This is a genomic window from Actinoplanes sp. NPDC049802, assembly GCF_040656595.1.
Taxonomy (GTDB): Bacteria; Actinomycetota; Actinomycetes; order Mycobacteriales; family Micromonosporaceae; genus Actinoplanes.
Map to the genome: position 1 here is coordinate 57,051 of NZ_JBFAMR010000004.1, position 56,660 is coordinate 113,710.

The window sequence follows — 56,660 nt, forward strand, 5'->3', positions numbered from 1 at the left end:
ACACCCGGCGTGCAACGCGCCCCGCCGACGCCGATCTCACACCCGCCCGCAACGCGCCCCGCCGACGCCGATCTCACACCCGCCCGCAACAAGCCCCGCCGACGGCGACCTCACACCCGCCCGCAACAAGCCCCGCCGACGGCGACCTCACACCCGCACGCGACACACCCCGTCGGCGGCGATCTCACACGGCGCGCAGCGCGCCCGGTCGTCGCCCGGAAAGACGGTCCAGCGCGGACGCGGTCACGGCGTCCACCGGAAGGTGCACGATCAGCCGCTGCTCGTCGGCGTCCGGCAGATCCAGCACCTCGTAGGCCAGCCGCAACTCGCCCACCTCGGGATGCGCGAGCCGCTCCACACCGGACCGCTCCGGGAACCCGCCGGGTGCCGCCATCCGCTCGGTGAACTCCGGCCCCACCAGCACCGTCAGATCACCGGCCAGCTCCAGCGCGTGCGGATCTCCGCGGCGGACCTCACCCTTGAGCTGGGCGATGTGGCCTTCGGCCACCTGATTCCAGTCGGGGTACGCCTTACGCGCCCGCGGATCGACCATGACGAACCGGAGGATGTTGTGCCGATGCCCGTCGAACAGCCCGATCGGCCGGAACAGCGCCTCGAACCCACTGGTGGCGGCCAGCACGTCACCGAGCCGGTTGAGCACCACGGCCGGGCCGGGCTCGAGCCTGGAGAGCAGCGCGCGAACCGTCGGCCGCACCTCCACAGCGGGCACGTGCCCGGCCGGGCAGATCACCCCGGCCGCCACTTTGCCGAGCCATCGCAGGCTCTCCCGCTCGGCCCGGCTGAACCGCAGCGCGGTGGCTAGCGCGTTGAGCACCTCCGGTGACGGATGCCGGTCGCGGCCCTGCTCGAGGCGTGTCAGATACTCCACGCTGACCCCGGCCAAGGTGGCGACCTCGGCACGTCGCAGACCCGGCGTGCGCCTGCGTGCCCCCGCCGGAAGACCGACCTCCGCCGGAGTGGTGCCCTCCCGCCGCTCCCGCAGGAATCGCCCCAACTCGTTCTCGCTCACCCCCCGACCCTAACCGTCCACAGAGCCCCCAGCCTGGCCCTATCAGGGCTAGGATCCGCGCGGCCTCCCTGTCCGCCGGCCACCCGGCCAGGGTGGGACTCATGGACATGGGATTGAACGGCCGTACCGTCATCGTCACCGGCGCCACCGGTGGCCTGGGCGAACCGATCGCCCGCCGCTTCGCCGCCGAAGGCGCCGACGTGGCGGTCACCTACCACGAGGCCGCGGAGGCCGCCGGGAAACTCGCGGCCGATCTGGGCGGGCGCCCTTTCCGGTACGAGCTGGGCGACCCCGAGTCCGCGCGCCGGCTGGTCGACGGCGTGCTGGCCTGGACCGGCCGGGTCGACGTGCTGGTCAACAACGCGGTCCGCTGGGGTTCCGCCGCACCGGACAGCGCCGGCGGTTTCGAGAACGCGCCGGACGACCTGTGGCTGCGGGTGCTGCGCGACAACATCGAGGGCGCCGTGGCGTTGAGCCGTCTCGTCACCCCGCACATGCGGGAACGCCGGTGGGGCCGCCTCGTGCACGTGTCGTCGTCGATCGCCACCCACGGCATGGCCGGCGGCGAATACTACGGGGCGGCCAAGGCGGCCCTGCACGGGTTCAACCGTTCGGCGGCGTTCTCGCTGGGCCGCTCCGGTGACATCCTGACGAACGTGGTGTCACCGGGCCTGACCCGGACCCGCGCCAACACCCACATCACCGACACCCTGCCGGAGGGCTACACCGACACGATTCCGCTGACCCGGCTGCTGACGGCCGACGAGATCGCGGCGCCGGTGGTGTTCCTCGCCTCGGCCGCCAACACCGGCGTCACCGGGCAGGTGATCGCGGTGGACGGTGGCGTCTGATCACATCGCCGACGACTCGAGTTCGGCGAGAATCGCCTGGTAGGTGGCTTCCTGGAGTTTTCCGGTGCGGCGTAGTTCGTTGAGCTTCCGCCGTACCTCCGCGTTGTTCCGCCCTTTGCCGTTGTTCTCTTTCTCCAGCTTCTTGATCAGGTCGCGGGCCGACTTCTCGTCGATGTCGCCGGTTCCCGCCCGCGGGCCGATCACCCGGGTGGGCTCGTTCCGCGCCGCCGTGCCGTCCGGTTCGGCGGCGCCGGGCCGCGGGGGCGCGGAGGCCGGGGGCGGGCCGTTCGGGGCGGGTGCGGCCCGCGCGCCGGGATCGCCGGCCCCGGCCGTGGTCATCGCCAGGGCCCCGGCCCCGACGACGGCGGCGACACCGGCGAGCACGAGCCGCCCACGCCTGCCACCGGCACGCGACGGACGGGCCGTCACGTGTTCCGGTGCGGTCGGGGCAGCGGCTTCCGGGTCCCCGCCGGTCACCGCGGGAGACCGCACAGCCTCCAGGTCCCCGCCGGACACGGCGGGAGGTCGCACGGCCTCCGGGCCCCCGCCGGACACGGCGGGAGACCGCACGGCCTCCAGGGACTCGGCATCCGTCTGTTCCCCGGTGGCTTCGGTGTTCAAATTCTCGAGGACGGCCCGCACAGCGGCCGGACCCGACGGGCGGTCGGCGGGGAACTTCGCGAGCATCGCGAGAAGCAGCCGGTCCAGGTCCTGCGGCACGCGACGATGGCGGGACACCGGCTGCGGGGAGCGTTCGACGTGGTCCCAGGCGATCCGCATCGGGCTGTCGCCGGTGAACGGCGGTCCCCCGGTCAGCATGGCGTAGAGGACGCAGCCCAGGCCGTACAGATCGGTGCGAACGTCGACGGGACCACCCGCGACCTGTTCGGGCGCCATGTAGGTGCTGGTGCCGAGCATCTGCGCCGACCCGGTCAGCTCGCCCTGCACGGTTCCGGCCACCCGGGCGATGCCGAAGTCGCAGACCTTCACCCGGCCGTCGCCGGTGACCAGGATGTTGGCCGGTTTGATGTCCCGGTGCACCACTCCGGCCGCCGATGCGGCCTCCAGCGCGGCGCACACCTGGGCCGCGATCCGGGCCGCCCCGGCGACGTCCAGGGGACCGGCGGACAGCAGATCCGCGAGACTGCGCCCCTCGACCAGTTCCATCACCAGGTAGGGAACGCCGCGATCGGCGCCGACGTCGTGCAGCGTCACGATGTTCGGGTGGGTCAGCCCGGCCACCGTCCGGGCCTCCCGCTCGAACCGGGCCGGAACCGACGGATCGGCCAGTACCCGTTCGTGCAGCACCTTGACCGCCACCATGCGGCCGAGCCACCGGTCGAATCCCTGCCAGACCTGGGCCATCCCGCCGCGCCCCAGCAACGACCGCAACTCATACCGGTCGTTCAAGACGTATCGCACCATCGCGAAACCTTGGCACAACTCCCCGGCACGCCGCACGTGCGGACCGGCGGCAATGCCCCGACCCGGTGAAAGCCGGACGGCGGCCCGGGGCGGCCCTCATCCCCCGCCCGGGGCCCGTCCTTCGGTCGTGCGGCCGACCGCCGGCGAACCGGAACGCCCGATAGCCGGCCCGGCGAACCGCCGCTGATCAGGTCTTCTTCTCGCCGGGGGTGACGATCGCGGGTTCCGGCGCGGCGGCCGGCTCCACACCGGTGAGCCGGCTGAGGACGGCCCCGGCCAGGTCGGCGCAGGCCGCCGCGGCGCCGCCGGCCAGCAGCAGCGCCGAGGCGGAGACGCGGGTGGAGAGGGCGCCGACGCCGGCGGTCGAGACCGGTTCGAGCCCGAACGACATGGCGCGGGCGATGCTGTTGACCCGGCCCAGGTAGTTCTCCGGCGGCAGCGTCTGCAGCAGCGCCCGGTAGAAGGTGGCCGCCGGTCCGGCGGCCAGGCCGCTGGCTAGATGGAAGGTGCAGGCCAGAGCCAGGTTGGGCGCGAGTCCGACAGCCGCGAGCAGCAGGTCGCTGACGCCGAAGAGGACGAGCGCCATGCTCTGCGACCGCTGCCAGGATCCGGGCAGCCGGGTGCAGACCAGGGTGCCGAGCACCAGGCCCACCCCGAACGACGCGCTGAGGAAACCGAGCCCCTGCGGCCCGGCGTTCAGCACGTCCTTGGCGAACACCGGGATGGCCACCCCGAGAAGGCCGAGTATGAAGAGGTTCGCCACCGCGAACGTGACGAGCAGGATCCGCAGGCCGCGATGCCGCACTACGAACATCAGCCCGTCCCGCAGGTCGGCCAGGACGTGCGCGCGGGGTTCGCCCGCCGGGCGCGGCAGCGGCGGGGCGAGCAGCATGAGCCCGACGCTCGCCAGGTAGAGGACCGCGGTGATGACCATCGTGCCGCCGGCGCCGGCGATCGCGACCAGCACGCCACCGACCGCGGGCGCACCGGCCAGGGCGGCCCACTCCCGCAGGCTCGCCCACCGGTTCGCGTCGACCAGCTGATCCCGGGCGACGATCTGGGGCAGGATGCTGGCGGCCACCGGCAACCGCAGCGCGTCGAGGACGCCCAGACCGACCGCCACCAGGATCCACAGTCCGTAGATCTCGGCACGGGTGACCAGCGCGGCGGCGACGCTGAGCACGGCCAGCGACGCGCCGACGGTGATCGCGAGCCGCCGCCGGTCGAGACGGTCCACGAGGACCCCGCCGAAGAGCATCAGCAAACCTCGGGGTACGGCCCACGCGGCCATCACGATGCCCATGCGGGCGCCGCCGTACTGATGCAGAGTCGCCCACACGATCGCGACGATGAGGAACTGCTCGCAGAAGTCGGTGAACGCCTGCGACCAGAAAACCCCCTGGTACGCGCGGTTCCGGCGGAGCGGGACTGACGACGACATGTATCCGTATCCCCTGATCGGCAGTGTTTCCCTCGCGTGGACCGGGCAGTCCGGCCGTCTATTGGAGGCTGCCACTGCTGATCGAAGGGCACGAGTCGATCTCCAGCAGACGATCGGCGGCCGGCTCCGGCCCAATTCGCCCAGACGATCACGCAGCATCTCATATCAGGGGAAGTACGCCAAGAGCTGCAAGCCGGGCCGGGCGCCCGTTGCCGTCGTGCCGTCAGCGCAGCTCGGCCGCGCCGAACGACACCGAGAACCGCTCGCACCAGATACTGACACTGCGCAATCTCTCCAGGTCGACATCGGCGCCGACGGCATAGGACTGGTCGCCGCGGTTGCCTTTGAGACGGCCGAGTTCGACGTGGTCGCCGTCGTCGAAGACGTGCCATCCGGCTCGGCCTTCCCGGACCGGCTGATCGGAGAGCCACACCCTCAGGTCGGGGCCGTTGCTGGTGTCCAGCCCGACCAGTTCCAGCCGGTGGGTGCCGTCGGTTTCCCGGACCAGCCGCGCTGCGCCGGTGGTGTCGTGTTCGTGCGTCACGAATTCACCCCGCGCGACGACCTTCCGGGACGGCGTTCTGGACGGTTCGCCACCGCCCGGCCCGGCGGGCAGGCTGGGCTCGATGGACACCACCGGCGGCAGTGTCTCGGAGACGGTCCGGTCGGTGAACAGTTTCCACGGCTGGAACCAGTACAGCGCGGCGACGGCGACGAGGGCGGCGAGGGCGGCGATCACTCTGCGAATCACCGTCCCAGTAGACCGTGCGCGACGGCCGCTGATTCTTACGAACCGGTGACCATCGCCGCCGGGCCGGCCCGGATCGGGACAGGCTCGGCCTGGCGGGAACCTGATAGGTTCGCCCGCTGACGAGTGAGGGGGCACTTATGGGCGAGGTGGCGCTGCGTCCGATCGAGGATTCCGATCTGGACGCGTTGTTCGAGCAGGGGCGGGATCCGGTGGCGGTGCGGATGGCCGCCTTCACGTCCGCGGATCCCGGTGACCGCGCCGCGTTCGACGCGCACATGGCGAAGATCAGGTCGTCGCCGGACGTCATGACGCGGGCGGTCACTCTCGACGGGCGGCTGGTGGGCAGCATCGCCGGCTTCGTCGTCGACGGGGACACCGAGGTGACCTACTGGATCGACCGGGCTTTCTGGGGGCAGGGCATCGCCGGCCGGGCGCTTGCCCTGCTGTTGGAAGCGATTCCGGTTCGCCCGGTCTTCGCCCGGGTCGCCAGTGACAACACCGCGTCTCTCAAGGTGCTGCTGAGGGCCGGTTTCGTGATCACCGGCACCGAGGTCTCCTTCGCCAACGCGCGGCAGGGCGAGATCGAGGAGACCCTCCTACGTCTCGGCTGAGACCGGTCGCCGGATCAGTGGCGGCCGGTGGGCCCAGGTCACCCAGCGCCACAGCCATTCCAGTGGGCCCTGGCGGAAACGGCGCAGCCACAGGGCAGACCAAACCCATTGCACGGACAGGATGACGGCCGCGGTGACGACCACCATCGCGGTCGGCCGGCGGTCCAGGTCGCCGACGAGACCCGCCACGGTCAGGACCAGTACGGTGGCCGAGAGATAGTTGGTCAGCGCCATCCGGCCGAGTGGAGTGAACACGGCGGCCAGCGGGCGCCGGAGCGGGGTTCGCAACAGCAGCAACAGGGCGCAGACGTAGGCGCCTGCGGTCAGCAGCCCGGCCAGGGGGTAGGTGATCCGGAACAGTCGACCGTCCGGGTCCGCCTGCGCGGCCTGCCATTGGAGCAGCGACGCGGGGACCGCGCCGGCCACGAAGACCGCACCGAGGATGGCGGGAACTCGACTGTGCCGATCGAGTCCGGCGGTCACGCCGTAGCGGGTCAGTGCCGAGCCGAGCAGGAGCAGGCCGGGGATCAGCGAGTACCAGCCGCCCAGCACCGTCACCGACAGAACGATCAGGATGCCGCTCAGCACCGCCACCACCCGCCGGGGCAGCCATGTCGACGGCAGCAGGACCACCAGGCCGACGGTGGCGTAGGCGGTCAGCACGTCGCCCCGCCACAACAGCAGCAGGTGCGCGAGCCCGATCATCAGTAGGGCGAGCATTCTGCGGAGCAGGACCGCACGGCTTCCCGCCTTGTCCAGGAGCAGGGTGAATCCCACCCCGAAGAGGACCGAGAAGATCGGGAAGAAGCGCTGGTCGACCAGCATGTGCAGGATGCCGGGCGCCGATTCGGAGGTGGGGCCGAGGACGTCGCCGCTGTTCGCGATCGGTTTCACGTTGGCGAGCAGGATTCCGCAGAGGGCGAATCCCCGGAGGACGTCCAGGGCCGCGATCCGTCCGTCACCGGCCGTTGCGGCGCCCGCGGGCGGTGCGGTCTGAGCCGTAGTCATGGCTCGTAGCCTTCGCCGTTCCGGGGTCACGGCCCTCTGTCCCGGGTCGGAAATCGGCCGGCACGCCTACGACTTTCGGTCAGGACGTGATCCTGACGCGGGGGCGCCTCCACGAGCTGGCCCGTGGCGGCCAGGCGGACCTGGCCGCCACGGGTTCCGCGGTGCGGGGTCAGCGTTTGAAGGCGACTCCCCCGTACATGTAGACGGCGGCGTCGTCCACGCCCTTGTCCTCGTCGGTGGGCCGCCAGTGGTGGACCGGCACGACACCCGGCGACACCAGGTCGAAACCGGCGAACAGACCCTCCACCCCGGTACGGGTACGCGCGACCACCGGCACCCCGTTCTGGTTGTAGGTCTTCACCGTCCCCGGGCCGCCGTCCGGGTCGTTCTCCACGGTGACCGCGGACAGGGCGAGCGCGCTGCCGGTGGCCAGTGGCGCCATGAGACGGCCGATGATGTCGCGAGCCTCGTCGTCGTCGACCACGTGCTGCAGCACCGCGATCAGGGTGAGCGCGACCGGCCGTGACAGGTCGAAGCTTCCGGCGGCGTCCAGGATGGCCTCCGGCTTGCGCAGGTCGGCGTCGAGGTAGGACACGGCGCCGGTGCCGACCTGGGTGAGCAGCGCCCGCGCGTGGGTGAGCACCAGCGGATCGTTGTCGACATACATCACGGCGGCGTCGGGCGCCTCGGTCTGGACGACCTCGTGCAGGTTGGGGCGGGTGGGCAGGCCGGTGCCGACGTCGAGGAACTGGCGGATCCCCGCGCCGGTCAGGTAGCGGGCGGCCTTGGCCATGAACCGGCGGTTGGCGCGCATCGAGATCGGCAGGCCGGGGGTGTGCTGGAGCATCTGCGTGGCCGCCGCCCGGTCGGCCTCGAAGTTGTCCTTGCCGCCCAGCAGGAAGTCGTAGATGCGAGCCGAATGCGGCCGGTCGGTGCGCAGATCGCCAGAAGACATTGTGACCCTTTTTCGGAACCGGATGACTGACGAACAAACTGACACACCGGACATGCGTTCCGCTACCCCATGTGGCGGCCACAGTCAGTACCCTCTATCCGGTGAGCGCCGCGCCTGACCCGCTGCACTATCCCGACATCGTTGCGGCCGGGGATCTCCGGACCGCTGTCCAGGACCTTTTCGACCGGACCGGGGCGTCGTTGCGTGCCGAGGTCCCGTCGTCGCCCGGCTGGATCCGGGTGGGCGCCCGGATCGCGCACGGCGACCGGCATGTGAACGTGCTGTTGGCCATCGACGACCGCGTCTTCCTGCTGGATTTCTGGATGCGTGGCGTCCGGATCGCCCGGGGCCGCACCGCCGATCTGGAGGAGGTCGCCGCGGCCGCCGCCACGTTCCTGTCCGGGGTGACGGTGGCCGAGTTGGGGGCGGCCCACGCGTTCGTGACGTACGGCGGATTCGCCGAGGCGTTCGAGCGGGGTGAGGCCGAGGCGATCGAGTTCCGGTGGGGGCGGTTCCTGGACGAGGGCACGCCGCCGCATCGGCAGAAGCTGGACCGGTTCGTGCGGGCCGCCGCCGAGGAGCCGCGGCTGCGGGCGCTGTACCCGTTCACCAGCCACTGGGACTTCGGGCTTCGGCCGGGTGTCGCCGACCTGCAGAGCCGGGCGCTGGTCTGGGTGCGACCGGTCGGCGACCGCTATGTGGTGGCCGGCCGGAACCGCCGCGACCTGGACCATCCCGGCGAGCCGGTGGCGGCCCGCGAGGCGGTCGCCCTGGTTCTGGCGACCCTGGACCGCGACGCGTAGCGAGGAGAGCGCCGGACCGGTCTCAGCCCGGCGCGGGCCTCACGGGCGCGAGGCCGCACCGGGCCGGGCGAGAACCCAGCACGGGTACGCGAGACGCGTACCGGAGATGGTTAGAGAAAGCCGTTCTCCCGGGCTTGGGTGACGGCCTCGCTGCGCCGGGAGACGCCCAGTTTGCGATAGATGGCACGCATGTGCGCCTTGACGGTGTTGACCGAGATGCCGAGATCCTGGGCGATCTCGGCGGCGCTGAGCATGGTCGGCAGGAAGAGCAGCACCTCGGCCTCGCGTTCGCTGAGCACGTCGGCGGCCGGGGTCTTACGGCCGGACCGGATCTCGGCGCGCAGTTCCTCGAGGAAGGCGGAGTGCTTCTCCTCGGGGTACAGCAGTTGGAAGCGGTGCAGCAGGTCGTCGAGGCGGCCGTCGGCGTGGATCAGGAACGGGCGGCGGATCCGTTCGCGTTCGGCGAGGCGAAGGGCGTCGCCGAGCAGTTCGGCGGCCTGGCCGGCCTGGCCGCGGGTGTCGGCGATCAGGGCGACGAGCAGCCCGGCCTCGACGGTCGCGGCGGTGTAGGGCAGGGTGGCGGGCCGGGGGTCGAGCAGTTGCCCGGCTCGCCGCAGGTCCTTGTGGGCGAGCGCCACCCGGGCCTGGACGACCTGCATGGCCAGGTCGCCGTCGACGGTCGGTGGCCCGGCCGGCGGCGGACCGCTGCGGCCGGCGGCCAGGTCGGCCTCCATCTGGATCATCGTCAGCCAGCGATCGAGCCACGGCACCCGCGTGCGGGGGCTGCGCTCGGTGCGGACGGCCTCCAGGAACACCTGGGCCTTGGCCGGTTCGCCACGGGTCACCGCGAGACGGGCCTGCGCGCCGAGCAGGACCACACGCTGCGCCACCTCGGGGTCGCTGTGGTGGGCGCGCATCCCGGCCTGGAGCGCCTCGTCGGCGTCGGCGAGCTCGCCGCGTTCCAGATGGACGAGGACCATCGCCAGGTGTGCCGCCACCGACTGCACGGTGTCCTGCCAGCCGCGTCGCCCGGCCAGTTCGCGGGCGGCGCCGGCGAGCCGTGCGGCATCGGCGACCGAGCCGCACATGACCTCGGCGAGGGCGAGGTGGCCGTTCGCGTTGATCTCGGCGAGTTCCAGGCCGGCGGCGCGGGAGGCGCCGGCCGACGCCCACAGGTCGCGGATCGCGGCGCCGAGGTCGCCGGTCCACAACCGGGCGAGCCCCCGGTTGTTGAGTGCGATCGACCGCTGCTGGGTGACGGTGGCGCCACCCGCGGCGCCGTCGTTGGTCAGCAGCTCGAGCAGTTCGGTGCATCCGGCGTGGAGGGCGGGCATGTCGCCGACCGCCCGGTCGGCGGCCAGTTGCAGGGTGAACCGCATGATCTCGACCGGCCGGTGTTCCTCGCCGGGGCGGCGGCGCAGCAACCGGCGGACGTGTTCGAGGCGGGCCGGGATGGCCTCGTAGTCGCCGTCGTGGAAGAGCAGGACGGCGGCGCAGATCATCAGCTCCGCGCTGGAGCCGAGCTTGTCCTCGGGCACCAGGCGCAGGAAGCGGACCAGCGCGGACCGGTGCGCGGAGAGGACCAGCGTGGCGGCCTGTCCGGTGACGAGCCGTCCGACATAGGTCCAGTCCTGTGCCGACACCGCGTGGGTGAGCGCCTCCATGACCGAGTCGTTGGCGGCGTGCCAGCGGGCGGCCCGGCGGTGCAACTCGGCGATCACGGTCGGGCTCTCCACCTGGAGCCGGTGGCCGAGCGCGTCGCGGAGCAGATTGTGGTAACGGAACCACAGGGGGCGGTCGCCGAGCCGGATCATGAAGTCGTGCTCGTTCTCGAACTGCTCCAGCATCCGCTGGCCGTCGCGCCCGACGGTGATCGCGTTGGCCAGCTCGGCGCACACCCGCTCGCAGATGCTGGTCTGGAGCAGGAAGCGGCGCTGCCGGCGGCTGCGCCCGGCGAGCACCTCGTCGGTCAGGTAGTCGTCGATGCCACGGCCGTCGCCGGCGAAGTCGGTGACCGTCCGGGTCTGGTGACCGGAGAGGAAACCGGCGCCGAGCTGGAGGCCGATCGCCCAGCCCTCGGTCCGGTCCAGCAGGGTGGTGAGATCCGCGGCGGTGAGGCTGAGCCCGTGCCCGCGCACCAGGTCCGCGGCCTCGATGTCGGTGAACGCCAGATGGTTGGCGCGGATCTCGCTGAGCTGCCCGGCGACGCGCAGGCGGTGCAGGTTCAGAGTCGGCCGGTGACGGCCGATCAGCAGCAGCCGCACCGGCTCGGGTGGGTAGCGGAGCAGGTCGCCCATCTCGGCCAGCACACGCGAATCGTCGATCTCGTGGAAGTCGTCGATGACCAGGACCGACGGGTCTGGCAGACGGCTGAGGCCGTCGGCCAGCAGGCGTATTCGGGTGCGCTCGTCGCCCGGGACGGTGGTCAGGCCGGCCAGTGGGTTGCCGTCGTCGAGCAGCCCGGCGGTGTGGAGGGCGGCCACCACGTAGGTCCAGAAGGTCTGCGGGTCGTTGTCGTGCCGGTCCAGGTTGAGCCACGCCACCGGCGTCTGACGGGTCCGTGCCCAGGCCGAGACCAGCATGGTCTTACCCCAGCCGGCGCCGGCGCTGACCAGCGTGACCGGCCGTTCCACGGCGGCGTCGAGCTGGTCGAACAGTCGCTGCCGGGCCACCCCGGAGCGGGTCACCCGTGGTTGGGCGGTTTTGACGGCTAGCAGCGGCAAGAGCCCAGCCCCCATCGGACTCGGGTCCATACGATCCCCCCGGAAATGGCGTATGCGTCAGCGAAACACGCCGCATCACCCGTGTCCATAGCCGTGCGCCTATCGCAACTGACCGATTTTGATCGTTGCATGGAGGGTCGCGGACGCGGCGCCGGCGGCCAGCAGCCCCAGCGCCGGCCCGTAATCGCCGAAGGTCTCGAACGCGTACGCCATCAGCAGCGGGCACAGGAACCCGGCCAGGCCGCCGGTCGCGCTGGCCACGCCGGTGATCCGGCCCACCGTGTGCGGCGGGGCGGTCCGGTTGATCTGCGCCAGCACCGAGGTGCTGGCCACCCCGAGACCGACCGCCAGCGCGGGCAGGACCCCGGCCAGCATGACCGGCAGCGGCGGCGTGGTGGCCTGCACCAGGGCCGCCAGGCTGATCAGCGTCAGGGCCGAGATCAGCGGGCGGGACGGGGACAGCCGGTCGGCCAGCCAGCCGCCGACCGGGCGCATCAGCACCGCGACGACCATGAAGGCGGCCATCACGTCGCCGGTCCGGGCCGGCTCCATGGCGTACGCGTGGGTCAGATACACCGGCAGGAAGGACGTGAAGGTGACGAACACCGCGAACGTCACCGTGTACCAGGCCGCGGACTGTCGGGTGATGGGCAGCCGCAGCACGTCGGCCAGCGAAACATGCGTCCGGTTTTGATCGCCCTCCGGCACGGGTGCGTCACCCAGCGTCATCAGCGCGACGGCCCCGAAGACACCGACCACCACGGCCGCGACCAGGAACGGCGCGGCCAAGCCGTACGCCGTCGCCAGCCGGACCCCACTCGCCCCGCCCAGCGCGCCCCCGGCCAGCCCCAGGCCGAGCACCCCCAGCGCCAGCCCGCGCCGGGTGGGCGGGAACCAGGAACCGGCGAAGGCCACGCTCGCCGCGAACATGGCGCCGGCCGACCCCAGCAGGACCGCGCCGACCACGAGACCGGCGAACGAACGAAGCCCCACCGCGGCCAGCTCCAGCAGCGCCAGCACGGTCATGCCCAGGACCAGCAACTGCACGGCGCGGCCGCCGAGCCGGTCGGTCAGCGCGCCGGACGGGATCCGGGCCAGCGCACCGACGACGACCGGCACCGCGACGACGAACGCCTGCTGCATCGCGGTCAGCCCCAGCGTCTCCCGCAGGGTCGGGGCGAGCGGGCCGAGCAGTGTCCACGCCCAGGAGGTGAGCAGATATCCGGTGAGGGCCAAGGCCAACATCGCACGGTTGTTGACCTGGACAGACGGGATCGCCTGCCGGGTTGAAGCCATGACGCCCCGCCCTCCGCCGTTTGCTCGACGGTCCGTATCTTTACTGAACCAAGCAACCCAGCTCAATCCCTTTGAGCTGCGACGAAGGCCTCCCTGCGCTCCCGGACACCGAAACCCGGTGGGTGTCGACTGCGGACGACGGCCCCACGGCCGTGGCCGTGCGCTGTGGAGAGTGCCCGCACGATGGGCGCCCTTCCGGCCGAAAGCCCGGTGCGCCGGGCGCGCGATGACCCGAACTGGACGGTGAATGCGGGCCGGGAAATGACGTTCGCCGAGCACCCGATTACCCACTCCTGGACACCTGCGGTCCATTTTGCAAATGGCGCGACAACCGCTACCCTGTGCGCACCGCAAGACGCCTGTTTCCGGAGGTCACAGTGGCCTGGTTCGTCGGCCAGTCGCTCGCCGTCATCACGCTGGCGTTCATTGCGGGGGTCGCCGTCGGCAGATTTTCCGCACGTTTCGGAAATGCGTCTCCCGGAATACTTCCCGATGCCGGAAATGCGGCAGAAAGCGACGACGGCGTGCGCGATCGGGTCGAGGATATCCGGCCCACGGCGCCGGCTGTCCACCCGGTCACCGATGGTGAGACCACGGCGGCGCCGGCCGCCCGTCGTGACACCAAGGCGGCGCCCCGGTGACCGGCGCCATCACCGGAGCGTTCACCGACGAGGTGACCCGCCGCTGGTTCGCGGCCCTGGCGCTGCTGTTCTCGCTGACCGCGATCGTCGGATACCAGCTCGGACCGAACCGCGACCGGATCGAGGACGACCTGGCCGCCCGGTCGGCGGCCGCCCTGACCGCGGCCGGGGCCACCGGCGCACAGGTCTCGTACTCCGGGCGCGACGCCACCGTGGTGACCGGCTCGCGGGCCGAGGCCGACCGGGCCCGCCAGGTGCTCGCCACAGTGAACGGGGTCCGGGCCGTACACACCGAGGTGGTGCCCGCGGCGCTCCAGGTCGCGCCGGACTTACGGCTGGTCGTCGAGGACGGCCGGGTCACCCTCAGCGGGCGGGTCGCGACCGCCGGCACCAGGCAGGCCCTGCACGACGCCGCGGCGAGCGGGTTCGCGACGGTCGACGACCGGATCACGGTCGCCGCCGGGGTGGCCGCCGACCCGATGATCGACCGGCTTCCCGCGCTGCTGCGGGCGCTGCCGGCGGACGGGTCGCTGCGGTTCGAGAACGCCACTCTCACGCTCACCGGCACGGCCCGCGACGAGATCGCCCGTGCCGAGCTCACCACGGCGGCGCGCGACACCGGGGCCACCGTCCTGGACCGGCTCACCGTCACCGACCCGCAGCGGCGGCTCGACGGGCTGCCGCCGCTGACGTTCCGGACCGGTGGATCCGGGCTGACCGGCGAGTCGGCGGCGGCGCTGCGCGAGGTCGCCACGGTGCTGCGGCGCAATCCGAGCGCCCGGCTGCACGTCGAAGGGCACACCGACGCGCGCGGCTCCGCGGCCACCAATCTGGCCCTCAGCGAGAAGCGGGCCGCGGCGGTCCGCGACGTGCTGCGCGACCTGGGGATCGCCGCGCAACGGCTGACCATCACCGGGTACGGCGAGGCCCGCCCCGCCGTACCCGACGACACCGCCGCCCACCGCGCCCAGAACCGGCGGGTCGAGCTCAGAGTTGAATCGCCTTGGTCTGGGTGAACTCCAGAATCCCGTACGGGCCCAGCTCCCGGCCGTGGCCGGACTGCTTGTAGCCGCCGAACGGGGCGAGCGGGTTGAACGCCGCCCCGTTGATCTCGACCTGCCCGGTCCGCAGCCGGCGGGCCACCCGGATCGCACGGTCCCGGTCCGCCGACCAGACACCGCCGGCCAGACCGTAGTCGCTGTCGTTGGCGATCCGTACGGCGTCCGTCTCGTCGTCGTACGGCACGATCGCCAGCACCGGCCCGAAAATCTCCTCACGGGCGATCGTCATGTCCGGGCGCACGTCGCTGAACACGGTCGGCCGCACGAAATAGCCGTGCGGCCGGTCGCCCGGCTGCTCGGCGCCGCCGCAGACGAGCCTCGCCCCCTCGGCGACGCCCCGGTTGATGTAGTCGCGCACCCGGTCCCGCTGCGTCGCGGAGACGAGTGGACCGAGCACGGTGTCGGGCGCGCCGGGATCACCGACGACGATCTGCCCGGCGACGGTGGCCGCGATCTCCTCGGCCACCGGCAGCATCGCCCGGGGCACCAGCATGCGGGTCAGCGCCGTACAGGTCTGCCCGGAGTTGATGTAGCACTTGGCGATCCCGTCGGCGATCGCCTGCTTCAGATCGGCGTCCTCCAGGATGATGTTCGCCGACTTACCGCCCAGCTCCAGCGCGACCCGTTTCACCGTGGCGGCCGCCACCTCACCGACCCGCCGCCCGGCCCGGGTCGAGCCGGTGAACGACACCATGTCCACCCCCGGATGCCCGGCCAGCGCCTCCCCGACGACCGGACCGTAGCCGGTGACCAGGTTGAACACCCCGGCCGGCAGGCCCACCCCGTCGAGGATCTCGGCGAGGGCGAAGGCGCTCAACGGCGCCACCTCGCTCGGTTTGACCACGATCGTGCAGCCGGCCACCAGCGCCGCCGCCACCTTCGCGGCGACCTGGTGCAGCGGATAGTTCCACGGCGTGATGGCCGCGACCACGCCGACCGGCTCACGCACCACCAGTGAGTTCCCGATCCGCTGCTGCCAGGGCAGATCGTCGGCGAGATGCTGCATCGAGGTGAACGTGGCGATCGGCAGCGCGGTCTGCACCATGACCGAGAACGGCAACGGCGAGCCCATCTCCTGCGAGATCAGCGCGGCCAGCTCGTTCTGCCGCTCCTGCAGCCGCAGCGACACCTCACCGCAGAGAGCGACCCGGTCGGCGAGCGGTGTCGCGGCCCAGCTCTCGAAGGCCGCGCCCGCCGCGCTCACCGCGGCGTCCACGTCTGCCGCGCCTCCGGCCGGGACCCGCGCGAAAACCTCTTCGGTGTACGGGTTGACGACCTCGATCGTGTCTCCCGTGCTCGGCGCGACCCACTGCCCGCCGATGTAGAAACGGTCCGTTCTCATAGGGTTGCCTCCGCTGCGCTCCGGCCGCGCCATGAGTCCAAACCTGAGCTGACCGATTCGCTCGCAAGCTCGCTCATACCGCCACCTCCGCTGCGCTCCGGCCCCGCCATGAGTCCAAACCTGAGCTGACCGATTCGCTCGCAAGCTCGCTCATTGCGCGGCCTCCTCGATGTTCGCGGCGGTCCGCGAGGCCAGGGCCATGATGGTGATCATCGGATTGGTGCCGGACGGGGTCGGGAACGCCGACGCGTCACCGATCCACACGCCCGACGTGTCGTGCAGCTCGCCGCGCGGGTCGGCGACGCTGGTGGCCGGGTCGGCGCCCATCCGGCAGCTGCCCATCTGGTGCGCGGAGAAGATGGCCGCCCCGCCGGCCCGCAGCGGCAGCCGCCGGGACCGGTCGATGTAGGCCTCCAGGTCGTCGCCGTACCGCCAGCCCGGCATGCCGCGGCCCATCACCCGGATACCGCGGGCCCCGGCCGCGTGGTGCAGCCGGATCTCGGCCTCCAGTGCCCGGCGCGTGTTGCGCACGTCGAGGTCGTCGGTGAGCGAATACCAGGCCACCGTGTTCCCGGCCGGGTCGAGCGTGACCCGGCCGTGCCCGTGGTCCCGGATCAGCCCGATGTAGGAGCCGTTGTTGCGCAGGTCGGCCATCGCCTGCTTGTGCTCGGCGGCGGTGGTGAACGGCAGCGCCGACGCGGTCAGCCCGGTGGTGTACTGCACGCTCTCCATGAGGAAGCCGTAGCCGTCCTCGACGTTCGCGAACTCGTTGACCAGTCCCGCCTGCGGGGCGCCCCACCAGGCCTGCATGTCGGTGCCGTAGTCGCCCATGGTGACCGTGCACGGGTGCAGCCGCAGGTAGTCGCCGGTCGCCGGGCCGCCGATGCCGGATCGCAGCAGCACCCCGGGCGCCTCCAGGGCGCCGGCCGCCACCACGACGACCGGTGCGCGGACCGTCACGGTCGCGGCGCCGGCCCCGTCCTCACTGGTCCACTGCCCGACCACACCGGCCGCCCGGCCGTTCTCGACGAGCACCCGCTCGACCCGGCAGCCGTCCACGACCCGGGCGCCGTGTTCGGCGACCGCCGGCTCCAGGTAGACCTTCAGCGTGGAGCGTTTGGCGCCGGACGGGTCGCCGAAGCCGAGGTGCCCGGCGATCGCGGCGTCGTGGCGCTTCTCGTCCCAGTTGCGGTAGATGGTGGCGAACGACCAGCCCAGTGCCTCGGCGCCCCGGTGCATGGCCTCGTGCACCCGGTTCAGCTCGGAGCACCGGCCGGTGACCGACAGCTCCCGCCACACCTGGTCGAGGTGACGGTCGAAGGCGGCGGTCGCCACGTCGGTGAGGCCGTGCTCGTCGGCCCACTCACGGCGTACCCAATCCTTGGTCTTGAGGCAGTTGGTCCAGTTGATCACCGTGCCGCCGCCGACCCCGGCGCCCGCCATCAGGGTGACGTTGAGGTCCCCGGTGGGATGGGGGCCGCCACGCCAGTACGAGTTCTGGTAGGCGGCGAGCTCCAGTTGGTGGAAGTCGGCCTCGGTACGGTGCCGGCCGGCCTCCAGGACGACGACGCGGCGGCCGGTGGCGGCGAGCCGGCCGGCGATCAGGCCGCCGCCCGCACCGGAGCCGACCACCACGACGTCGGCCGCAAGGTCGAGGTCGCCGCCGTCCGGCCGCAGCGGGCTGATGGCCGGGCCGTCCGGCGGCGCGGTGGCGACCGGGCCGGGATAGCCGAGACGGGTCCAGTTCGGGTTGCGGCCGTCCGGGCCGACCGTTCCGTAGGTGAGCAGAAGGATGAGGCTGGTCAGCTGGCCGATGCCGGCTGCCGCCGGGGTGGACGCCAGCGACAGGGTGGTGAGGATCTGCTCGCGGGACTCCGGTGAGGCGGCGCCGAAGCCCTGCAGGGCGAGGATGTCGAGCAGGCCGCCGATCGCCGCCTGCTGGTCGGCGGGCATGGCCGCGAGCATCGCGAGCACGCCCTGGTCGGCGCCGACGTCGGTGGCGCTGCGTGCCCAGAAGCCGTCGGCGTCGCCGGGGCGTGGAAGGGAGGGGACGATGGTGTCGCACAGCAGGCGCAACACCTGAGTCTGAGCGGATGAGAGCATTCCGGTCCTCCTTGACCTGAGCCCTCAATCTAGGTCAGTTGATGTCCCTCGTTGTGACCTTCGGCACCCGGAATGCCGCAGGTGGGAAACGCACGGGGGTTCCCGGGCGTGCCCACGGCCACCCTGTTGACGGCGGCTCCGGGCATCGTGATCTTGTTTCCCGTTCCGGTGATCGTGCTGGTACCCGGCTCGACGGCGGACACGGCCGGCGCGTGCGAGCGCACCGGGCGAGACCCTCGTGCCCGCCGGGATCCTGAACTTTTTCTTCTGCCGTGGCTCGTAGCGTTCCTGACGAAGCGGGCGATGCGCTCGGCGCCACCCGAGCCGGGCGACTCCGGCGGCCGACGGTCCGTGGTGGCCTGCCGAGATCGACGCCGTGCGACCATGAGGGCCCGTCGAGGTCCGCTACCGGGAGGCATGTGGTGAGCACCGATCTGTCCGTCACCGTCGAGGACGGGATCGCCCTGCTGGAGATGCGCCGCCCGCCCGCCAACCATTTCGACGAGGCGCTCATCGGGCGGATCGTCGACGCCGCCCGTGACCTCGACGGCGGCTCCGGCTGCCGGGTCATCGTGCTGGCCTCCGAGGGCCGGCACTTCTGCGCCGGCGCGGACTTCGGTGGCGGCGAGTTCGCGGCCGACCACGTGGACGCGGCCGAACGCCTCTACCGGCGCGCCGTGGAGCTGTTCGACGTGCGTACCCCCATCGTCGCGGCCGTGCAGGGCACCGCGGTGGGCGGAGGTCTCGGGCTGGCGTGCGCCGCCGATTTCCGCGTGGCGGAAGCCGGCACCCGGTTCGTGGCGAACTTCGCCCGTCTCGGCTTCCACCAGGGCTTCGGCGTCAGCGTGACACTGCCCGAGCTGATCGGCCGGCAGGCCGCCACGGACATGCTGCTCACCGGCCGCCGCGTCGGCGGCGAGGAGGCGTTCCGGCTCGGCCTCGCCGACCGGCTCGCCGAACCCGGCCGGGTTCGTGAGACCGCCCGCCGGCTCGCCGCCGAGATCGCCGCGTCGGCGCCGATCGCGGTCCGGTCGATCCGCGCCACCCTCCGCGGCGACCTGGCCGAACGGGTCCGCAAAGCCCTCGATCACGAACTCGCCGAACAGCGGATCCACTGGGCGACCCGGGACAGCGCCGAGGGCATCCGGGCCAGCCTCGAACGGCGCGCGCCCGTCTTCACCGGCGAGTAGCCGAAGGCTTCTAGTTTGAGAGTCATGCCGTCGCTTCAAGACCTCGACCGGGAGATCGCCCACCTCGCCACCTTGCTCGCCGAGCGGGAGCGGCTCCTGTCCCGGCGGATGGCGCTCCAGGCCGCCATCGCGAAGGCCGGCGCCGAGGTGGAGCAGCTCACCCGAGCGGCCGCCCGCACCCGGTTTCTCGCCTCGCTGCGCGGCAGAGGCCCCGACGCGGTCGCCGCCGCCGAGCGGCTTCCGGCCGCCGAGCGGGATCTCGCCACGCTGCGCGGCCAGCTCGACGACCTCGGCGCACGCCTCGACGCGGCACAGCTGGCCCCTTCGGCGTACGCGGAAGCACTCGCCGCCAAGGAGAGGCACCTGCGTGAGACCGGGGGCCCGTCCGGCCGGCGCCTCAGCGACCTGGCCGAAGAGCGAAGCGAGCTGGTCGCGAGCCTGGCCCGGCTGCAACGCGCCGAGATCGCCGCCGGCCAGGCGCTCGAGGGCTTCCGGCACGCCGCCGGGCTGCTCGGATCGGCCGGGAACTGGTCGGCCTACGACACGTTCCTCGGCGGCGGCGTGTTCAGCAGTCATGTCAAACACATGCGTGTCGAGGACGCCGACGGTTACGTGGCCGCCGCCCAGCATCAGCTCAAGGTGATGCGGCAGGAGCTCGGTGACGACGGGGAGGCGGCGCCGATCGCGGCCTCGTTGCGAGTCGACGGGACGACCAGGTTCCTCGACGTCATGTTCGACAACATCTTCACCGACCTGGCCGTCGGCGGGCGGATCAACCGCAGCCGGGAGGAGGTCGAGCAGGCGGTGCTGAGGGTCCGGGAGGTGCGGATGGCACTGACCGCGCGGACCGCCGAGGTCCGCAGCCGCCTGCGGGAGATCGAGAAGGAGCGGGAGAGTCTGCTGGTCGCCCCCACGACGCCGTGAACAGGCGCCCCGGATCTGGACGAGGCGAGGATCGATACCTCGTCGCCTGTTGATGCGTGAGTCGTTCCGCAAACAAGTGTTAACCGATGAGGTCTTTTCCCGGCGGTCCGGTATGGATATCGTGATCACCGCTTTGGATTACGCGGGGTAACCGGAGTGCGACACTTCGAAGTCACGGTTGCCCGGTCGCCCCTTGACCGGCGGGCCGGTGCCGTTTGCCGGCGGCACCGGCCTCGTCGCGCCCAGCGCCGGCCAGCATCCGGAACGGGACGCTCCCCGCGGGCGAGAAGCCACATCTCCGAGATCCGGGCGCCCACGGCGAGCCGGTACCCGAACAGGATCTGTACGCCCGCAGCGGGTGCCGCCCGCGGACGGCAGTCCGGCGTGTGTGGTTCGGGCTCGATTCGCGCCCGAACTACACACGCCGGGTTCTCGGCACGCCGGCGGCGGTGTGCGCCGGCCAGGGGCCCGGCCACGGGGCCGGCGTCCGAGCCGACCGCCCGGTACGACGCGGACGGCCAGGGCATCCCCCGCCCGTGCAGCGACCGTGTGGCCTGCCGCGCCCTGGGCTATGGCCGCACCCCCGCCCCTACGAGTTCGGCTGTCGCCACGTGCAGAGGCTCCATGTCGGCCGGCCGCCGCCGGTGGAGGCCGGCGGCGAGATGCTCGCCGCACGACAGGGACGGGCGGACGCCTGACGGTGGAGGCGGTGTGATTGCGCGGGGGCATGGTCCTCGATGATCAGGCCCTGAACGGCTCGCCGGAGGCCGCCAACAACGCGATAGCTCGTCCTGCCCTTCACCTATCTCGGGACCGACGATCGGGCCGGACCGAACTACACCGGGCAGCCGGCCGTCAACTCCTACTACCGTTGACCGCTTCTGACCATGCGAATCTCTCGCACACCGCAGTCCACCTGAACCGTGCCGTCGGGCCGGAAACCCTGCTTGCGGTAGAAGGCCTGAGCGCGCGGGTTCGGGTCGGCGACCCACAGCGATGCCGGTTCGCCGGGTGGGATCACCGCGTCCAGAAGCGCCTTGCCGGCGCCGGTGCCGTGGTCCGAGGCGAGCACGTAGAGAACGAACAGGTGCCGCACCGGCAGCGACGGCCCGGACATCGCGAGGCCGATGATGTCGCCGTCCCGTTCGGCGACGGCGACCCGGTTGTCACGGTAGCGCTCGTCGGTCATCGCGGCCCGCCAGAACCGCTCCCGGAAGGCCGGAAGCCGCGGTTCGTCGAGGATCGCGTCCGTCATGACGCCGCGATAGGTCTCCTGCCAGCATCGGATGTTCACCACCGCCATCCGCCCGGCGTCATCGGGCCGGGCCGGGCGAATCGTCCACGCCGGGTCCATCGCCGCATCGTAGTGCCGTCTCCCCGCGACGCGGCGCCGAAATCGCAGGGCGGCCGGGCCCGGCGATGCCGGTCGGCCGCCCGAACCCCGGGGCTCAGCCCGGCGACCTCCCGGGGCCGAACGACCAGGGCAGATGCGTGCGGGAGCGGTTGTCGGCCGGGGTGATCACGCCCAGGCGCGGATCCCGGAGGACGGCGGTCAGCTGTCGTGGAGCAGGGCGCCCAGGCGTGTCACCAGGTCCAGGAAGTGCTGGTTCGCGGCGACACGCTCATGTGGGTCGTCACGAGCCAGGTAGAAGTCGTCGAAGCCCCGGGGCGCGCCGTAGAGCCCGTCGAAGTCCGCTCGGGCAACCTCGAGGACCTCCTCGTCGGAAGCACCGGTGGCCTCGAGATTCACCCGCACCAGCCGTATCCGCTGCTGCCAGATCAGGGCCCGGCGACCCTCGGCGAGCAGGATGTCACCGATCTCCGTGGCAAGCGTATGCGCGGCCTCGACGCGTTCCCGCGGACTGAGGCCGGTCACGGCAGCACCTCCCGGCCGAGGGCCCCGGCGCCGTCCACATCCCACAGCCCCGCCCCGGATGTCTGGTGGCCGCCATCCACGTGGAGGTCACCCCGGTCGGCGCAGACCTTGGCGGCTGCCGGTATCGGTACGGTGCAGAGGGCGTCCATGGGTGCCATGGCTCCCGAACCTACCTGGCACCGGCTTGGTCCATATCGGCTGCACCGCGGTGCCGGTGCGCATCGGCATCCGGCGGCGGCAGCCAGGCGGGCACCCGGCAAGCCGTATCCGGCAACCACCGAAGCAGACCGCCGTGAGTGAGCCGACGACCTGGCGGACGCCCGGCAAGCCGCGTCCGCAACGAAGGCGAGCCGGGCCGGCGTCAGGCGAGCATGCGCGCGAACTCCTCCGGATCGATCACCGGGATGCCGAGCTGTGCCGCCTTCTTGGCCTTCGCCGTGGTCGTCTCGGCGGTGACCAGCGCCGTCGTCCTGGCCGACACGCTGCTGCCGGCCGACCCGCCCAGCGCCTCGATCCGCTCGCTCACCGTGGTCCGCGTGTAACCGGGCACCGAACCGGACACCACGAACGTCTTTCCGGCCAGCGGCTTCTCCCCGCCGTCGTCGACGACCTCCATGGTGAGCCCGTGCGCGGCCAGACGGTCGATGACGTCACTCATGGCGACCAGGCCGTCCACCACGTGCTGAGCCTTGATGAGCCCCATCTTGTCGATCTCGGCGATCTCCTCGACGGTGGCGGCCCGCAGCGCCGTCATCGACTTGAACCGCGCCGCCAGCCACCGGCCGACGCTGCGCCCGGTCATCCGGATGCCGAGCCCGGTGACGACCCGGTTGAACGGCTGCCGTTTGCTGGCCTCCAGCCCCGCCACGATGCGCTCGGCGTTGGCCCGGCCGAGCATGACCGTCCCGCCGGCCGCGGTCTTTCCGACCGGCAGCTCGGCGATGTCGTCGACGGCCAGCCCATACAGATCGGCGACGTCGCGGGCCAGCCCGGCCTCGATGACGGCGTCGCAGAACGAGTCGCCCGCCCCGTCCACGTCGAGGGCTTCCCGGCTGCACCAATACGCCAGCGCGTTGGCCGCCGCGCAGGAGGCGGTGTGGCAGCGCCACAGAAGGCTGGTCCTGTCCCACGCCTCGCCGCACTGGGGGCACACGTCGGGCGCCACCCACGGGGTGAGCCCGTGCGGTTGCTCGCCGATCGGTGAGGTGACGCGCGGGATGACGTCGCCGGCCCGCCACACGGCGACGGTCTGCCCGATGGCCAGGCCCTGCTCGGCGACCCACTGCGGGTTGTGCAGGGTGGCCTTGGTGACGGTGGTGCCGCCGACCTGCACCGGGTCGATGATCGCCCGCAGGCTGATCCGCCCGGTCCGGCCGACCCGCACCTCGATGTCGCGCAGCACGGTGGAGGCGGTGTCCGGTGGGTACTTGAAGGCGGTCGCCCAGTACGGCGTACGCGAAGCGAGGCCGAGCCGTCGCCGGGTGCTCTCCGCGTCGGCCTTGATGACCGCACCGTCGATCGGGAACTCCAGGGTGGAGCGCCGTGCCCCGATCGCCTCGATGGCCGCGATCACCTCCTCGGCGGTGAAGAGCTCCCCGCTCGCCTCGTCGATGAGCCGGCAGGCGGCCGGGAAGCCCAGTTCCTCGGCCCGCGTCATCCGCCCGAGGTGGGAGCCGGAGGCGTCGACGCCCTCGCCGGTGATCTCGTAGGTGGCGAAGGTCATCGGGGCCTCGTAGGCCCGGTCGATGCTGCGGATCGCCCCGGCGACCGCGCCGCGCGAGTTGACGAACGCCTTGCCGCCGGCGGCCACCCGGTTGGCGCCGGCGGTCTCGAAGTCGTCCACGGTCATGTAGACCTCGCCACGGACCTCGCCGGTCCAGGGGGTGGCCAGCTCGGCCGGCAGCCCGGCGACGCCGCGCCGGACCTGGGCGGTGACCTCCTCGCCGGTGGCGCCGTCGCCGCGCAGGGCGGCCAGCACGAGGCGGCCCGCCGCATACTCCGCGCGGAGGGCGAGGCCGTCGAGTTTCACCTCGACGAGACAGCCGTCGCCGCCGAGGGTGGCGACGAACGCGGCCACCTCCTCCGGCGTCTTGATCTTGTCGAGGGAGAGCATGGCGGTCGGGTGCCGGACGTCGCCGCCCGCCGAGGCCCCCGCGGCCACGGCGGTGGTGACGCCCTTGTCGTCCCAATCCGGATGCTCGGCGAGAGCGGCGGCGATCCGATCGGCGAGCACGTCATACGCGGCGTCGGTCATGACCGCGTCGCCGGTGTCGTAATACGCCTGAGCCGCGTGCCGCGCCGACTCGACCGCCTCGTCGAACTCCGGCCTGGAGGCGAACCCTGATCCAGACGCGAACCCGGTGGTTTCCGGTGAGCGATTGACCATGCCAGGAGGGTACGGCCGGGGTCCGACAAATTCTCTCGGCCGCCGAGGAACGCCCGGATCCGCCGCAGGCGGGTGGTGTCGGCCCTGGTGAGCGGCGCCCGCTCGCCGGACACCCATGGCGCGGTCCGCCCGGCGGGCCCGTCGATCACGCCCCCCGCGTCGGGAGCGACGCGACCGCCGAACGGTCCCCGGAGCCGAGCAGATGGCCGACGCCCTCGATGTAGGCGGCGGCATCGATGGGCGGCGCCAGGAGACGCTGCACCACGTACCCCTGGAGGAGGCTGAGCATCGCCGCGCCGGTCTGCTCGGGGTCGGCGCCGGGCGGCAGATTGCCGGCCGCCTGCCAGCGGCGGGCCACCTCGGCGCAGTGCCCGCGCAGGCGCGTCAGCACCTTCCGCGCCCGGTCGTGGACCTCGGGGTTGCGCAGTGCCTCGGCCCAGACCTGTACTCCGATGCGGGTGACGTCGACCCCGGGCAGCGGCCCGTCGACGAGCCGCTCGTGGATCGCCCTGATCATCATGGCGACCGCGTCGGCCGGGGACGGGGTGGCGCCGTCGGCGAGCATCTCACGGAAGACCTCGTCGGCGGTGGCGTGCGCGAGGTCGGCGACCGCCGCGATGAGTTCCTCCTTGCTGCGGAAGTAGCTGTAGACGGCGCCGGCGGAGAGCCCGGACTCGGTGATCAGGTCGGCCATCGAGGCACCGTGGAAGCCCTTGACGGCGAAGATGCGGGCGGCGGCGGCCAGGATCGCGGCGCGGCGGCCGGCGCGGTGTTCATCGGTGACGCGAGGCATACGCCAAAGCTAAAACGAACGACCGTTCTTGACAAACGCCCGCGACCCGTCCATCGTTTAAAACGAACAACCGTTCGCTTATGGGAGGCCCCGTCATGAAGCAGGTCACCGCGACCGTCGGACTGCTCACGGTCATCATCAGCGTGCTGCTGACCGCCTTCGCCTGGCCGGCCGTCCGGTCCACGGTCCACGACGTCCCGATCGCCGTGGCCGGCCCCGCCCCCGCCGTCCAGCAGGTCACCGCGGCGCTGGAGCAGCGCCTGCCGGGCGCCTTCGACGTCACCGCCGTCGCCGGCACGGCCGACGCCGAACGGCTCATCCGGGACCGGCAGGCGTACGGCGCGATCGACCTCACCTCCGGCACGCCCCGGGTGATCACCGCCTCCGCCGCGAGCGCCCCGATCGCGCAGACCATCCAGGCCCTCGGCGCCGGCCTGACCCAAGGGCACGAGCAGGGCGCGGCGCCGGCCACCGCCGTACGCGATCTGGTCGCCCTGCCCGCCGACGACCCGCGCGGCGCCGGGCTGGCCGCGGGCGCGCTGCCCCTGGTCCTGGGTGGCATCATGGCCGCCGCCATCCTGACCCTCCGGGTGCGCGGCATCGCCCGCCGGGTGGCCGGCGCGCTGGCCTTCGCGGTCACCGGCGGCCTGGCGATGGCCGCGATCCTGCAGTTCTGGCTGGGTTCGCTGAGCGGCGGCTACCTGCTCAACGCGAGCGCGATCGGGCTCGGCATCGCGGCCACGTCGCTGACCCTGCTCGGCCTGGAGTCGCTGTTCGGGATGGCCGGGCTGGGGCTGGGCGCGGCCTTGATGATGCTGCTGGGCAACCCGCTGTCCGGCGTCACGACCGCCCCGGAGATGCTGCCGGGCTGGTCCGGCGCCCTCGGCCAACTGCTGCCGCCCGGCGCCGGTGGCTCGCTGCTGCGCTCGACGGCCTTCTTCGACGGCGCCGCCGCCGGCCGGCCGGTGGTCGTGCTGCTGTCCTGGCTCGCCTTCGGCGTGCTGCTCTGCGCGGCGAGCGCCCTGCGCGCCCGTCGCCGGCCGGCCGCCCCGTCGCCCACCGGACCGGCCCCGCGTGCGGCAACCACAGCCGCGGCCTGAAACACACGGCCTGTCACACCAAGGCAGCCGCACGGCCTGTCGCGCCACGGCGTCCCGCCGATATATTGACGGGACGCCAATAAGGAAGGTCGGTCATGGACGCCGAAGCCGCTCGCCTCCGCCTCGCCGAGATCCGCGCCGACGACGGCAAGACCAGCATCGATGAGCTCGACCGCCTGTGGGCCACGCTGCCGCCGGTGCGGCCCGAGGAGATCCTCGGCGCCTGGCGCGGCGGCGAGTTCGCCAGCGGCCACCGCTTCGAGGGTTATCTGCCGAAGATCCGCTGGCACGGCAAACGGTTCGACTCGCTCACCGAGGTGGCGCCGCTGGTGTGCCGGGCCGACGACGGCGGGCTCTTCGACGACGTGGAACGGGCCGGGGGCGGCGCGAGCCTGTGGCCGGTCGAGTTCCGCGGCGAGACCACGGCCACCATGGTCTACGACGGCCGGCCCGTGCTCGACCACTTCAAACGGGTCGACGACGGCACCCTGCTCGGCGTGATGAACGGCAAGGGCGTCCTCGACGAGGGCCGCCACTACTACTTCGTGCTCGAGCGGGAGTGACCGGTGCGGATCCAGGCGGCCCTCGTCGAACGGGCCGGAGCGGCCTTCACCATCCGTGACGTCGAGCTGGAGCCGCCCCGCGACGACGAGGTGCTGGTCCGGATGACCGCGGCCGGCATCTGCCACACCGATCTGGCGATGCGCGGGCGCTGGCCGGAGAAGATCTCGCCGATGGTCTTCGGCCACGAGGGCGCCGGCGTCGTCGAGGCGGTCGGCGCCGCGGTCGGCTCGGTCGCGGTGGGCGACACGGTGGCGCTCAGTTACCGCAGCTGCGGCGGGTGCGATCAGTGCTCGGCCGGCCATCCGGCGTACTGCCTGCGCAGCGACCTCAACATGCGGGGCACACGCGCCGACGGCAGCAGCCCGCTCAGCCTCGACGGCTCCGCCGTCTTCGGCAACTTCTTCGGTCAGTCCAGCTTCGCGACACACGCGCTCGCCTATCAGAGCAACGTGGTACGCGTACCCGCCGCCCTTTCTCCGCTGATCGCCGCTCCGCTGGGGTGCAGTGTGCAGACCGGCGCCGGCACCGTCCTCAATGTGCTGCGCCCCTCCCCCGGCGACACCGTGGCCGTCTTCGGCTGTGGCGGTGTCGGCCTGAGCGCCGTGATGGCCGCCGTCTCCCTGGGCTGCACGGTCGTCGCCGCCGACCCGAACCCGGCCCGTCTCGAGCTGGCTCTCTCGCTCGGCGCGACCGGCGCCGACGTGACCGGGGCGCACCACGCCATCGACACCACCGGCCGCCCCGAGGTGATCACCCGGGCGATCGGCGCGTTGCGGCGGCGCGGCACGCTGGCTCTGGTGGGCCTGGGGGGAAAGGCCGAGTTCGACATCATGACGGTGATGTACAACGGCATCCGGATCCGTGGCGTGATCGAGGGCGACGCCGCCCCGGCGACCTTCCTGCCGCAGCTCGTGGACCTGCACCGGCTGGGCCGTCTGCCGGTGGAGCGCCTGGTCACCGAGTATCCGTTCGCCGAGATCGAGACGGCGGCGCGGGACGCGGCGGCCGGCCGGGTGGTCAAACCGGTGCTCACTTTCCGGTAGACATGGATCTATGACGTATCCACCTCCGAAGTATCACGGGGAATCCGGGGAGAAGAGCGCGTGGCACCGGCCCGCCGGCGCCGGGCCCGAGCTCGTCTACCCGAACGGCACGCGCGTCCACTATCTCGCCACCGGCGAGTCGACGGGTGGCCTCTTCGGCCTCTACCGGTGGGAGTGCGGGCCGGAGGTGACCGGTCCGAGCCCGCATTTCCACCGTTCCATCAGTGAGTCGTTCTACATCCTGTCCGGGGTGATGAGCATCTACAACGGCGACCGGTGGATCGAGGCGGAGCCGGGCGACTGGGTGCATGTGCCGATCGGCGGCGTCCACGGGTTCCGCAACCGGTCGGGCGCGCCGGTGTCGATGCTGCTGCACTTCTCGCCGGGCGCGCCGCGGGAGGGCTATTTCGAGGGGCTCGCTCATCTGGACGAGATGACCGAGGACGAGAAGGCCGCCTTCTACCGTGAACACGACAACATCTGGATCGATCAGAGTTGATGTCTCCGGAGCGCCGCAGGGCCGGGCCGGCTTGCCGGAGATGGCACCATGCGGCGCTTCGGCGTCACGCGCGAGCAGCACATTTCCGATATCCTGCTGATTCGGAAGCCACCCGCGCCGTCGGATTTTCACCCGCGCCTTCGGAAATGAGAAGCCGTGTCGGACCTCGCCTTTTCCCGCGAAAAGCTCCTCGAGACCCTTCTTCAAGTGCAAGGTCTGGCCGATCGCTCCGCGAGGGACGCGCGCGTCGAGGAACTGAACGGCATGCTCGCCGTTCCCCTTCGGCTCAGCCGTTCCGACGACACCGCCGAGGATCTCGCCGCCATTCTGGAAGCGGCCTCCACCGTGCCCAACGGCCTTCGCCTGTTCGCCGAGACGGTGATCCGCTGGCATCCGGGTGACGCGTCCGCCCGGTTCGGGGCGCTCGCGGCGGGCAGCCGCCCGTCCCGGCCCCGGGCCTACCGGCCGGAGGAGCGGATCGTCGGCGACATCCCCATCCGTAACCGGAATTTCACCGGCCGGGTGGAGCTGCTGGAGCGGCTGGGCACCACGCTGTCGAAGGAGGCGACCACATCGGTACTTCCGCCGACGCTCAAGGGTCTCGGCGGCGTCGGCAAGACCCAGCTCGTCATCGAGTACGTGCACCGGAACCTGGACCGCTACGACCTGATCTGGTGGATCCCGGCCGAGCAGTCGTCCACGGTGCTGGCCGCGCTGACCCAGCTGGCCCAGCGGATCGACCTGCCGATCGCCGACGACCAGCAGGAGACCGCGCGGACCGTGCTGAACTGGCTGGCCGCCGGTGGCGACGACCGGGACTGGCTGCTGGTCTACGACAACGCCGACGAGCCGTCCGACCTGACCGCGCTGCTGCCGTCGACCGGGGGCCACGTGATCGTGACGACCCGGATCGAGGAGTGGAGCCACATCGGCATCCCGATCGAGGTCGACGTGTTCCGGCGGGACGAGAGCGTGCAGATGCTCACCCGCCGTACCCAGGATTCGTCGTCGATGTCGCCGATCTCGGAGGCCGAGGCCGACGAGCTGGCCGAGGCGCTCGGTGACCTGCCGCTGGCCCTGGAGCAGGCCGCCGCGTGGTATCTGGCGACCGGCATGCCGGTCCGGGAGTACATCGACCTGCTCGGCGAGCGCAGCGAGTTGCTGAACGAGGGAAAACCGGCCGACTATCCGCTGACGGTGGCGGCGTTCGTGTCGGTCGCGCTGGAGAAACTGGCCGCCAGCGACCCGGCCGCGGCGCAGTTCTTCGCGCTGTTCGCGTTTCTCGGCGGCGAGCCGATCCGGCAGTCGCTGCTGGTGCGCGGCGCCAACGCGGCGCTCACCCCGGAGCTGCGGCTCGCGCTCAACGACTCGATCCTGACCGGCCGGATGGTTCGCGAGCTGCGAAAGTACGGTCTGGCCAAGCAGGTGGGCCGGCCCACCTCGGCGGCCGCGGCCGGCGACCACTCGCCCCGGCTGCAGGTGCACCGCCTGGTGCAGCGGGTGCTGCGCGACACGCTGAACCCGGCGCTGCGCGAGGAGACGCTGCGCAACGTGCAACGGCTGCTGGCGGTGGCCAAGCCCGGCGACCCGGACGAGGTCGGCGAGCTGGCACTGCAGAGCGAGATGGGCCCGCACCTGAGGCCGGCGGACATGGTGCACTCGGGCACCCCGGAGGGCCGTCAGACGGTGCTCGACCACGCTCGGTACCTGTACATCGTCGGCGACTACGAGAACAGCCGGGCCCTGGCGACCCGGGCGGCCGACGAGTGGGCGAAGGACGACTCGGATCCGCTGCTCGGGCCGAACGGGCAGTCCACCCTGCTGGCCCGGGCGCAGATCGCCAACGCCATCCGGGCCCTGGGCGACAGCAGCACCGCCTCCGAGCTGCTGCTGGACACGTACAACCGGTTCCTGGCGAGCCCGCGGCTCGGGCCGGAGCATCCGTACACGTTGATCACCGGCAACCAGCGTGGTCACGACATGCGCATCGCCGGGCAGTACCGCGAGGCGATGACGTTCGACGAGGAGAGCTACCGGCTGCACCGGGAGGTCTTCGGCGACGAGGAGACGTACACGCTGCGGGTGAAGGGCAACCTGGCGGTCGACTACCGGCTGTCCGGCGACTTCGCGCAGGCGCTGAAACTCGACGAGGAGATCGTCTCGCACTGGGCCGACCAGGGCATCGTCGACGCCAACGTGATCCGCACGCACATCAACGTGGCCCGCGACTTCTACGGGCTCGGCCACTACTCCGCGGCGCTGGAGCGGCTGCGGGAGTGGCTGCCGGAACAGGAGCGGCTGCTCGGCGCCCGGCACGGCTTCGTGCTGATGTCCGAGCGGACGCACGCCATCACCCTGCGCAAACTGGGCCGGCTCGCCGAGGCGCTGGAGGTGATGCGGACCAACCACGAGCGTACGGTCAGTCGCTTCAATCTTCCGTTCAACCGCAGCCACGAGTTCTCGGTGGCGGCGACGGTGAGCCTGGCCAACGTGCTGCGCCAGGCCGGCGAGCTGCGGGAGGCGGCGGAGCTTGCCGACGACGCGCTGGCCCGCTACCGCAACGACTTCGGCGACGAGCATCCGCTGACCCTGGCCGCCGAGGTGAACCGTGCGGCGATCCTGCGGGCCGCCGGCCGGCCGGAGGAGGCGCTCGAGCTGGACCGGCACGCGTACCCGCAGTTGCGGGTGAGGCTCGGCCCCGACCACCCGTACACGATCTGCGCCGGCACGTCCCTGGCCAACGACCACGCGCTCGCCGGCCGGCACGCGGAGGCGCTGGAGCTGTCCGAGGAGATGCTGCGGCTGAGCCGGGAGGCGGATGTCAAGGGCACGGCCGCCCGCAGCGGCCAGGAGCATCCGTACGTGCTGATGCGGGCGGTCAACCTGTCCCTGGATCTGCGGGCCACCGGCGCCGTCGAGCGTGGCGCGAAGCTCTTCCGGGAGTCGATGGAGCGGCTGACCGGGCTGCTCGGCGCCACCCATCCCGAGGTGGTGGCGGCCGCGGCCGGGCAGCGGCTCGAAGGCGACATCGAGCCGCCGCCGACCTGACCGGTCACCGGCCGTTGCGGTCCTGCCAGGCGGCGTGGATCCGGGCGAGTGTGTCGCGCGCGTCGCGGTCCACGCCGTCCGGCACGGGTTCGGCCAGCAGCCGGTCGGCGGTTGCCCGCAGTTCGGCCACGAAGCCGGCGCCGTCGGCGGTCAGCGCCCCGGACTCCTCGATGGCGGTGAGCCCGCGGTCGACCTGGAGCCGGGTCTCGGCGAATCGGGCCTCGGCCACCGTGACCGTGCCACGCAGCGCCCGCCACGTGTCGGCGACACCCGCGAAAGCGTAGACGCCCTGCAGCAGACCGGGCAGCGGCCGCGGGTCGGTACGCCACGGCGCGAAGTAGCGGCCCTCGTCGTCCGGGTCGGTGAGCCGCACCAGGTCGAGGATCGCGCTCAGTTTGGAGTGCTGGAACTCGTGCACGAGGGTGACCGCGAAGTCGGCGGGCGTACCGGGGCGGGTCAGACCGAACACGCCGAAGGCGTGCCGGATGGTGGCGCTGCGCGCGGACCGCGGGTCGGTCTGCAGCAGCGGCACCAGCGTCTCCAGGCCGGCGCGCAGTTCGGCGGCCCGGTCCGGCAGGTGGGTGGCGAGCAGCGTCCACGCGCCGGTGAAGGTGTCCTGCCAGCGGCGCACCTCGTCGCCGTTGAGCCGGCTCGCCGGCGGCACATGATGCCCGTGCCGGTACGGGTGCACGTCGTCCAGCGCCAGGTCGATCGTCTGCCCGTGGGCGTCGGCGACCAGCCGCCGCACCGGCAGCCAGCCTGGACCGCCGGGAAGCGGGACCACCCCGTCCGCGCCGAGCCGGAACAGCCGCCCGCCGGTGGTGCCGATCTCGACGGTCGTGGCGTCCCCGGCTTCGATCGCGCCGATGCCGGGCAGCACCGCGAGGCCGTGGTGCACCGGTACCGTCACCGAGCCGTCGATGCCGGCGTGGGCGGCCGCGACGACGGCGATCGCCGACAGGAACCCGAGGTCGCCGGCTGACGCCTCACCCTGGAGCACGGCCCGGCCGGCGATCGCCGCCCAGCCGCCGGTGAGCGGATCGCCGGCCACCCTGCGGAACGCGGCCGGGTCGGCCCGGCGGGCTCGTTCCAGCAGCTCGGCGGGCCCGCCGTGGTCCAGCAGAAAGCGGATGAGCAGCAGGTGTTTGCTGAGCTGCGCGTTGCGCAGCTCGTGGATCGCCTCGGCGCCGCCGAGTCCCCGCGCCAGCGCGGAGAGTGCGCCCGGGGAGAGCTGGTGCACGGCGATGGTCAAGGTTCTCTCCTGAGCGAGGCGGCGACACGGCCGTAGACGTGGCGGACGAAGGTGAGCAGATCGGCGCAGTAGACCGACGGCGCCCGGAATCCGGCGTCCCGCCGGTAGCGGTGCGCGTAGTGGCCGCCGCCGCAGTAGTCGACGGCCGGGCAGGACAGGCATTCGCCGGCGAGGGCGGCGCGGCCGATCTGGCGGGCGACGATGCCCGGATGGCCGAGCGCCTCGTCGAAGTCGTGGCGCAGCACGTCGAGGCCGGTGGAGCAGGCGCCCTCGTAGGCGCTTTTCAGCGCGTCGACCTGTTCGATCGCGCCGTCCGACTCGACCACGAGCACGCCCGACGGGCTGAGGCCGAGTTGTTCACCGCGGGCGGCGCCGCCGAGGACCAGGTTGACCGCGTCCTCGAAGATCCGGACCCGGGGCGGGGACTGCTCGGTGTACCACCGGTCGAAGATCGCGATGAGCCAGTCCGCGTACGGCGTGGCCCGGCCCTCGACCGGCGGCGGCGGTGACTCCCAGTTGGCGTGCGGCAGCAGCAGGTCGATCGCCGGCGGGTCGAACGCCCGCAACTGCTCGTAGCAGGCCAGCGGATTGGTGCCGGCCGCGACGGTGCACAGCAGTCCGGCGTACGCGGGCCGGTTCTCCGGTTTCTGCAGCAGGGTGAGAGCGCGCTCGACGGCGGCGAAGCTGCCCCGGCCGTTGGGTGTCCGGCGGTGCCGGTCGTGGTCGGCGGCCACCCCGTCGATGCTGACGCCGGCCTGGATGCCGTGTTCCAGCAGCATGGCGACGACCTGTTCGTCAAGCAGGACGCCGTTGGTCTGCATGCCGATGTCGACCCGGCAGCCTTCTGGGAACAGGGCGCGGGCCGACCGGGCCAGTTCGGCGAGGCGCTCGTGCCCGTACAGCAGAGGCTCGCCGCCGTGCAGGACGATCCGCACCCGGGTGAGCCCGTGCCGGCGGGCGTGCGCGGCGAAGCGGCTGAGCGCCGCGTCGCGCACCTCGTCGGGCATGGTCCGTGGCCGTTCCCGCCAGGTCTGATCGGGGTGTTCGTAGACATAACAATACGAACATGCCAAATTGCACCTTTGGTGCACCTTAAGCACCATTTCGCGGAACGGGACGGCGCGGTGACCGGCCGCCCGCACCGCTTCGAGATCCAATTCGGCGTACGGCCAGGGAGCCGCGTCATGCGGCGCCGGGGCCACGGCCCTAGTCCTCGGCGACGAACGAACCGAACGCGCTGATCACGCCGTCGGTGTCGGCGAGACCGTCGAGCACCTGCCGCAGCGACCGGCCGAGAACCCCGGAGGTCTCGGCGGCGAGCGACTCGATCGGGAGGTCGGAAACATCGGCTAGCGGGATCCACCGATCCTCGCTGGGCGTCTCCACCGATGCAGTGCTCATGATGACCTCCTCCGGCACTTCCGGCTCCGGCGCCGAAAGGCCCTGTCAAAACCTGTCAATATGTGTTTGACCTGGTAATTTGCGGTTGACGGTGCTCGTTCGGGGAAACGAGGCCGACCGTCCCAGGCTACGGTTCCCGGGCAGGCCGAGGTCGGATGTCGGACGCCTTCTGACAAGAGTTGACAAGAGTCGTCAGGCGGAGGGCGGCTCGATGTAGGCGATCATCCGGACGCCGTGGGCGACCTCCAGAACGGTGGGATGCCGCGGTCCGAGACTGCGGCGCAAGCCACCGAGCACACTGTCCAGCGAGAGCGCCCCCGCGTCGCCCGCACCGCGGGCGGCACGGTCGGCGGCGAAGTTGGCGGCGGCCAGCAGCGTGTCCGGATGCCGCTCGCCGTAGACGTCGCGGGCGCTGCGGTACGCCTCCTGCGAGATGCCGAGCGTCGACTCCTGATCCTCCAGCGCGAGCGCCGACGCCAGGTTGGTGACGGCCGCGACGGTGAACGGATGCCCGGCGCCGAGCCGGCCGCGCAACGCCCCATACGCCTTGGTGGCCAGCGCGCGGGCGGCCGCGGCGCGGCCCATCGACAGCAGGGTCGCCACCACGTTCACCCGGGCCACCTGGGCCAGCGGGTTGTCCGTGCCGAGCACGTGCTCGTACTGCTGCTCGGTCCGCTCGGCGATCTCCAGCGCCTCACGCAGCCGGCCCAGCTCGCGCAGCGCGCCGCTCCAGCTCATCGCCACCGCGAGAGTGAGCTCCCGGGTCACCCCGACACGCAGGAGACAGGCCTGATGGCAGGCGCCCAGCTGCTCGGCCGCGCCGCCCGGGTCGCCGAGCCGCCGCGCCGCCACACCCGCCATCCGCCGGGCCCGCAACAGCTCCCGCCCGGCGCCGTGTTTCAACACCCCGGCCAGCCGTTTTCCGATCTCCGGATAGCGGCCGAGCCCGTACAGATCCTCGGCGAGCGCGTTCAGAACCCGATGAAAAGCCACATCCGGTACGTCGATCTGCTCCTGCAACAGCAGATAGGCAGCCTCGTCGTCGGCGGCCGCCTCCCGGAACCGGCCCAGCAACCGCAGGCTGACGCCCCGGTTGTACCGGCTCGCCACGGTCCGGTGATCGTTCACCGGGAAGAACCGCAGATGCCCCCGCAGGGTCTCGTCGTCCAGCTCGAACGCCCGCTGATAGTGCCCGGCGATCCGCAGGTCGTGTCCCCGCCCGCGGGCCAGGTCGAGCGCCGCCGGATGGTCGGCGTAGGCCGGGTCCGCGCTCAGCCGGGCCGTCATCTGCGCCGTCAGTGCCTCCGCCTCCGCGTACCGGCCGGCGGCCCGCAGCGCGTTGGCGTGGTCCCGGCGGATCTGGAGCACCACCTCGTCGGTGCGGGCCGACGCGGACCGGGCCGCCAGGGCCGCCTCCACCTCCGCACCGAGCCGCAGCGCCCCGGCGATGTCGTCGTCGAGGAACAGGAACCGGATCTGATGCCGCACCGTCCGGAACGCCGCCGGATGATCCCAGTCGACCAGCCCCGCCGCCCCCACATGCGACGCGATGGCCCGGTGGGTGTGCCAGGTACGCCGGTCCTCCGGATGCCCCGGGTCGGCGGCCACCAGGATCTCCCGCACCTGGTCACGGTTGTGCTCGCCGGCCGCCTCCGGCAGCAGCTCGCGCAGCGCGAGGCGCAGCAGCGCCGGGATCTCGATGCCGTCCTCCGGGCCGCGCCGCGCCAGCCCCGCCTGCACCAGGGCGGCCAGCCGGCGGCGCAGCGTGATCTGATCCTTGAGCAGGGCGCGCAGCTCGGCCGGCAGCACCTCCCGGCGCGCGGCCGTCGCCAGCAACGGCACCTGCACCGGGCCGGCCCCGAACCCGGCCAGCAGGATGAGCAGCCGCACCGCGCCGTGGTCCGGTGCGAGGCGGGCCAGCGCGGCGCGCACCTCGGCCAGCACGGGGGCGCTGATCCCGGCGGGCAGCGCGGGCGGATCCTGCCCCGGCGGGACCGTTTCCGGTGAGCTCCGGCAGGCCTCGGCCAGGGCCGACGGCATGCGCCCGACCGCGTCGGCCAGCCACCGCATCCGCGCCGCCGGCATCCGGGGGACACGCTTGCGCAGGTACTGCGCGACCTCGGCCGGATCGAGATCGGGAACCTCGATGTCCCGGTACGCGCTGTCACGCGCCCAGACGGCGTTGCGGGTCGACACGATGACACTGCCGCCGATCGTCCGGATCAGCGCCCGGATCTCGCTGCTGCGCGACCCGTCGAAGATCAGCAGGTAGTTGCGGGCCCTGCCGAACTCGGCGAACAACCGGTCGAGAGTCTGCCGCCGATCCGGCGACGGCACGATCCCCAGCCGTTTCGCCAGCTCGGCCAGCGAGGCGGTGGCCCGCTCGAGATCGGACGCGTCCACCCACCACACGATCGGGTGCTCGTCGGCGTGCAGCTCGGCGTACTCCCGGATCAGTTGCGTCTTGCCGACCCCGAGCGGGCCGTGCACCACGACCGGCACGTGCGGGTCGCGGGACAGGTGCTCGTGGATCAGGTCGAGCAGCGGCTCCCGGCCGGTGAAGAACGGATCCCGCGCGGGCAGCCTGCCGTGCACGATGACCTCGGAAGCCGGGTCCTCCCGTATCGGGATGGCCCCGACCTCGCGGGGCGGCGGCTCCGGTCTCGCGACCGGCCCCGGCCGCGGCGACGGGCCCCGAGCGGCCGACGACCACAGCTCGACCCCGACCGACAACTCGTCGTCCACATCGACCGGCTGATCGGCCGCCTGACAGAGCACGATGACGATCGACCGGATCTTGTTCCACGCGGGCAGCGGGTCACCACGGAACAGGGCGCTCACCGTCTCGTGCGACACCGGCTCCAGCCGCGGATTCTTGCGGGTCATCTGGCTGATCGCCCGGGTGGCGGGGCGTCCGGCCACGTTGTACAGCCGGTGCAGCCGGATCAGGAGCCTGCGGTGGTTGCCGTCGGGCACCCGGTCGGCGCCTGGCAGGTCGATGGGCACTCCGCACACTCCGAACACGTCGCATGACTGTGGAGAGGAGAGCACCCAGAATGGCACGCCCGCACGACCACCAACAACCTGCCCCGCCGCCGGCCGGTCCCCGTCCGGGCGGCGCCCGCCGATGCGCCGAAGATGGTCCAGCCGGGTGGCGGGGGTGGTCCCACCGATCGGCGGAGTGCGGCAGGATGGCTGATCTTGTTACATGGTTCGGCCGCAAGGGCTATGAGGTAACGGTGGGTAACGTGATCCGGGTGATCGTGGTCGATGACGAGGCGCTGGTCCGATCGGGGTTCGCCCTGATCCTGAACGCGGCCCCGGACGTCGAGGTGGTCGCGACCGCCACCGGCACGGACGCCCTCGCCACCGTGCGCGAGCACCGGCCGGACGTGGTGCTGCTGGACATCCGGATGCCCGGCGTGGACGGTCTCACCGTCCTCGGCGAGCTGCGCGCCCTGGCCGAGCCGCCGGTCGTCGCCATGCTCACCACGTTCGACGCCGACGAGTACGTGCTGGCGGCCCTGAACGCGGGCGCCGCCGGATTCCTGCTCAAGGACACCGAGCCGGAGCAGTTGGCGCAGCTCGTGCGTACCCTCGCCGCCGGTGGTGTGGTGATGTCGGCGAAAGCGTCCCGCACGCTGCTGCGCGGGCTGCCGCAGCAAGGCCGCGCCGGCGCGGACCGCGGCCGGATCGAACGGCTGACCGGCCGTGAGCGCGAGGTGCTGGTGCTGCTGGCCGAGGGCCTGTCCAACGCCGAGATCGGGGTACGCCTGCACCTGGGCACCGGCACCGTGAAGGACCACGTCAGCGCCCTGCTCACCAAGCTGCGGGTCTCCGGCCGGGTGCAGGCCGCCCTGCTCGCCCAGCGCGCCGGCCTCCTGGACGCCGCCCGGTGAGCAGTTGGTGGCGGCGGATTCCGGCGCCCGTGCTGGACGCCGCCCTGATCCTGCTGGCCGTGCTCGACATCTGGGTCAACCTGTGGAGCGACGCCGTGGCCGCCCAGGCCACCGCGGTGATCGCGGTCGCCGCGCTGCTGCTCCGGCACCGGTTTCCGCTGGTCGCGTTCCTGCTCACGGTTCCGGCCGAGGTGACCGAGGACGCGGCGGTGGCGCCGTTCGCGACGTTGTTCGCACTGTCCTGCCGTACCCGGGACCGCCGGCTGCTGGCGGCCTGCGTGGTCCTGTCCTCGCTGGCGTCGGCGTCACCGTCACCGTTCGAGGGCGATCTCGGCTTCGACAGCGCCAATCTCGTCTACTTCGCCTACGGACTGGCCTACGACATCGTGCCGGTGCTGCTCGGCCAGCTCGTCCGGGCCCGGCAGGACCTGGCCCAGCGGATCGACGAGATCGAGGAGGCCAAGGAGCACGAACGTGTCCTGCACGCCCAGGCGGTGGTGGCCCGCGAACGCGCCCAGCTGGCCCGCGAGATGCACGACGTGGTGTCGCACCAGGTCAGCCTGATCGCCGTACAGGCCGGGGCGTTGCAGGTGGCCGGCGGCGATCCGCAGGTCCGGGAGGCGGCCCGCGCCATCCGCACGCTCAGCGTCGGCACCCTCGACGAGCTGCGCACCATGGTCACCCTGCTGCGCGCCTCCGGCGACGACACCACCGGCCTGGCGCCGCAGCCCACCCTCAACGATCTGCGCACCCTGGTCTCCTCCAGCGGCATCGACGTCGAGATCACCGGGACCCTGTCGCCCTCGGTGGGCACACCGGCGCAGAGAGCCATCTACCGTACGGTGCAGGAGGCGCTCACCAACGTCCGCAAACACGCGGCCGGCGCCGCCGCCACCGTGGAACTGTGGCAGGATCCCACCCACTTCGGCGTGACCGTCACCAACACTGCCCCGTCCCGGCCCGCCCTGCCCCTGCCCGGCGCCCGCCAGGGCCTCATCGGCCTCCAGGAGCGCGCCGAACTCCTGCACGGCGCCCTCGAGTCCGGCCCCCTGCCCGGCGGCGGCTACCGCGTGCGCATGCTCATCCCACTGCGTCCCGCCTAGCCCGCCCCGCAGGCGAGCAGACCGCTTTCCCCGGCGCGTGCCGCACCGGCGGTGCTCCCTCCCGAAGGCGCCGGTGTCTCATCAGCCCGCATGGTGATCTTGAGGGCGGGCGTGGGGCGCACGGTGACTGGCAATCGGCTATGGCGTACTGCCATAATGCAGAATGCCAGAGGGGGTGTGGATGATTCGCAAGGTCGATCGGGATCTGGCTTCTTTGACCGTGCTCGCCCTGCTGATGACCGGGCCGCGGCACCCCTACGAGATGCACCTGCTGATCGAGCGCACGCACAAGACGTTCGTCACCGGGCTGCCGCGCAGCCTGTATCACGCGGTCAACCGGCTGCTGAGCGGCGGGGACATCCGGGTCAGCGACATCGTGCGGGAGGCCGGCCGGCCGGAGCGGACCGTCTACGCGCTCACCGATCAGGGCCGGAGGCGCCTGCGCGAGCGGGTGGGCACGCTGCTGCGCGAGCCGGACCCGGACGCGACGCTGCTCACCGCGGCGCTGAGCTTCGTCGGCTGTCTGCCGCCGGCAACGGTCGCCGGCCTGCTGCGCGAGCGCCGGACCGCGCTGGAGAGCCTGCTGACGGCCGCCCGCGCCGTACCCGAACTGCCTCGGGTGCTGCTCATCGAGACGGAGTTCGAGGTGAGCCGGCTGACCGCCGAGCGGGACTGGGTGGCCGGCATCGCCGCCGACATCGAGTCCGGCCGGCTCTCCTGGCCCGCCGACCCGGCCGAGGTGGCCGACGTGACGCCGCTCCTCGAGGAGGCGGGCTGACGGATGCGTCCCGGGAGGACCGCGCCAACGGTCCTCCCGGGCGGGAACCACAGGAAGCAGCGCGCCTCCGCGGACCCCGGTTCGAGCACACCGAGTCTAGTGGGGGCGGCTGCGCGACTCGGAAAGGATCACCATGACAGGCACATCGGAACAAGGTGTTCAGGGGGCGCTCACCGAGTTGACCCGGGCCTGGGACGACGGTGACGCGGCCGCCTACGCGCGGGTGTTCACCACCGACGCCACCTACGTCGTCTTCGACGGGCGGGTGCTGCGCGGCCGCGACGAGATCGAGGCGGTGCACCGGATGCTCTTCGACGGGCCGCTGCGCGGCTCCCGGCTGGGCGGTGCGGCGCCGCGCAGGCCGGCCGAGATCCGGCTGCTGCGGCCGGACGTGGCGGTGGCCGTCGTGCACGGCGGCATCCGCTTCGAGGATCAGCCGCCGGCCGCGGAGCGGGCCTCGGTGCTGACGCTGACCGTCGTCGACGACGGCGGCGCCTGGCGGGTCGCGGCCTTCCACAACACCCGGGTACAGGCGTCGTGAGGCCGCTGTTCGAGGCGTCCGCGACGGTACGGGCGCCGATCGAGCAGGTCCGGCCGCTGATCGACGGCGATTGGGTGGCCGGCGCCTTCCTCGGCGGCGAGCAGGCACGCGCCTACGTGGAGGTCGACCACCGTCCCGGTGTCATCGGCTTTCGGGGCCATTGGTGGTATCGCGGGGAGATCAGCGCCGAGCCGGCCGGTGACCGGACCACGCTGATCTATCGGGTCTTCAACATCGCCCGGACGTCGGCCTGGGCGGTGCCGCTGGCCAACCGACTGTTCATCGGCTACCGCAGGACGGTCCGCGACGGTGTCGACGGGCTCGCCCGCCGGATCGAGCAGCACCTGGCCGCCTGACCGTCACACGAAGTCCCGCCAGAACGGCACGGTCGCCTCCGGGTCGTCGGGCTCGCCCGCCGGATCGAGCAGCACCTGGCCGCCTGACCGTCACACGAAGTCCCGCCAGAACGGCACGGTCGCCTCCGGGTCGTCCGTGCCGTTCCGGCCCGGGGCCGTGCCGAACTCCCGGTGCAGATAATCGAGCAGGTCGACGCCGTAGTAGATGATGTCGGTCTGGTAGACGGACAGGACCGGGTGGCCGGACGACCCACGGCCGGACGGCAGATAACGGTGGCCGAAAACCGGCACCAGCGTGGGCACCCGGGCCAGGTGTCGGCGGGCCGCGCCGAGGGCCGCCGCGGTCCCGTCCGGGCGTTCGCCCCACTCCCGGTGCCAGAAACCGTTGTGCTCGACATCGAACAGGACCCCCTCGACCGGCCGGCCCAGCCGCTCGCGCAGTTCCTCCGGGCCGCCGTCGCGCCAGTCCGGCCAGCGCGGCCCGTCGAGCGGCAGCCCGGCCGCGAGGAAGGCACGATGGTCGTCGGCGAACGCGAATCCGAACGTCCGCTCGATCCGGTCGAACTCGGCGCCGGTCAGACCGGGTTCGATGTGCACACCCCGCGCGGCGAGACGGCGAACCGCCTCGGCGCCGCTGTCTTCGATCATGCCGGCAGGTTACCGCTGTGCCGGGACCACCGATCTCAGCCCGGCGGCCGCGGCAATGGCCGCCGGTGGCGCCGGGTCGCGGCTCTGTCGTACGAGATCAGGGTTCGGCATGGGGGTTGACCAGGATCTTGGCGTGCCGGCCGGCGTCGGCGAGTTCGTCGAAGGCTTGGGCGACGCCGTCAAGGCCGACGACTCCGGTGATCAGCGGGCGCGGGTCGATGCGGCGGCGGGCGACCATGTGCAGGGTGTCGCGGAACTCGGCCGGGTCGTAGCAGAACGAGAAACGCAGGTCGATCTCCTTGTTGCCGGCCATGGTGGGGCGGAAGGTGTCGGGCTGCATGCAGACGCCGACCACGACGACGCGGGAGCGGAACGGGGCGTTCGTGACGATGTCCTCGATGACGCCGGGGACGCCGACGCATTCGAAGACGGCGGCGCCGCGCGGGCCGGCCCCGAACCGCTGGCCCACGCGCATGACCGTCCACCACGGGACGCCGGGGATCCGCTGGAGGGCGTCCATCGCGTCGATGCCGGCGCCGTAGAGCGCGGTCGCCTTGCGGACCAGGCGTTCGCCGTCGCCGAGAACGTCCCACGGCGACTGTACGGCCGGGTCGACGACGACGTCGGCGCCGCAGGTGCGGGCCAGGTCGCGGCGGGATGCGGAGAAGTCACTGGCGATCACCCGGCGTACCCCGGCGGCCTTGAGCATGAGGATGACGGCGAGGCCGATCGGGCCGCAGCCGATCACCACGGCGACGTCGTCCTTGGCCACGTCGCCGCGGCGGACCGCGTGGTGGGCGACGGCCAGCGGTTCGGTGAGGGCGGCCAGGTCCGGGTCGAGCCCGTTCGGCACCGGGATGGTGGCGGCCTCCGAGACCAGCAGGTGTTCGGCGTAGCCACCGGGGGCGTGCTCGGACATTCCGGTCATGTGGATGTCGTCGCCGTGCTTGATCAGCGGCAGGGAGACGACGGCCTGGCCCGGCTTCCAGCGGCGGCGGCAGCCCGGGCCGTACTTCTCGACGGTTCCGGTGAACTCGTGGCCCATCACGACGCGGTGGCTCCGCCGGATGAAATCCGGATAGCCGACCTCGGCGGCCACGTCCGCGCTGGGCTCGGCGTCGAGACGAACATGCAGATCAGACCCACAGATCCCGGTACGCGTGACCCGCAGCCGAATCTGGCCGTGCCCGGGTTCGGGCAGCGGAACGTCGGCGACCTCCAGGCGTCCCTCGTGAAGCGTCACGGCTCTCACGAGTTCGACCCCGAACCTGATGATTCGCTGGCAGGCTCGCTGAGGGCATTACCTTCTCTTGTCATCGGGAGCCTCCGAGGAACGTTCGTCTCATACGTTGGCCTCCTCGCGTACCCGGCTGAAGGTCAGGCCCTCGTCGAGCCGTGCCCGGTTGGTGGCCCACGTGTCCAGCAGCACGTTCTGCCGGAACGCCCACGGGTAGCGGCGGGTGACCCGGGGCATCAGGTGGGCGGCACGGGCCAGATACCCGGACTGCATGTCCATGAACGGCGCGGTCGGCCCCAGATCGGCGGGCGGGGTGGGCACCACGCTGTCGGCGCCGGTGTCCAGCATCTTGCGCAGCAGCCGGGCCAGGAACCGGGCCGTCACGTCGGCGCGGACGGTCCAGGACAGGTTGATGTAGCCGATGCAGACGGCCAGATTCGGCAGGCCGCTGAGCAGGGTCCCGTGGTAGGCGTGCGCCTGCGACAGGTCGGCCGGTGTCCCGTCGACGCTCGTCGCGATGCCGCCGAGCAGCCGCAGCCGCAGCCCGGTGGCGGTGACGATGATGTCGGCGTCGAGGATCTCGCCGTTCTCCAGGCGTACGCCCTCGGGCACGAACCGGTCGATGCGCCCGGTCACCACCGACGCGTCGCCGGCGCGGATGGCCCGGAACAGGTCGCCGTCCGGGGCGATGCACAGGCGCTGCTCCCACGGGTTGTACGGCGGCTGGAAGTGCTTGTCGACGATGTCCGCCGAGCCGACCTGCGCGATCGCGCCCTTGCGCAGCAGCGCCCGCATCCGGTCCGGGAAGCGGCGGCACGCCTGGAACAGCGCCCACTGCGTCACGGTGTTCTTGGCACGGGTGATCCGGTGCGCGGCGCCGGGCGGCAGCACCCGGGCGAGCGCCTTGCCGATCACGTCGACACTGGGCTGGGCCAGCACGTACGTGGGGGTGCGCTGGAGCATGGTGACGTGGGCGGCATCGCGGGCCATCGCCGGGACGACGGTGACCGCGGTGGCCCCGGAGCCGATCACCACGATCCGTTTGCCGGTGTGGTCGAGATGCTCCGGCCAGAACTGCGGGTGCACGATCCGGCCCGCGAAGTCGCCGGTGAAGCCGGGATCGTACGGGTCCTCGTAGTCGTAGTAGCCGGTGCAGAACGCCACGAACCGGGCCACGTAGTCGAACTGCTCGCCGTCGCGTTCGGCCCGCACCCGCCAGCGGGCGGCGGCGCTGTCCCAGTCGGCCGCCAGGATCCGGGTGCGGTACTCGATGTGCCGGCCGACCCCGGTGGCCCGCGCGGTCTCCTCGATGTAGGCGAGCAGGTCCCCGCCGTCGACGATCGACTTCTCCCCGGTCCACGGCCGGAACGGGAACGACAGCGTGTACACGTCGGAGTCGGATCGCACGCCCGGATAGCGGAACAGATCCCACGTGCCGCCGAGCCGGTCACGGCCCTCGGCGATGGTGTAGCTGAGTTCCGGGCACCGCTCGCTGATCCGGTAGGCCACGTCGATCCCGGAGATCCCGGCCCCGATGATGAGCACGTCAACGTGCGAGTCGGTCATGGCGTGATAGTGCCTTCGTCATCGGCCGGAAACTTGACTCAGCCCGACAATCGGCCGCCCGGGTGCGCGGACCCGCCGGGGCGGAACGCCCCACCAGCGGTGGCAGGCCCGGCTGAAGGTGGCCTGCTCGGCGAAACCGAGCCGCGCCGACACGTGGTGGAACGGCAGGCGGGTGCCGGTCAGGTAGAGGCGGGCCCGGTCGCGCCGCACGTCGTCGACGATCGCGGCGTACGTGGTCCCCCGCTGGGCGAGGCGTCGCTGCAGCGTGCGGGGATGCAGCGCCAGGCGGTTCGCCAGGACCTCGATGGGTACGGGCCCGAAGCCCAGTGACTCCCCCACCACCGTGCGGATCCGGCCGATCATGTCGTCCGCCCCGGGCAGGATGATCCGCAGGTAGGACTCGGCCCGGTCGCGCAACTCGTCGCGGGCGCCGGAGACCGGCCGGCCGAGCAGGCTCTCCGGCACCCGCAGCAGCGACTCGGGGGCGCCGAACCGTACCGGGACGCCGAAGAACCGCCGGTAGGCGCCGGGCCCGGCGGCCGGCCGGTAGCCGAGGCGCACGTCGATCAGCCCGTAGTCGCCGCCGAACAGCCGGCACAGCGCCCGGTGCAGGAAGCCGATCCCGGCGTCGGTGGCCTGCACCGGCCGTTCCCCGGCGCGGGTCTGCCGGTAGCGCAGCGCGGTGACGCCGGGCCGGCCGTCCGGGTCGGGGATCCGGTCGACGTGCAGGGCGTCGCTGTGCACGGCCAGGTAGCGTCCGGTGGCGGCCAGGGCGTCGGCGCCGGTGCGGCAGTTGGCCAGCAGGTCGGCGAGCGGCCCGAGCGTTTCGAGGCCGTGCCGGGCCGCCAGCCGCAGCCCCAGGTCGGGGCAGTCCAGCCGCTCGGCCGAGTGTTGCAGCAGGGCGGCCAGCCGCCAGTCGGCGATCGGCACGTCGTCGTGGTCGAGGACCGCGGTGTCCAGGCCGGCGGCGCGCACCAGCGGGGCCGGGTCGGCGCCGAGGCCGCGGACGACCCCGGCGAAACCCCGGATCCCGGCTGCGCGGACGGTCGCCATGAGCAGCAGTCTCGCCAGCCTGGACGACGCCCGTCAATGGCGGCCGCCGTAAGCTGCGGGCGTGCCGCCCGAAGCACGCCGTCCCGCCGGCGCCCTCGAGTCCGCGATCCTGCGTGTCCTGGTCGCCGCCAGTGAGCCGTTGACACCGCGGGAGGTGCAGGAGCGGTTGGGCGCGCCGTTGTCGTACAGCACGGTGGTGACGATCCTGACCCGGATGCACGAGAAGGGGAAGGCGGCCCGCTACCGCGACGGGCGGTCGTTTCGGTACGCGCCGCTGACCGACGAGTCGTCGGTGGCGGCGCAGCGGATGAGCGCGGCCCTGGAGACCGGACCGGACCGGGCGACCGTGCTGCGCCGGTTCGTGGCGGGGCTGCGGCCGGGCGACGAGGATCTGCTGCGGCAGCTGTTAGATCTGGGCGGCGATCAGTAGCTCGCCCAGGTCCCAGACGCATTCGGCGGTCCAGGCCAGGGAGAAGGCGGCTACCGCCGCCGGGATCACCAGCGCCAGGAGCGGGCGGTTGCGGCGCGGGGTGATCAGCGAGGCGACCCGTCGGGGTACGGCGCCCGCACGGCTCAGGTCGGGACTGGACGGCGCCATCCGCAGGCTGCCGACGCGGTGGGTGCTGTCGCTGACCAGGGCGGCGGTGGCGATGGCCCGGGCCACTCCGCGCCGGTCGCCCAGTTCGGCGGCGGCGCGTTCGTCGGCGGCGCGTTCCACCAGGTGGTCGATGTGCCGGGTGAGCAGGCGGAACGCCGGGTGCACGGCCGCCGACAGGTGGGCGAGCAGGACCAGGCGGTGGTGCCGGGAGCGCAGGTGGGCGCGTTCGTGGGCGAGCAGGGCGGAGTACTGGGTGTCGTCGAGGGCGGCTCGCATGCCGGTGGTGACGATGATCCGGCCGTCGCCGCCGGGCACCGCGAACGCCTCGGCACGGTCGTCGTCGAGGATCACGACCTGACCGTCCACGGTGGGCAGGCCGGTGTATCGGCGGGCGTAGGCGGTGTCCCGGCGGTGGGTGCGCCAGACCCGGGCGAGGCCGATCTGTGCGGTCAGGAGCATCGCCACGGCGAGCCAGGACACCCACGGTTCGCCCGCGGTGTCGGCCCGGACGTACGCGTCGGAGATGCCGAGCGGGGACGCGGTGAGCGGAAGCTCCGCGACGGCCTTGAGGGTGAACGCGCCCAGGGTGACCAGGCAGCCGACCGCAGCCGCCGTCAGCGAGGTGACCAGCAGGAACGCCGCGGCTTCGGGCCGCAGCCGGTCGGCCAGGTAGCGGATCGTGAAGACGACCAGCACCGGGCAGATCAGGACCTCCCAGAGGAAGTGATCGAACATCGCGACCCCCTATGCCGTGTGGAACCGGAGTGTCGCACGTGATGGGGGGTGACCCTGGACAGTGAGGCGAGGCAAACCTAATCTACAGTCTGTAGAACCAAGGTAAGGCAAGCCTTAGCGAAGAGGGGCCATGCTCGCCACCTATCTGATCGGCCTGCGCGAAGGGCTCGAGGCCACCCTGGTGGTCAGCATCCTCGTGGCGTTCCTGGTCAAGTCCGGCCGCACCGACCGGCTCCCTCAGGTGTGGACCGGCGTCGCCGCCGCCGTGGCCCTGTCCATCGGGTTCGGGGCGCTGCTCAACTACACCTCCACCACCCTGCTGCGCGACTACGACCAGCGGGAGCTGTTCGAGGCGATCACCTCGATCCTGGCGGTCTGCTTCGTCACCTGGATGATCTTCTGGATGCGCCGGGCCGCCCAGTCCATCAGCGGTGAACTGCGCGGCAGACTCGCCGACGCGCTCGCCCTCGGATCGGTCGCGGTCGCCGTGATGGCCTTCCTCGCCGTCGTCCGCGAAGGCCTGGAGACGTCGCTGATCTTCTACTCCGCGGTGCAGGGCGCCGACCTCGACGGCCGGCCGCTCTACGCGCTCACCGGCGGCATCCTCACCGCCGTCGTCATCGGCTGGCTGATGTACGCGACCGCCGTCCGGATCAACCTGACCGTCTTCTTCACCGTCACCGGGGTGCTGCTCATCCTGGTCGCCGCCGGCATCCTCAAGTACGGCGTCCACGACCTGCAGGAGGCCGGTGTCCTCCCGGGGCTCAACACCCTGGCGTACGACATCAGCACCGGCCTCGACCCGTCCGCCTGGTACACGGCCCTGCTCACCGGCATGTTCAACGTGACGCCCAGGGCCAGTGTCCTGGAAGCCGTCGCCTGGATCGCGTACGCCGTACCCGTGCTCCTGCTCTTCCTCCGCCCCGCCGGGCGCAAGCCGGCTCCCCTTCCCGCGCCCCAGTCCTAGGAGAAACCGTGCGCCACCCCCTCCCCGCCTCGCTCGTCCTCGCGACGGCCGTCGTCCTCGCCGGATGCGGCTCCTCCGGCGACGACAGCACCGCCGCCGCGGGCGGGCCCATCGCGGTCAAGGCCACCGACACCACCTGCGAGGTCGCCCGCACCCAGGTCGACGCCGGCACCAGCGTCTTCACCATCACCAACGGCGGGCAGAAGGTCACCGAGTTCTACGTGTACGCGCCGGGCGACCGGGTGATGGGCGAGGTCGAGAACATCGCCCCCGGCCTCGCCCGTGACCTGCACGTCGAACTGCCCGCCGGCAGCTACGAGACGGCCTGCAAACCCGGCATGATCGGCAAGGGCATCCGCGGGCAGCTCACCGTCTCCGGCTCGGCGGCGCCGCTCACCGACGACGCCGCGCTGCTCGCCGCCACCGACAGCTACTCGCGGTACGTGAAGTCGCAGACCGCCGCGCTGGAGGTGAAGACCGCCGAGTTCGTGAAGGCGGTCAAGGACGGCGACATCGCCAAGGCCAAGCAGCTGTTCCCGATCGCCCGCACCTACTGGGAGCGGATCGAGCCGGTCGCCGAGATCTTCGGCGATCTCGACCCGCGGATCGACGGCCGCGAGGAGGTCACCGAGGAGGGCATGACCTTCGGCGGCTTCCACCGCATCGAGAAGGACCTCTGGATCGACAACAGCGCCGCCAAGTCCGGCCCGGTCGCCGACCAGCTGCTCGCCGACGTCAAGGAGATCGTGCAGAAGGCCAACGCCGAGAAGCTGTCCCCGCTGCAGCTCGCCAACGGCGCCAAGGCCCTGCTCGACGAGGTCGCCTCCGGCAAGATCACCGGCGAGGAGGACCGCTACTCGCACACCGACCTGTGGGACTTCAACGCCAACATCGACGGATCGAAGGCGGCGATCGCGTCGCTGCGGCCGGTCCTCGAGGAGCGTGACGCCGAGCTGGTGAAGACGCTGGACGCGGAGTTCGCCAACGTGGACGCGACGCTCGGCAAGCACCGCTCCGGGGACGGGTGGAAGCTGCACAACGAACTGTCGCAGGCCGACCTCAAAGAGCTGACCGACGCCATCAACGCGCTCGCCGAGCCGATCAGCCGGGTGGCGGCCGTGGTCGCCGAGAAGTCATGAGCCCGGTCTCCCGCCGGGCGCTGGTCATCGGCGGCCTGGGCGCTGCCGGCGCCGTCGGAGCCGTCGGCGCCGGGGCGGCCCTGATGACGGCCGGTGAAGCCGCCGCGCCGTTCTCCGACGCGGTGCCGTTCCACGGGCCCCAGCAGGCCGGAATCGTCACCCCGGCCCAGGACCGGCTGCACTTCGTCGCGTTCGACGTCGTCACCAAGGACCGGGAGCGGCTGATCAAGCTGCTCAAGGACTGGACCGCGGCGGCCACCCGGATGACCGCCGGGCAGGACGCCGGGGAGGTGGGTGCGGTCGCCGGCATCCCCGAGGCGCCACCGGACGACACCGGCGAGGCCATCGGGCTGCCGCCGTCCGCGCTGACGCTCACCATCGGATTCGGGCCGACACTGTTCCGGACCGCGGACGGGCGGGACCGCTTCGGGCTGGCGGCGCGGCAGCCGTCCGCCCTCACCGCGCTCCCCCGCTTCACCGGTGACACCCTCGACGCAGGCCTGTCCGACGGCGACATCGCCATCCAGGCCTGCGCCAACGACCCGCAGGTGGCGGTGCACGCGATCCGCAACCTGGCCCGCATCGGCATGGGCGTGGTCAGCGTGCGGTGGTCGCAGCTCGGGTTCGGGCGCACCTCGTCCACCTCCACCGGGCAGGCCACACCACGCAACCTGTTCGGGTTCAAGGACGGCACCCGCAACCTCAAGGCCGAACAGGAGGACCTGCTGCGCGAGCACCTCTGGGTGCAGCCCGGTGACGGGCCGGACTGGATGAACGGCGGGTCCTACCTGGTCACCCGCAAGATCCGGATGCTGATCGAGACGTGGGACCGGTCACCGCTGGCCGAGCAGGAGGCCATCGTCGGGCGGCACAAGGGCAACGGGGCGCCGATCGGCCTGGCGGACGAGTTCGACGAGCCGGACCTCACCTCGGTGGGCGACGACGGCGAGCCGATCATGCCGCGGGTCGCGCACGTGCGGTTGGCGCACCCGGACACCAACAACGGGGCCCGGATGCTGCGGCGCGGTTACAACTTCGTCGACGGGTCGGACGGGCTGGGACGGCTCAACGCGGGACTGTTCTTCATCGCCTACCAGCGGGATCCGGCCAAGGCGTTCATCCCGGTGCAGCGGAGCCTGGCCGCCCAGGACGAGCTGAACGAGTACATCCGGCACGTGTCGAGCGGACTGTTCGCCTGCCCGCCGGGTGTCACGGGCGCCGGCGACTTCTGGGGCAGCGGCCTGTTCGCGTGACCCGGACCGGTGGTCCTAGGGTGGGTGGTCCGCTTCTCCGGGGAGCCGGGCGGTGCCAGAGTCGGGGTATGGGCGAGCTTGCGAGCGAATCGGTCGGCTCAGGGTTGAACTCATGGCGGCGCCGGAGCGAAGCGGAGGGGACGGCATGAGCGTTCGACTCAACCACACGTTCGTCCACTCCAGCGACGTCCGGCGGTCGGCTCGCTACTTCGCCGACGTGCTCGGGCTCGACGGGGTCGACGAGTCGGGCTACTTCCTGGCCGTGCGGCTGTCCAACGAGGTGCTGCTGGAGTTCGTCGAAACGCCCGCACCCATCACCGCGCAGCATTACGCGTTCCTGGTCTCCGACGCCGAGTTCGACGAGATCCACGGCCGGATCGTGGCGGCCGGGCAGCCGTTCTGGGCCTACCCGATGCACCAGGGCCCGGGCCGGCTCAACGACTGGGCGGGCGGGCGTGGCTGCTACTTCGACGACCCGGACGGCCACGCCCTGGAGATCATGACTCGCACGACCGGTTGACGGTAACGGCCGGTACCGTGCTCCGTGCCGTACTGGTTAGAGTCCGTGCGTGCCCCGCCGGAACGTTCTCGCCCTCGTCGTCTGTCTTGCCGCCGCCTTCACCACCCTGCTGGATCAGGCGAGTCTCAACGCCGCGATCCCGGCGCTGCGGGAGTCGACCGGAGCCGGGCCGGCCACCCTGCAATGGATCATCGCGGGGTATTCGCTGGCCTTCGGGCTGGCCATGGTGCCGGCCGGGCGGCTCGGCGACGCCCATGGGCGGAAGTGGTTCTTCGTCGGTGGGATGGCGTTGTTCGCCGTCGCGGGAGTGGTCGCCGCGACCGCGAGCGAGGCCTGGATCGTCGCCGTCGCGCGGCTCGCCCAGGGCGCCGGCGCGGGCATCATCAACCCGCAGGTGTACGGGCTCATCCAGGATCTCTTCACCGGACGGGACCGTGCGTGGGCGCTGGGCGCCTACTCGACCGTGGGCGGGATCGCGGCGGTGCTCGGGCCACTCACCGGAGGGTTGGCGCTCGGGGCGTTCGGCGACGACCTCGGGTGGCGGGTCGTGCTGCTGATGGGTGTGCCGTTCGGGTTGCTCACCGTGCCGTTGGCGATCAAGTGCCTGCCGGGCGGGCGACCGGACCGGGCCCGGCGGACCACACTCGACCTGCCGGGGCTGGCGCTGCTCGGCACGGTGACGCTGTGCCTGCTGCTGCCGTTCGTGCTGTCCGGCGGCCAAGGACTGCCGGTGGCGGCGTGGCCGGTGATCGCGGTGGCGGCGCTCGCGGCCCTGTCCTGGTGGGAGAGGCGATATGCGCGTTCCGGCCGGACTCCGGTGCTGATGCCGGAGCTGGTGCGGTCGCGCGGTTTCGCCCTGGGCACGTTGACGGCGATGTTCCAGTTCGGGGCGTCGCTGTCGGCGAACCTGGTGCTGGTCCTCTACCTCCAGGAAAGCCTCGGCTGGTCGGCGCTGCGGGCGGCGCTGCCGCTGATCCCGGGAGCGATCGGTTTCGCGGCGGCGTCGTCGCAGAGCTGGCGGTTGGTGGCCCGGTTCGGCCGTGCGGGCGTGGTCGGCGCCCTGGCCGGGTCGGTGACGGCGATCGCGGCGACCATCGTCGTGCTGCACACCGTCGCGTCACCGTGGTTGAGCCTCGCGCTGATCTGCACCCAGTCCGTCGCGGGTGTCACCGGCGGGCTGGTCATCTCGCCGAACCAGGCGCTCACCCTGGCGCACGCGCCGGCCGGCGCGGCCGGGCTGGCGGGCGCGTTCCTCCAGGTGTCCCAGCGGATCTCGGCGACCCTGTCGATGGCCGCCGTCACCGGGATCATGGTGGGCAGTCAAAACTTCACTGCCGCCCTGAGCATCTGCCTCACCCTGATGGCCGCCTCGGCGGTCTGCGCGGCCCTCGACCTGCGGACCCGGGCCGCTCCCGCCCCGGCCACCAACCCACCGGTGCCGGCAGCCGAGGCCCGCTGAGCCCCGCCGCGCGAACCACGCGCATCCCGGCAACGCATCCACTGATCCGGCAACCAAGGCCCGCTGAGCCCTGCCGCGTGGATCGCGTGGAAGCGAGGCGAGGTCCAGTTGATGGCCGCGACGGATGGGCACGCCATAGCCCGCGTGATGCACGCGGCATCCGGAACGCGCTGGCGCACCGCCGCGCCCGGGTGGAGAGCGACTACCGCTGGTAGGGATCGGTTATCTCGCGCAGCGCGGTGAGTGCCTCCCGGAGCTGTTCCATCCGCTCGGGGCCCAGGTGAGCGGCCCATTCGGCTTCCACCTCGGCGACGACGGCGGCGGCCACCGGGATGGCAGCGGCGCCCCGGGAGGCGATCTTGACGAGCCGGGCACGGGCGTCGGTGGGGTCGGGGGCGCGTTCCACATACCCGGCCCGTTCCAGCTGGTCGACCAGGAATCCGGCGGATTGCTTGGTGATCTGTGCCTGCTCGGCGAGGTCGGTGAGGCGACTGCCGCCGGGGGCGATGCGCTGGAAGACCCGCGCCTGGGCCGGGGTGAAGTCGTCGTAACCCGCTGCGGCCAGCCCGGCGAAGACCCGCGCCTCCATGGCCCGGTACGGGATGAACAGCAGCAGGCCGGTGTTCAGCTCCACGCGTACCCCTCTTGACTTCAGTCAGTCTCTCTGACGACATTAGTCAGAGAGACTGACGATATCAGGGAGCGGCCATGGACTCCGACGACAGTTGGCAGGCGATCACCGGCATGCGGCTCGACCTGGCCGAACTGCTCGCCCGGCTCAGCGAGGCGGAGTGGGAAAAGCCGTCGCTCTGCGCCGGCTGGCGGGTCCGGGACGTGGCGGCGCACGTGGCGCTCGCCCCGCAAGCGCCCAGCCTGATCACCCTGCTCGGCGAGGCGGTGCGCGCCCGCGGCAGCTTCGACCGGGTCAACCACGACATGGCGGTCCGGCACGCGGACCGCCGCACTCCCGGGCAACTGGTCGCCGAACTGCTCGAACACGCGTCGTCCCGGCGCCTGCCGGTCGTCACCGGCTACCGCAACGTCGTGCTCGACCTGGCCGTGCACTGCCAGGACATCGCCATCCCGCTCGGCCGCACACTACCGATCCCGGCCGATGTCGCGGTCGCCGCCGCCGACCGCGCCTGGACGATGGGCTGGCCCTTCCACGCCCGCCGCCGGTTGCGCGGTCGCCGGCTCGTCGCGACCGACGCCGACTGGTCGGCCGGTCAGGGCGAGGAGACCCGCGCCCCGATCACCGAACTCCTGCTCCTGCTCACCGGCCGCTGAAAAGCCCGATATCGTACGCGCGCCGAAGTCCCGCACCTTCGGGACAGTTCCGCCGGTTCAGCGCGGCGTCTCCGCGACACCGGGCCGCAACGCGGCCGCCGGGCTGACGTGCCGGTTCAGCGCGGCGTCACCAAACACCGGACCACCACACGGCCGCCGGGCCGATACGCCGGATCAGCCCGACGTCACCAAACCCCGACCACCCCGGCCCCCACGCTGATACACCAGGTCAACGCAACACCGCCGCAGCGCCGGACCACCACACGGCCGCCGGCCGATACGCCGGATCAGCCCGACGTCACCAAAACCCCGACCACCCCGGCCCCCACGCTGATACACCAGGTCAACGCAACACCTCCGCAGCGCCGGACCACCACCCGGCCGCCGGGGTGTGCCCGTTCCCAGGTGACGATGCGTTGTAGTCGATCTTGTTCGGCTGGTCGTGGGCGCTCTCTCGGAGCGCTTGAGTCAGCGCCCGCGACCAGCCGATATCTGGGCAGTCCGCCCGCGGGCCGGTGCGCCTGGTCACGGCCAGATCTCCACGTCGCAGGGGCCCGGCGTGTCGAGGTCGGGGACCGGTTTTCCGGACAGACGGCAGAACTCGCGCATCGCCTCGGGGAAGCCCTCCGCGTCCGAGGCGACCTCCACGTACTCGCCGTAGATGAGGTCGACGGTGAGGGTGACGTGCCGGCAGTCGTCCGGATAGTAGCGGCTGACCGCGAACGAGACCCGGTAGACCTCGTCCCACGGCACCGTGGAGACGTACGTCGACGCCGGCCGCATCACTTTGCCGAAGACCGACACGAACGCCTCCTCGGTGGTGGTCACCGAGATCTCGTCCGCCGTCACCTCGATCCGCTGCATCACGTCGCAGTTGTAGCGGAACGGCCACGGATGATGAACCAGGCGATCCAGCCGGCGCCGATGATGAACCCGAAACTGATCAGCCGGTAGAGCACCACGGCGGCGATCGCCGTGCTGGTGGCGACTCCGCCGGCCGCCAGGCCGAGGACGAGCGCGCTGTCGATGACGCCCAGCCCACCGGGGACGATCGTGATGGTGGCGGCCGCGTAACCGGCGCAGAACGTCAACACCAGGTGAGCCACGCTGATCGGCGCTCCCTCGCTGACGGCGTGGACGCAGAGCCACAGCGCCGCCGCGTCGAGCAGCCAGTTGAGCACGGCGAACGTGGCGGCCGCCGCCCCGTGACCGGGTGTGAGTCGGGCCGCGCGCAACTGACCGGCGAACCCCACGATCCGGTCCAGGCCGCGATCGGGCGGGCGGCGCAGCAGCCGGTTCGCCCGGGCCAGCAGCCGGGCGGCGATCTCCGGCTCCCGGGCGGCCTTCCGCGCCCCGAGCGTCAGCAGCACCGCGGTGGCGGCGAGGAAGGCCAGCGAACCCCACTCCGGCGTCCCGTCGGCGGCCAGCACGCTCGCGGCGGTGAGCACCGCGAGCGCCCCCGCCGAGAGGAGACCGGACAGCGCGATGCACCACGAGGCGACCGCCGGGCTGGCCCCGAACCGCCGCATCTGCTGATAGTTGAGCCGGGTCGAGAAGGCCGGCCCGCCCGGCAGCGTGACGCTGAGCGAGTGGGCGGCGTAGGCGAGCGCCACATGCCGGTGCAGCGGGGCGTTCACCCCGGCCGACCGCAACAGCCGCCGCTGCATCCGCGCGTAACTGGCCATGGCCGCGAGCTCGACGAGCAGCGCGAGCGCCACCCAGCCGAGATGCGGCGACTCCAGCGCCCCGAGCGCCGCGGTCAGCGACGGCCAGGCCACCACCAGCTCGACGGCGAGCACCACCACGAGCACCGCGGCACCGATCCGGCGCCCCACGGACGCGGGGGCCGCAACTGCCGTCATCGCCGCCTCCTTAAAAGAACGGTCGTTCGCTTTATAGTCGGTCCGGTCCACCCGCCCCGTCAAGCGAGCCGATCATCGCAGCAGTCCCGATGCCCGGCGAGCACGGGCCGGATCGGGCGCGAGCCGCCGCCGGATTCAGGCACCCTGAGTGCTCTTGAGGAGACCTGTGGCCCGCAGATGAACAGCACGTCGGCATCGCCGGGATACCCGCCGACCCATTCGGCCCCTGGCGGCGGGGAAACACCTTTTCGCGTGTACACCGGCTGTGGGTGTGGCCACACCCACAGCCGGTGTACACCTCCTGTTCGAGTGTCTGGTCGCGGGAGCCGTCCTGGGGCTCGGGACGTGCGGCTTCTTGCCCGGGCAGATCGTCCCGGCCCCGCCGCCCGAGCAGAGCGGGCCGGCTCGGACACCGGGCCGACGGCCAGTACAAGCGGACCCTCCCGGCGGCGGCACGTCCCAGCGAGGAGATCGCCTACGCCCCGCCGCCCAGGCGAAGCGTCCCGGCCCCGCCGCCCGAGCAGAGCGGGCCGACTCGGACACCGGGCCGACGGCCCGTGCAGACGGGCCCTGCCGGCGTGAAGTTCCTCTACGCTCCGCCGATACCGCCGCCGCACCAACCCCGCAGGAAGCTACGGCTCGTGTATCTGCGCTGTCTAGGCGCTCTTGAAGAAGTCGCCGGTCGCCGCGCCGCCGACCGGACGGGCGATGCAGTGCAGCAGGGTGTCCCCGCCGACCTTGATAGGCCAGGCGTCGCGCAGCCACTCGCGGGTCTTGTCCGGATGATGGCTGCGGGCCGCCATGAAATCCTTGTCGCAGACCGAGGCGACGCGCGACTCCTCCATCAGCGGCTCGTCGTCGTCGATGACGACGCCACCCGCCGGGGCGTCGAGCGCGGCGAACGTCTCCCAGACGTGCTCCTCGGCGCAGTCCAGTCGCCTGGGTGATTCGGGCACGCCGGAGCTGAAGGTCAGCCCGCCCCAGCACATCGGCTCGACCGGACAGTAAGCGCTACCGCAGGTGGTGAACTGCACCGGCAGCCACTCCTGGGTCGCCTCCTCGACAGTGCTCTCACCGGGCTTCGCCTCGAGCAGTTCGTCGTCGTCAGTGCGGCTGCCCCAGGCGACCAGGCCGGCGACGACCAGCAGCAGCGCGGCGAGACCTACCAGCCCTGACATCAGCGGCCGCCTCGACGAGGCGCCAGACACGGGCGACGCGACGCCGGGAACGGGCAGCCCGGCGCCGGATGCCGGCGACGCAAAGCCGGGTGCCGGCGACGCAAAGCCGGGTGCCGGCGACGCGGCTCCAGGCACGGGCGACGCGGCTCCAGGCACGGGCGACGCGGCAGCGGGAACGGGCGACGCGGCAGCGGGAACGGGCGGCGCGGCGGAGACAGGGCCGGTCGTCGTGGCGCGGGCCGCGTGGGCCAGGTCGGCCGCCGACTGCCAGCGGGCCCTCGGGTCGACGGCGAGGGCATGTTCGACCACCGAGGCCACCGGCGGCGGCAGGGCCACCTTCATGGTGCGCGGGGCGGACTGGAGT

The 56,660-nt window shown here is 72.1% G+C and carries 52 protein-coding genes (1 of these 52 only partly in view); 24 read left to right on the forward strand and 28 right to left on the reverse strand.

Translation table 11 applies throughout. From position 1 onward, the window contains the following. Positions 1–184: 184 nt before the first annotated feature. Complete coding sequence (locus AB0I88_RS04185; RefSeq protein ID WP_361018079.1) at positions 185–1,030, reverse strand: helix-turn-helix transcriptional regulator; 846 nt, start codon at positions 1,028–1,030, stop codon at positions 185–187. 101 nt (positions 1,031–1,131) lie between these two features. On the opposite strand from AB0I88_RS04185, the gene AB0I88_RS04190 reads away from it, so the two are divergent. Further along, on the forward strand, positions 1,132–1,881 hold the full coding sequence (locus AB0I88_RS04190) for an SDR family oxidoreductase (RefSeq protein ID WP_361018081.1): 750 nt from the start codon (positions 1,132–1,134) through the stop codon (positions 1,879–1,881). On the opposite strand, the gene AB0I88_RS04195 is transcribed toward AB0I88_RS04190, so the two are convergent. The 3 genes from AB0I88_RS04195 to AB0I88_RS04205 form a co-directional block, all read right to left on the reverse strand. Continuing rightward, positions 1,882–3,306: a serine/threonine-protein kinase gene (locus AB0I88_RS04195; protein ID WP_361018083.1), complete on the reverse strand. Its 1,425-nt coding sequence runs from the start codon at positions 3,304–3,306 to the stop codon at positions 1,882–1,884. A gap of 187 nt (positions 3,307–3,493) precedes the next feature. Continuing rightward, complete coding sequence (locus AB0I88_RS04200) at positions 3,494–4,747, reverse strand: MFS transporter (RefSeq protein WP_361018084.1); 1,254 nt, start codon at positions 4,745–4,747, stop codon at positions 3,494–3,496. 223 nt (positions 4,748–4,970) lie between these two features. Then, a complete protein-coding gene (locus tag AB0I88_RS04205; protein WP_361018086.1) occupies positions 4,971–5,498 on the reverse strand; it encodes a DM13 domain-containing protein in 528 nt (175 codons plus the stop codon). 137 nt (positions 5,499–5,635) lie between these two features. Between AB0I88_RS04205 and AB0I88_RS04210 the strand changes: the two genes are divergently transcribed. Continuing rightward, positions 5,636–6,109, forward strand: a complete 474-nt coding sequence (locus tag AB0I88_RS04210; protein ID WP_361018088.1) for a GNAT family N-acetyltransferase — start codon at positions 5,636–5,638, stop codon at positions 6,107–6,109. Here AB0I88_RS04210 and AB0I88_RS04215 read toward each other — a convergent pair. Both AB0I88_RS04215 and AB0I88_RS04220 read right to left on the reverse strand, forming a co-directional pair. Beyond that, a complete protein-coding gene (locus tag AB0I88_RS04215) occupies positions 6,095–7,117 on the reverse strand; it encodes a DUF418 domain-containing protein (protein ID WP_361018089.1) in 1,023 nt (340 codons plus the stop codon). The two genes, AB0I88_RS04210 and AB0I88_RS04215, sit on opposite strands and share 15 nt — an antisense overlap. A 169-nt stretch (positions 7,118–7,286) precedes the next feature. Continuing rightward, positions 7,287–8,072 (reverse strand): SAM-dependent methyltransferase, encoded by a 786-nt coding sequence (locus AB0I88_RS04220; protein WP_361018091.1) that lies wholly within the window; start codon positions 8,070–8,072, stop codon positions 7,287–7,289. Between the two features lie 101 nt (positions 8,073–8,173). On the opposite strand from AB0I88_RS04220, the gene AB0I88_RS04225 reads away from it, so the two are divergent. Continuing rightward, positions 8,174–8,875 carry a DUF6193 family natural product biosynthesis protein gene (locus AB0I88_RS04225; RefSeq protein WP_361018092.1) on the forward strand — a complete coding sequence of 234 codons (702 nt, stop codon included), beginning with the start codon at positions 8,174–8,176 and terminating at the stop codon, positions 8,873–8,875. A gap of 110 nt (positions 8,876–8,985) precedes the next feature. Here AB0I88_RS04225 and AB0I88_RS04230 read toward each other — a convergent pair whose 3' ends face one another. Next, a complete protein-coding gene (locus AB0I88_RS04230; protein ID WP_361018094.1) occupies positions 8,986–11,598 on the reverse strand; it encodes a LuxR C-terminal-related transcriptional regulator in 2,613 nt (870 codons plus the stop codon). A gap of 99 nt (positions 11,599–11,697) precedes the next feature. Next, positions 11,698–12,843 carry an MFS transporter gene (locus AB0I88_RS04235; protein WP_361018095.1) on the reverse strand — a complete coding sequence of 382 codons (1,146 nt, stop codon included), beginning with the start codon at positions 12,841–12,843 and terminating at the stop codon, positions 11,698–11,700. A gap of 428 nt (positions 12,844–13,271) precedes the next feature. Between AB0I88_RS04235 and AB0I88_RS04240 the strand changes: the two genes are divergently transcribed. Both AB0I88_RS04240 and AB0I88_RS04245 read left to right on the forward strand, forming a co-directional pair. Further along, the gene (locus tag AB0I88_RS04240) at positions 13,272–13,535 is read left to right on the forward strand and encodes a hypothetical protein (protein WP_361018097.1); all 264 of its coding nucleotides are present in this window, start codon (positions 13,272–13,274) and stop codon (positions 13,533–13,535) included. Next, entirely contained in the window at positions 13,532–14,551 is a 1,020-nt protein-coding gene (locus AB0I88_RS04245; RefSeq protein ID WP_361018099.1) for an OmpA family protein, read from the forward strand. The genes AB0I88_RS04240 and AB0I88_RS04245 overlap by 4 nt, the downstream gene beginning before the upstream one ends. On the opposite strand, the gene AB0I88_RS04250 is transcribed toward AB0I88_RS04245, so the two are convergent. Then, positions 14,523–15,938, reverse strand: coding sequence for an aldehyde dehydrogenase family protein (locus AB0I88_RS04250; protein ID WP_361018101.1), 1,416 nt, complete (start codon positions 15,936–15,938; stop codon positions 14,523–14,525). The genes AB0I88_RS04245 and AB0I88_RS04250 overlap by 29 nt on opposite strands. 150 nt (positions 15,939–16,088) lie before the next feature. Beyond that, positions 16,089–18,041 (reverse strand): GMC family oxidoreductase N-terminal domain-containing protein, encoded by a 1,953-nt coding sequence (locus AB0I88_RS04255; protein ID WP_361018103.1) that lies wholly within the window; start codon positions 18,039–18,041, stop codon positions 16,089–16,091. A 422-nt stretch (positions 18,042–18,463) separates the two neighbouring features. On the opposite strand from AB0I88_RS04255, the gene AB0I88_RS04260 reads away from it, so the two are divergent. Further along, positions 18,464–19,231: an enoyl-CoA hydratase/isomerase family protein gene (locus AB0I88_RS04260; RefSeq protein WP_361018104.1), complete on the forward strand. Its 768-nt coding sequence runs from the start codon at positions 18,464–18,466 to the stop codon at positions 19,229–19,231. 24 nt (positions 19,232–19,255) lie between these two features. After that, the gene (locus AB0I88_RS04265; protein WP_361018105.1) at positions 19,256–20,155 is read left to right on the forward strand and encodes a hypothetical protein; all 900 of its coding nucleotides are present in this window, start codon (positions 19,256–19,258) and stop codon (positions 20,153–20,155) included. Between the two features lie 865 nt (positions 20,156–21,020). Here AB0I88_RS04265 and AB0I88_RS04270 read toward each other — a convergent pair. The 5 genes from AB0I88_RS04270 to AB0I88_RS04290 all read right to left on the reverse strand — a co-directional run bounded on the left by AB0I88_RS04270 (position 21,021) and on the right by AB0I88_RS04290 (position 25,210). Next, positions 21,021–21,509 carry a GNAT family N-acetyltransferase gene (locus tag AB0I88_RS04270; protein WP_361018107.1) on the reverse strand — a complete coding sequence of 163 codons (489 nt, stop codon included), beginning with the start codon at positions 21,507–21,509 and terminating at the stop codon, positions 21,021–21,023. A gap of 198 nt (positions 21,510–21,707) precedes the next feature. Beyond that, on the reverse strand, positions 21,708–22,031 hold the full coding sequence (locus AB0I88_RS04275) for a hypothetical protein (RefSeq protein WP_361018108.1): 324 nt from the start codon (positions 22,029–22,031) through the stop codon (positions 21,708–21,710). Continuing rightward, entirely contained in the window at positions 22,028–22,189 is a 162-nt protein-coding gene (locus AB0I88_RS04280; protein ID WP_361018110.1) for a hypothetical protein, read from the reverse strand. Before AB0I88_RS04280 ends, AB0I88_RS04275 begins: the two co-directional genes overlap by 4 nt. Before the next feature lie 203 nt (positions 22,190–22,392). Next, on the reverse strand, positions 22,393–24,417 hold the full coding sequence (gene ligA, locus AB0I88_RS04285; protein ID WP_361018112.1) for an NAD-dependent DNA ligase LigA: 2,025 nt from the start codon (positions 24,415–24,417) through the stop codon (positions 22,393–22,395). Positions 24,418–24,562: 145 nt separating this feature from the next. Then, complete coding sequence (locus AB0I88_RS04290) at positions 24,563–25,210, reverse strand: TetR/AcrR family transcriptional regulator (protein ID WP_361018114.1); 648 nt, start codon at positions 25,208–25,210, stop codon at positions 24,563–24,565. 95 nt (positions 25,211–25,305) lie between these two features. Between AB0I88_RS04290 and AB0I88_RS04295 the strand changes: the two genes are divergently transcribed. From AB0I88_RS04295 to fxsT (AB0I88_RS04315), 5 genes are all read left to right on the forward strand, one after another. Continuing rightward, on the forward strand, positions 25,306–26,310 hold the full coding sequence (locus AB0I88_RS04295; protein ID WP_361018116.1) for a hypothetical protein: 1,005 nt from the start codon (positions 25,306–25,308) through the stop codon (positions 26,308–26,310). Positions 26,311–26,405: 95 nt separating this feature from the next. Next, positions 26,406–26,873 carry a DUF4334 domain-containing protein gene (locus AB0I88_RS04300; RefSeq protein ID WP_361018118.1) on the forward strand — a complete coding sequence of 156 codons (468 nt, stop codon included), beginning with the start codon at positions 26,406–26,408 and terminating at the stop codon, positions 26,871–26,873. 3 nt (positions 26,874–26,876) lie between these two features. Next, positions 26,877–27,917 (forward strand): NAD(P)-dependent alcohol dehydrogenase, encoded by a 1,041-nt coding sequence (locus AB0I88_RS04305; RefSeq protein ID WP_361018120.1) that lies wholly within the window; start codon positions 26,877–26,879, stop codon positions 27,915–27,917. Positions 27,918–27,927: 10 nt separating this feature from the next. Further along, positions 27,928–28,416, forward strand: a complete 489-nt coding sequence (locus AB0I88_RS04310) for a cupin domain-containing protein (RefSeq protein ID WP_361018121.1) — start codon at positions 27,928–27,930, stop codon at positions 28,414–28,416. Between the two features lie 156 nt (positions 28,417–28,572). Next, entirely contained in the window at positions 28,573–31,464 is a 2,892-nt protein-coding gene (fxsT, locus tag AB0I88_RS04315) for an FxSxx-COOH system tetratricopeptide repeat protein (protein WP_361018124.1), read from the forward strand. A gap of 4 nt (positions 31,465–31,468) precedes the next feature. On the opposite strand, the gene AB0I88_RS04320 is transcribed toward fxsT (AB0I88_RS04315), so the two are convergent. The 4 genes from AB0I88_RS04320 to fxsT (AB0I88_RS04335) all read right to left on the reverse strand — a co-directional run bounded on the left by AB0I88_RS04320 (position 31,469) and on the right by fxsT (AB0I88_RS04335) (position 37,123). Further along, a complete protein-coding gene (locus AB0I88_RS04320; protein ID WP_361018125.1) occupies positions 31,469–32,716 on the reverse strand; it encodes an HEXXH motif domain-containing protein in 1,248 nt (415 codons plus the stop codon). Continuing rightward, positions 32,713–33,819 (reverse strand): FxsB family cyclophane-forming radical SAM/SPASM peptide maturase, encoded by a 1,107-nt coding sequence (locus AB0I88_RS04325; protein ID WP_361018127.1) that lies wholly within the window; start codon positions 33,817–33,819, stop codon positions 32,713–32,715. The genes AB0I88_RS04320 and AB0I88_RS04325 overlap by 4 nt, the downstream gene beginning before the upstream one ends. 103 nt (positions 33,820–33,922) lie before the next feature. Further along, entirely contained in the window at positions 33,923–34,117 is a 195-nt protein-coding gene (locus AB0I88_RS04330; RefSeq protein ID WP_361018128.1) for a hypothetical protein, read from the reverse strand. Positions 34,118–34,309: 192 nt separating this feature from the next. Next, entirely contained in the window at positions 34,310–37,123 is a 2,814-nt protein-coding gene (fxsT, locus tag AB0I88_RS04335; RefSeq protein WP_361018129.1) for an FxSxx-COOH system tetratricopeptide repeat protein, read from the reverse strand. A 185-nt stretch (positions 37,124–37,308) separates the two neighbouring features. Between fxsT (AB0I88_RS04335) and AB0I88_RS04340 the strand changes: the two genes are divergently transcribed. The 5 genes from AB0I88_RS04340 to AB0I88_RS04360 all read left to right on the forward strand — a co-directional run bounded on the left by AB0I88_RS04340 (position 37,309) and on the right by AB0I88_RS04360 (position 40,794). Further along, the gene (locus AB0I88_RS04340; protein ID WP_361018131.1) at positions 37,309–38,016 is read left to right on the forward strand and encodes a response regulator transcription factor; all 708 of its coding nucleotides are present in this window, start codon (positions 37,309–37,311) and stop codon (positions 38,014–38,016) included. Next, positions 38,013–39,119: a histidine kinase gene (locus AB0I88_RS04345; RefSeq protein ID WP_361018133.1), complete on the forward strand. Its 1,107-nt coding sequence runs from the start codon at positions 38,013–38,015 to the stop codon at positions 39,117–39,119. The genes AB0I88_RS04340 and AB0I88_RS04345 overlap by 4 nt, the downstream gene beginning before the upstream one ends. Before the next feature lie 181 nt (positions 39,120–39,300). After that, the gene (locus AB0I88_RS04350) at positions 39,301–39,897 is read left to right on the forward strand and encodes a PadR family transcriptional regulator (RefSeq protein ID WP_361018135.1); all 597 of its coding nucleotides are present in this window, start codon (positions 39,301–39,303) and stop codon (positions 39,895–39,897) included. 133 nt (positions 39,898–40,030) lie between these two features. Then, positions 40,031–40,438: an SgcJ/EcaC family oxidoreductase gene (locus tag AB0I88_RS04355; protein WP_361018136.1), complete on the forward strand. Its 408-nt coding sequence runs from the start codon at positions 40,031–40,033 to the stop codon at positions 40,436–40,438. Beyond that, positions 40,435–40,794, forward strand: coding sequence for a hypothetical protein (locus AB0I88_RS04360; RefSeq protein WP_361018138.1), 360 nt, complete (start codon positions 40,435–40,437; stop codon positions 40,792–40,794). The genes AB0I88_RS04355 and AB0I88_RS04360 overlap by 4 nt, the downstream gene beginning before the upstream one ends. 90 nt (positions 40,795–40,884) lie before the next feature. Here the strand turns inward: AB0I88_RS04360 and AB0I88_RS04365 are convergent, their stop codons facing one another. The 4 genes from AB0I88_RS04365 to AB0I88_RS04380 all read right to left on the reverse strand — a co-directional run bounded on the left by AB0I88_RS04365 (position 40,885) and on the right by AB0I88_RS04380 (position 45,298). Beyond that, positions 40,885–41,442 carry a hypothetical protein gene (locus AB0I88_RS04365; RefSeq protein WP_361018141.1) on the reverse strand — a complete coding sequence of 186 codons (558 nt, stop codon included), beginning with the start codon at positions 41,440–41,442 and terminating at the stop codon, positions 40,885–40,887. 97 nt (positions 41,443–41,539) lie between these two features. Next, on the reverse strand, positions 41,540–42,685 hold the full coding sequence (locus tag AB0I88_RS04370; RefSeq protein WP_361018143.1) for a zinc-binding dehydrogenase: 1,146 nt from the start codon (positions 42,683–42,685) through the stop codon (positions 41,540–41,542). Positions 42,686–42,784: 99 nt separating this feature from the next. Continuing rightward, positions 42,785–44,245: an NAD(P)/FAD-dependent oxidoreductase gene (locus tag AB0I88_RS04375; RefSeq protein ID WP_361018145.1), complete on the reverse strand. Its 1,461-nt coding sequence runs from the start codon at positions 44,243–44,245 to the stop codon at positions 42,785–42,787. An 18-nt stretch (positions 44,246–44,263) separates the two neighbouring features. Continuing rightward, the gene (locus AB0I88_RS04380) at positions 44,264–45,298 is read right to left on the reverse strand and encodes an AraC family transcriptional regulator (RefSeq protein ID WP_361018147.1); all 1,035 of its coding nucleotides are present in this window, start codon (positions 45,296–45,298) and stop codon (positions 44,264–44,266) included. A 61-nt stretch (positions 45,299–45,359) separates the two neighbouring features. Here AB0I88_RS04380 and AB0I88_RS04385 point away from each other — a divergent pair, with 61 nt between their 5' ends. Then, entirely contained in the window at positions 45,360–45,728 is a 369-nt protein-coding gene (locus tag AB0I88_RS04385) for a BlaI/MecI/CopY family transcriptional regulator (protein ID WP_361018148.1), read from the forward strand. On the opposite strand, the gene AB0I88_RS04390 is transcribed toward AB0I88_RS04385, so the two are convergent. Beyond that, complete coding sequence (locus AB0I88_RS04390; RefSeq protein ID WP_361018150.1) at positions 45,705–46,631, reverse strand: M48 family metalloprotease; 927 nt, start codon at positions 46,629–46,631, stop codon at positions 45,705–45,707. The two genes, AB0I88_RS04385 and AB0I88_RS04390, sit on opposite strands and share 24 nt — an antisense overlap. Before the next feature lie 130 nt (positions 46,632–46,761). Between AB0I88_RS04390 and efeU the strand changes: the two genes are divergently transcribed. The 5 genes from efeU to AB0I88_RS04415 all read left to right on the forward strand — a co-directional run bounded on the left by efeU (position 46,762) and on the right by AB0I88_RS04415 (position 51,969). After that, complete coding sequence (efeU, locus tag AB0I88_RS04395) at positions 46,762–47,598, forward strand: iron uptake transporter permease EfeU (RefSeq protein WP_361018152.1); 837 nt, start codon at positions 46,762–46,764, stop codon at positions 47,596–47,598. Positions 47,599–47,606: 8 nt separating this feature from the next. Further along, a complete protein-coding gene (gene efeO, locus AB0I88_RS04400) occupies positions 47,607–48,737 on the forward strand; it encodes an iron uptake system protein EfeO (protein WP_361018154.1) in 1,131 nt (376 codons plus the stop codon). After that, on the forward strand, positions 48,734–49,990 hold the full coding sequence (gene efeB, locus AB0I88_RS04405) for an iron uptake transporter deferrochelatase/peroxidase subunit (protein WP_361018155.1): 1,257 nt from the start codon (positions 48,734–48,736) through the stop codon (positions 49,988–49,990). Before efeO ends, efeB begins: the two co-directional genes overlap by 4 nt. A gap of 145 nt (positions 49,991–50,135) precedes the next feature. Continuing rightward, positions 50,136–50,510: a VOC family protein gene (locus AB0I88_RS04410; RefSeq protein WP_361018157.1), complete on the forward strand. Its 375-nt coding sequence runs from the start codon at positions 50,136–50,138 to the stop codon at positions 50,508–50,510. 49 nt (positions 50,511–50,559) lie between these two features. Further along, on the forward strand, positions 50,560–51,969 hold the full coding sequence (locus AB0I88_RS04415) for an MFS transporter (protein WP_361018159.1): 1,410 nt from the start codon (positions 50,560–50,562) through the stop codon (positions 51,967–51,969). A gap of 202 nt (positions 51,970–52,171) precedes the next feature. On the opposite strand, the gene AB0I88_RS04420 is transcribed toward AB0I88_RS04415, so the two are convergent. After that, positions 52,172–52,603, reverse strand: a complete 432-nt coding sequence (locus AB0I88_RS04420) for a MarR family transcriptional regulator (protein ID WP_361018161.1) — start codon at positions 52,601–52,603, stop codon at positions 52,172–52,174. 74 nt (positions 52,604–52,677) lie between these two features. Between AB0I88_RS04420 and AB0I88_RS04425 the strand changes: the two genes are divergently transcribed. Further along, on the forward strand, positions 52,678–53,256 hold the full coding sequence (locus AB0I88_RS04425) for a maleylpyruvate isomerase family mycothiol-dependent enzyme (RefSeq protein WP_361018162.1): 579 nt from the start codon (positions 52,678–52,680) through the stop codon (positions 53,254–53,256). Positions 53,257–53,781: 525 nt separating this feature from the next. Here the strand turns inward: AB0I88_RS04425 and AB0I88_RS04430 are convergent. The 3 genes from AB0I88_RS04430 to AB0I88_RS04440 all read right to left on the reverse strand — a co-directional run. After that, a complete protein-coding gene (locus AB0I88_RS04430) occupies positions 53,782–54,123 on the reverse strand; it encodes a hypothetical protein (protein WP_361018164.1) in 342 nt (113 codons plus the stop codon). Further along, on the reverse strand, positions 54,120–55,118 hold the full coding sequence (locus AB0I88_RS04435; RefSeq protein WP_361018166.1) for a YbhN family protein: 999 nt from the start codon (positions 55,116–55,118) through the stop codon (positions 54,120–54,122). The genes AB0I88_RS04430 and AB0I88_RS04435 overlap by 4 nt, the downstream gene beginning before the upstream one ends. 656 nt (positions 55,119–55,774) lie before the next feature. Then, positions 55,775–56,660, reverse strand: partial view of a protein kinase gene (locus AB0I88_RS04440; protein ID WP_361018168.1) — the 3' portion only. The gene runs 680 nt beyond the window's last position; only the last 886 of its 1,566 coding nucleotides appear in the window; its start codon lies off the right edge, out of view; the stop codon is at positions 55,775–55,777.

What these genes read in the sequence shown, in the direction of transcription:
- AB0I88_RS04215 (WP_361018089.1), bottom strand. Translation starts at nt 7,117, where the DNA reads ATGACTACGGCTCAGACCGCACCGCCCGCGGGCGCCGCAACGGCCGGT.
- efeU (WP_361018152.1), top strand. Translation starts at nt 46,762, where the DNA reads ATGCTCGCCACCTATCTGATCGGCCTGCGCGAAGGGCTCGAGGCCACC.
- AB0I88_RS04200 (WP_361018084.1), bottom strand. Translation starts at nt 4,747, where the DNA reads ATGTCGTCGTCAGTCCCGCTCCGCCGGAACCGCGCGTACCAGGGGGTT.
- AB0I88_RS04390 (WP_361018150.1), bottom strand. Translation starts at nt 46,631, where the DNA reads ATGTTCGATCACTTCCTCTGGGAGGTCCTGATCTGCCCGGTGCTGGTC.
- AB0I88_RS04290 (WP_361018114.1), bottom strand. Translation starts at nt 25,210, where the DNA reads ATGCCTCGCGTCACCGATGAACACCGCGCCGGCCGCCGCGCCGCGATC.
- AB0I88_RS04210 (WP_361018088.1), top strand. Translation starts at nt 5,636, where the DNA reads ATGGGCGAGGTGGCGCTGCGTCCGATCGAGGATTCCGATCTGGACGCG.
- AB0I88_RS04295 (WP_361018116.1), top strand. Translation starts at nt 25,306, where the DNA reads ATGAAGCAGGTCACCGCGACCGTCGGACTGCTCACGGTCATCATCAGC.
- AB0I88_RS04365 (WP_361018141.1), bottom strand. Translation starts at nt 41,442, where the DNA reads ATGATCGAAGACAGCGGCGCCGAGGCGGTTCGCCGTCTCGCCGCGCGG.
- AB0I88_RS04330 (WP_361018128.1), bottom strand. Translation starts at nt 34,117, where the DNA reads ATGAGCACTGCATCGGTGGAGACGCCCAGCGAGGATCGGTGGATCCCG.
- AB0I88_RS04190 (WP_361018081.1), top strand. Translation starts at nt 1,132, where the DNA reads ATGGACATGGGATTGAACGGCCGTACCGTCATCGTCACCGGCGCCACC.
- AB0I88_RS04380 (WP_361018147.1), bottom strand. Translation starts at nt 45,298, where the DNA reads ATGGCGACCGTCCGCGCAGCCGGGATCCGGGGTTTCGCCGGGGTCGTC.
- AB0I88_RS04310 (WP_361018121.1), top strand. Translation starts at nt 27,928, where the DNA reads ATGACGTATCCACCTCCGAAGTATCACGGGGAATCCGGGGAGAAGAGC.
- AB0I88_RS04325 (WP_361018127.1), bottom strand. Translation starts at nt 33,819, where the DNA reads ATGGTGCTTAAGGTGCACCAAAGGTGCAATTTGGCATGTTCGTATTGT.
- AB0I88_RS04270 (WP_361018107.1), bottom strand. Translation starts at nt 21,509, where the DNA reads ATGGACCCGGCGTGGACGATTCGCCCGGCCCGGCCCGATGACGCCGGG.
- AB0I88_RS04355 (WP_361018136.1), top strand. Translation starts at nt 40,031, where the DNA reads ATGACAGGCACATCGGAACAAGGTGTTCAGGGGGCGCTCACCGAGTTG.
- AB0I88_RS04195 (WP_361018083.1), bottom strand. Translation starts at nt 3,306, where the DNA reads ATGGTGCGATACGTCTTGAACGACCGGTATGAGTTGCGGTCGTTGCTG.
- AB0I88_RS04375 (WP_361018145.1), bottom strand. Translation starts at nt 44,245, where the DNA reads ATGACCGACTCGCACGTTGACGTGCTCATCATCGGGGCCGGGATCTCC.
- AB0I88_RS04265 (WP_361018105.1), top strand. Translation starts at nt 19,256, where the DNA reads ATGCCGTCGCTTCAAGACCTCGACCGGGAGATCGCCCACCTCGCCACC.
- AB0I88_RS04350 (WP_361018135.1), top strand. Translation starts at nt 39,301, where the DNA reads ATGATTCGCAAGGTCGATCGGGATCTGGCTTCTTTGACCGTGCTCGCC.
- AB0I88_RS04425 (WP_361018162.1), top strand. Translation starts at nt 52,678, where the DNA reads ATGGACTCCGACGACAGTTGGCAGGCGATCACCGGCATGCGGCTCGAC.
- AB0I88_RS04435 (WP_361018166.1), bottom strand. Translation starts at nt 55,118, where the DNA reads ATGACGGCAGTTGCGGCCCCCGCGTCCGTGGGGCGCCGGATCGGTGCC.
- ligA (WP_361018112.1), bottom strand. Translation starts at nt 24,417, where the DNA reads ATGGTCAATCGCTCACCGGAAACCACCGGGTTCGCGTCTGGATCAGGG.
- AB0I88_RS04340 (WP_361018131.1), top strand. Translation starts at nt 37,309, where the DNA reads ATGGCTGATCTTGTTACATGGTTCGGCCGCAAGGGCTATGAGGTAACG.
- AB0I88_RS04220 (WP_361018091.1), bottom strand. Translation starts at nt 8,072, where the DNA reads ATGTCTTCTGGCGATCTGCGCACCGACCGGCCGCATTCGGCTCGCATC.
- AB0I88_RS04300 (WP_361018118.1), top strand. Translation starts at nt 26,406, where the DNA reads ATGGACGCCGAAGCCGCTCGCCTCCGCCTCGCCGAGATCCGCGCCGAC.
- AB0I88_RS04235 (WP_361018095.1), bottom strand. Translation starts at nt 12,843, where the DNA reads ATGTTGGCCTTGGCCCTCACCGGATATCTGCTCACCTCCTGGGCGTGG.
- AB0I88_RS04410 (WP_361018157.1), top strand. Translation starts at nt 50,136, where the DNA reads ATGAGCGTTCGACTCAACCACACGTTCGTCCACTCCAGCGACGTCCGG.
- efeB (WP_361018155.1), top strand. Translation starts at nt 48,734, where the DNA reads ATGAGCCCGGTCTCCCGCCGGGCGCTGGTCATCGGCGGCCTGGGCGCT.
- AB0I88_RS04255 (WP_361018103.1), bottom strand. Translation starts at nt 18,041, where the DNA reads ATGCTCTCATCCGCTCAGACTCAGGTGTTGCGCCTGCTGTGCGACACC.
- AB0I88_RS04250 (WP_361018101.1), bottom strand. Translation starts at nt 15,938, where the DNA reads ATGAGAACGGACCGTTTCTACATCGGCGGGCAGTGGGTCGCGCCGAGC.
- AB0I88_RS04280 (WP_361018110.1), bottom strand. Translation starts at nt 22,189, where the DNA reads ATGGCACCCATGGACGCCCTCTGCACCGTACCGATACCGGCAGCCGCC.